At 66.3% G+C, this 50,744-nt stretch carries 41 protein-coding genes and 1 pseudogene (1 of these 42 running past the window's edge); 15 read left to right on the forward strand and 27 right to left on the reverse strand.

From position 1 onward, the window contains the following. Window positions 1-1,309, forward strand: the 3' portion of a protein-coding gene (locus VGK32_05590) for a winged helix-turn-helix domain-containing protein (protein HEY3381221.1). 1,073 nt of this gene lie to the left of the window's left edge; 1,309 of the gene's 2,382 nt are visible here — the last part of the coding sequence; its start codon lies off the left edge, out of view; it ends in the stop codon at window positions 1,307-1,309. A gap of 38 nt (window positions 1,310-1,347) precedes the next feature. Here VGK32_05590 and VGK32_05595 read toward each other — a convergent pair whose 3' ends face one another. Then, on the reverse strand, window positions 1,348-3,672 hold the full coding sequence (locus VGK32_05595; GenBank protein ID HEY3381222.1) for a PAS domain S-box protein: 2,325 nt from the start codon (window positions 3,670-3,672) through the stop codon (window positions 1,348-1,350). A 131-nt stretch (window positions 3,673-3,803) separates the two neighbouring features. Here VGK32_05595 and VGK32_05600 point away from each other — a divergent pair, with 131 nt between their 5' ends. The 3 genes from VGK32_05600 (at window position 3,804) to VGK32_05610 (ending at window position 8,382) form a co-directional block, all read left to right on the forward strand. Next, window positions 3,804-5,138 carry a DEAD/DEAH box helicase gene (locus VGK32_05600; GenBank protein HEY3381223.1) on the forward strand — a complete coding sequence of 445 codons (1,335 nt, stop codon included), beginning with the start codon at window positions 3,804-3,806 and terminating at the stop codon, window positions 5,136-5,138. Between the two features lie 7 nt (window positions 5,139-5,145). After that, window positions 5,146-5,811 carry a hypothetical protein gene (locus tag VGK32_05605; GenBank protein HEY3381224.1) on the forward strand — a complete coding sequence of 222 codons (666 nt, stop codon included), beginning with the start codon at window positions 5,146-5,148 and terminating at the stop codon, window positions 5,809-5,811. A gap of 141 nt (window positions 5,812-5,952) precedes the next feature. Next, a complete protein-coding gene (locus VGK32_05610; GenBank protein ID HEY3381225.1) occupies window positions 5,953-8,382 on the forward strand; it encodes an ABC transporter permease in 2,430 nt (809 codons plus the stop codon). Window positions 8,383-8,664: 282 nt separating this feature from the next. Here the strand turns inward: VGK32_05610 and VGK32_05615 are convergent, their stop codons facing one another. The 4 genes from VGK32_05615 to VGK32_05630 all read right to left on the reverse strand — a co-directional run bounded on the left by VGK32_05615 (window position 8,665) and on the right by VGK32_05630 (window position 12,409). Further along, complete coding sequence (locus tag VGK32_05615) at window positions 8,665-9,066, reverse strand: hypothetical protein (GenBank protein HEY3381226.1); 402 nt, start codon at window positions 9,064-9,066, stop codon at window positions 8,665-8,667. Continuing rightward, window positions 9,063-9,725, reverse strand: a complete 663-nt coding sequence (locus VGK32_05620; GenBank protein ID HEY3381227.1) for a nuclear transport factor 2 family protein — start codon at window positions 9,723-9,725, stop codon at window positions 9,063-9,065. Before VGK32_05620 ends, VGK32_05615 begins: the two co-directional genes overlap by 4 nt. Window positions 9,726-9,806: 81 nt before the next feature. Next, complete coding sequence (locus VGK32_05625) at window positions 9,807-11,177, reverse strand: APC family permease (protein ID HEY3381228.1); 1,371 nt, start codon at window positions 11,175-11,177, stop codon at window positions 9,807-9,809. A gap of 14 nt (window positions 11,178-11,191) precedes the next feature. After that, window positions 11,192-12,409: a C1 family peptidase gene (locus tag VGK32_05630; protein ID HEY3381229.1), complete on the reverse strand. Its 1,218-nt coding sequence runs from the start codon at window positions 12,407-12,409 to the stop codon at window positions 11,192-11,194. Window positions 12,410-12,521: 112 nt separating this feature from the next. On the opposite strand from VGK32_05630, the gene VGK32_05635 reads away from it, so the two are divergent. After that, complete coding sequence (locus tag VGK32_05635; GenBank protein HEY3381230.1) at window positions 12,522-13,139, forward strand: methyltransferase domain-containing protein; 618 nt, start codon at window positions 12,522-12,524, stop codon at window positions 13,137-13,139. Here VGK32_05635 and zwf read toward each other — a convergent pair. Together zwf and pgl are read right to left on the reverse strand one after the other, a co-directional pair. Continuing rightward, window positions 13,136-14,671 (reverse strand): glucose-6-phosphate dehydrogenase, encoded by a 1,536-nt coding sequence (gene zwf / locus VGK32_05640; protein HEY3381231.1) that lies wholly within the window; start codon window positions 14,669-14,671, stop codon window positions 13,136-13,138. The genes VGK32_05635 and zwf overlap by 4 nt on opposite strands. Continuing rightward, the gene (gene pgl, locus VGK32_05645; protein ID HEY3381232.1) at window positions 14,668-15,459 is read right to left on the reverse strand and encodes a 6-phosphogluconolactonase; all 792 of its coding nucleotides are present in this window, start codon (window positions 15,457-15,459) and stop codon (window positions 14,668-14,670) included. The genes zwf and pgl overlap by 4 nt, the downstream gene beginning before the upstream one ends. 112 nt (window positions 15,460-15,571) lie before the next feature. Here pgl and VGK32_05650 point away from each other — a divergent pair, with 112 nt between their 5' ends. After that, window positions 15,572-16,948 (forward strand): nucleotide sugar dehydrogenase, encoded by a 1,377-nt coding sequence (locus VGK32_05650; protein ID HEY3381233.1) that lies wholly within the window; start codon window positions 15,572-15,574, stop codon window positions 16,946-16,948. A 267-nt stretch (window positions 16,949-17,215) separates the two neighbouring features. Here the strand turns inward: VGK32_05650 and VGK32_05655 are convergent, their stop codons facing one another. The 3 genes from VGK32_05655 to VGK32_05665 form a co-directional block, all read right to left on the reverse strand. Next, window positions 17,216-20,116 (reverse strand): TonB-dependent receptor, encoded by a 2,901-nt coding sequence (locus VGK32_05655; GenBank protein ID HEY3381234.1) that lies wholly within the window; start codon window positions 20,114-20,116, stop codon window positions 17,216-17,218. A gap of 213 nt (window positions 20,117-20,329) precedes the next feature. Continuing rightward, on the reverse strand, window positions 20,330-21,763 hold the full coding sequence (locus tag VGK32_05660; protein HEY3381235.1) for an ankyrin repeat domain-containing protein: 1,434 nt from the start codon (window positions 21,761-21,763) through the stop codon (window positions 20,330-20,332). A gap of 159 nt (window positions 21,764-21,922) precedes the next feature. Continuing rightward, entirely contained in the window at window positions 21,923-22,417 is a 495-nt protein-coding gene (locus VGK32_05665; protein ID HEY3381236.1) for an isoprenylcysteine carboxylmethyltransferase family protein, read from the reverse strand. 228 nt (window positions 22,418-22,645) lie between these two features. Between VGK32_05665 and VGK32_05670 the strand changes: the two genes are divergently transcribed. The 3 genes from VGK32_05670 (at window position 22,646) to VGK32_05680 (ending at window position 28,180) form a co-directional block, all read left to right on the forward strand. Further along, window positions 22,646-23,710 (forward strand): M55 family metallopeptidase, encoded by a 1,065-nt coding sequence (locus VGK32_05670; GenBank protein ID HEY3381237.1) that lies wholly within the window; start codon window positions 22,646-22,648, stop codon window positions 23,708-23,710. A 63-nt stretch (window positions 23,711-23,773) separates the two neighbouring features. Beyond that, window positions 23,774-27,004, forward strand: a complete 3,231-nt coding sequence (locus tag VGK32_05675) for a hypothetical protein (GenBank protein HEY3381238.1) — start codon at window positions 23,774-23,776, stop codon at window positions 27,002-27,004. 126 nt (window positions 27,005-27,130) lie between these two features. After that, a complete protein-coding gene (locus VGK32_05680) occupies window positions 27,131-28,180 on the forward strand; it encodes an NAD(P)-dependent alcohol dehydrogenase (GenBank protein ID HEY3381239.1) in 1,050 nt (349 codons plus the stop codon). A gap of 35 nt (window positions 28,181-28,215) precedes the next feature. Here VGK32_05680 and VGK32_05685 read toward each other — a convergent pair whose 3' ends face one another. Continuing rightward, entirely contained in the window at window positions 28,216-28,434 is a 219-nt protein-coding gene (locus VGK32_05685; protein ID HEY3381240.1) for a hypothetical protein, read from the reverse strand. A gap of 75 nt (window positions 28,435-28,509) precedes the next feature. On the opposite strand from VGK32_05685, the pseudogene VGK32_05690 reads away from it, so the two are divergent. Beyond that, window positions 28,510-28,749: pseudogene (locus tag VGK32_05690) on the forward strand (DUF3443 family protein). Between the two features lie 99 nt (window positions 28,750-28,848). Here VGK32_05690 and VGK32_05695 read toward each other — a convergent pair. The 14 genes from VGK32_05695 to VGK32_05760 all read right to left on the reverse strand — a co-directional run bounded on the left by VGK32_05695 (window position 28,849) and on the right by VGK32_05760 (window position 43,133). Then, complete coding sequence (locus tag VGK32_05695; protein ID HEY3381241.1) at window positions 28,849-29,250, reverse strand: hypothetical protein; 402 nt, start codon at window positions 29,248-29,250, stop codon at window positions 28,849-28,851. A 188-nt stretch (window positions 29,251-29,438) separates the two neighbouring features. Beyond that, on the reverse strand, window positions 29,439-29,795 hold the full coding sequence (locus tag VGK32_05700) for a hypothetical protein (GenBank protein HEY3381242.1): 357 nt from the start codon (window positions 29,793-29,795) through the stop codon (window positions 29,439-29,441). Between the two features lie 7 nt (window positions 29,796-29,802). Then, a complete protein-coding gene (locus VGK32_05705) occupies window positions 29,803-30,804 on the reverse strand; it encodes an amidohydrolase family protein (GenBank protein HEY3381243.1) in 1,002 nt (333 codons plus the stop codon). 35 nt (window positions 30,805-30,839) lie between these two features. Next, on the reverse strand, window positions 30,840-32,195 hold the full coding sequence (locus VGK32_05710; GenBank protein HEY3381244.1) for an amino acid permease: 1,356 nt from the start codon (window positions 32,193-32,195) through the stop codon (window positions 30,840-30,842). Window positions 32,196-32,210: 15 nt separating this feature from the next. Next, on the reverse strand, window positions 32,211-33,590 hold the full coding sequence (locus VGK32_05715; protein HEY3381245.1) for an amino acid permease: 1,380 nt from the start codon (window positions 33,588-33,590) through the stop codon (window positions 32,211-32,213). A gap of 5 nt (window positions 33,591-33,595) precedes the next feature. Further along, window positions 33,596-35,392 (reverse strand): aldehyde ferredoxin oxidoreductase family protein, encoded by a 1,797-nt coding sequence (locus VGK32_05720; protein HEY3381246.1) that lies wholly within the window; start codon window positions 35,390-35,392, stop codon window positions 33,596-33,598. Next, window positions 35,385-35,903 (reverse strand): 4Fe-4S dicluster domain-containing protein, encoded by a 519-nt coding sequence (locus tag VGK32_05725; GenBank protein HEY3381247.1) that lies wholly within the window; start codon window positions 35,901-35,903, stop codon window positions 35,385-35,387. Before VGK32_05725 ends, VGK32_05720 begins: the two co-directional genes overlap by 8 nt. Then, entirely contained in the window at window positions 35,890-36,174 is a 285-nt protein-coding gene (locus VGK32_05730) for a TIGR04076 family protein (protein HEY3381248.1), read from the reverse strand. The genes VGK32_05725 and VGK32_05730 overlap by 14 nt, the downstream gene beginning before the upstream one ends. Window positions 36,175-36,324: 150 nt before the next feature. Beyond that, window positions 36,325-37,674 carry a hypothetical protein gene (locus VGK32_05735; protein HEY3381249.1) on the reverse strand — a complete coding sequence of 450 codons (1,350 nt, stop codon included), beginning with the start codon at window positions 37,672-37,674 and terminating at the stop codon, window positions 36,325-36,327. Between the two features lie 65 nt (window positions 37,675-37,739). Next, complete coding sequence (locus tag VGK32_05740; GenBank protein HEY3381250.1) at window positions 37,740-39,422, reverse strand: hypothetical protein; 1,683 nt, start codon at window positions 39,420-39,422, stop codon at window positions 37,740-37,742. 24 nt (window positions 39,423-39,446) lie between these two features. Then, window positions 39,447-40,010 (reverse strand): hypothetical protein, encoded by a 564-nt coding sequence (locus tag VGK32_05745; GenBank protein HEY3381251.1) that lies wholly within the window; start codon window positions 40,008-40,010, stop codon window positions 39,447-39,449. Between the two features lie 271 nt (window positions 40,011-40,281). Beyond that, on the reverse strand, window positions 40,282-41,763 hold the full coding sequence (locus tag VGK32_05750) for a hypothetical protein (GenBank protein ID HEY3381252.1): 1,482 nt from the start codon (window positions 41,761-41,763) through the stop codon (window positions 40,282-40,284). Window positions 41,764-41,776: 13 nt separating this feature from the next. After that, complete coding sequence (locus VGK32_05755; GenBank protein ID HEY3381253.1) at window positions 41,777-41,986, reverse strand: hypothetical protein; 210 nt, start codon at window positions 41,984-41,986, stop codon at window positions 41,777-41,779. Window positions 41,987-42,014: 28 nt separating this feature from the next. After that, complete coding sequence (locus VGK32_05760; GenBank protein ID HEY3381254.1) at window positions 42,015-43,133, reverse strand: polyprenyl synthetase family protein; 1,119 nt, start codon at window positions 43,131-43,133, stop codon at window positions 42,015-42,017. A 322-nt stretch (window positions 43,134-43,455) separates the two neighbouring features. Here VGK32_05760 and VGK32_05765 point away from each other — a divergent pair, with 322 nt between their 5' ends. The 5 genes from VGK32_05765 (at window position 43,456) to VGK32_05785 (ending at window position 48,073) form a co-directional block, all read left to right on the forward strand. Further along, window positions 43,456-43,863, forward strand: a complete 408-nt coding sequence (locus VGK32_05765) for a metalloregulator ArsR/SmtB family transcription factor (protein ID HEY3381255.1) — start codon at window positions 43,456-43,458, stop codon at window positions 43,861-43,863. Next, a complete protein-coding gene (locus tag VGK32_05770; protein ID HEY3381256.1) occupies window positions 43,864-44,271 on the forward strand; it encodes an arsenate reductase ArsC in 408 nt (135 codons plus the stop codon). Between the two features lie 23 nt (window positions 44,272-44,294). Next, a complete protein-coding gene (arsB, locus tag VGK32_05775; GenBank protein ID HEY3381257.1) occupies window positions 44,295-45,365 on the forward strand; it encodes an ACR3 family arsenite efflux transporter in 1,071 nt (356 codons plus the stop codon). A gap of 10 nt (window positions 45,366-45,375) precedes the next feature. Next, the gene (locus tag VGK32_05780; protein ID HEY3381258.1) at window positions 45,376-46,470 is read left to right on the forward strand and encodes a permease; all 1,095 of its coding nucleotides are present in this window, start codon (window positions 45,376-45,378) and stop codon (window positions 46,468-46,470) included. A 163-nt stretch (window positions 46,471-46,633) separates the two neighbouring features. Continuing rightward, entirely contained in the window at window positions 46,634-48,073 is a 1,440-nt protein-coding gene (locus VGK32_05785) for a S1 RNA-binding domain-containing protein (GenBank protein ID HEY3381259.1), read from the forward strand. A gap of 132 nt (window positions 48,074-48,205) precedes the next feature. Here the strand turns inward: VGK32_05785 and VGK32_05790 are convergent, their stop codons facing one another. Together VGK32_05790 and VGK32_05795 are read right to left on the reverse strand one after the other, a co-directional pair. After that, window positions 48,206-49,957 (reverse strand): hypothetical protein, encoded by a 1,752-nt coding sequence (locus tag VGK32_05790; protein HEY3381260.1) that lies wholly within the window; start codon window positions 49,955-49,957, stop codon window positions 48,206-48,208. A gap of 567 nt (window positions 49,958-50,524) precedes the next feature. After that, window positions 50,525-50,744: hypothetical protein (locus VGK32_05795; protein ID HEY3381261.1), on the reverse strand; the 220-nt coding region annotated here is incomplete at its 5' end.

The raw sequence follows: 50,744 nt of genomic DNA on the forward strand, positions 1-50,744 counted from the left end.
GGAGCGGGGACAAGTGGATCTGGCCCTCGGGTTCTACCGGGACGCCGTGTCGCTGGATCCGGATTTTGCGCTCGCCTACAGCCGCCTGGGAACCGTCACCAGCGCCGAAGCCGAAGGCTTCTCGGCATTCGAGAAGGCGTACGCGCTCCGGCAGCGCGTCACGGTGCCCGAGCGGCTGGAAATCGAGGCGTCGTATCACAAGTACGTGACAGGTGAGCGAGCGAAGGTGGTCGAGGCACTGGAGTTGCTCAGGCGCTCGTACCCGCGGCGCGCGATGGTTCGTCGCGGATTGGTCGATGAATACACGCAAAGCGGACGATACGACGCGGCGCTGGCCGAAGCCCTCCAGGCGCTGGGCGTCGAACCGAAGAGCACGATGAACCTGGTTGCCGTGGCCAGGGCACATCTCTACCTGAACCAACTCGTCGAAGCCAGACACGCCGCCGAGGCGGCGATCGCCAACGGCGGGGCCACGCCGAGAATCCATATCATCCTGTTCCAATGTGCGCTCGCGGCCAATGACGAGGCCTTGCTGGCACGGGAGCGCGGCTGGGCGGCCGGGCATCCCGAGGCGGCCGGTAGTTGGCTGGACGTCGAGGCCGAGGAGTCGGTGAATCGCGGCCGTCTCGGTGATGCCATCGACCAGTTGCAGCAAATCGAGCGGCTGGCCGACACGAGCGGTGCTCCAGAGGGCGCGGCGATGTACCGGCTCCGGATCGCCAGGTACGAAGCGTTGTGTGGACTCGGGGCACGGGCCATGCAACGCGTCGACGCCGAACTCGCACACAACATCGGCCCCGATCGGACGATCGACGCGGTCAAGGTGGCCATCTCCGCCGGGGCATTCGGTCGGGCCGAGAGCCTACTGGACCAGCTCGAGCGCAGGGGTCGGCCGGGCGCGTCGGAGCCCGGCGCGACGCTCGCGCGCGCGTACCGGGCAGCCATTGCCGCCAGCCGTGGCAGGGCGAAACAGGCGATCGAATTGCTCGCGCCGCTGCAACCCTTCGAACTGGGACTCGCCTACGGGTTCATTCCGCTCTTCGAGCGGGCGCACGCACACTACCTCGTCGGCGACTGGCCGAAGGCCCGCCTCGCGTACGAAACGATCCTCGCTCATTCCACCGTCGACTCCGGTCGCAAGCTGCTGCCCTTCGCTGAGCTCGGCCTGGCGCGCACGCTGGCCCGCGCGGGCGACGTGGCGGGCAGCCGCCGCACCTACGATCAGTTCTTCGAACGGTGGCGCCAGGCGGATCCCGATCTGCCTGTGCTGCTCGAAGCCCGTCGCGAGTACGCGGCGTTGCCGAAGTAGCGGGGCCGCAGGGCAAAGCGATCCCCCCGCGACTGTGCTCATGGTTCGGCGTTGCCGGGGAGGTCGCTGTCCAGCGCGTCGCGCACCTTGCGTGCCAGGTCGGCCTCGCTGAACGGTTTGCTGATGAACCTCATGCCGGGGTCGAGGACGCCGTGATGAACGATGGCGTTGTCCGTGTACCCCGACATGTAGAGGACCCGCATGGACGGCCGCACCTTCTGGAGGCGCTCGGCCAACTGGCGCCCGCTCATCTGCGGCATCACGACGTCGGTCACCAGCAGATCGATCTCGCCACGGTGCTGTTCGCACGTCAGCAGGGCCTCGCCGCCGTTGGCGGCCGTCAGCACCCGATACCCAGCCGCGAGCAGCATGCGCACCACCACGTTGCGGACCGCCTCACCGTCCTCGGCCACGAGGATGGTCTCCGTACCGACCGCGGGCCGCTCAGGAGCGCGGCTCGTCGCTGATGACCCGGCCTCCTCGACGAAGCGTGGCAGATACACCTTGACGGTCGTGCCATGGCCAGGCTCGCTGTAGATCCAGATGTTGCCGCCGCTCTGCTTGACGATGCCGTACACGGTCGACAGGCCCAGTCCCGTGCCCTTCCCCTTCGCCTTGGTCGTGAAGAACGGTTCGAACAACCGCTCCCGCGTGGCGGCGTCCATGCCGCACCCGGTGTCACTGATCGCCAGGAGGATGTAGGGTCCAGGCACGACCACCACGTGCTGCGCCACGTACTCCTCGTCGAGGTCGACATTGGCGGTGTCGATCGTCAGCCGGCCCCCGTTCGGCATCGCGTCGCGGGCATTGACGACCAGGTTCATGATGACCTGCTCGATCTGTCCCGGATCGGCCCTGACCGGCCCGAGGTTCGGCGCCAGCACCTGCTGGAGATCGATGTCCTCGCCAATCAGGCGGCGCAGCATCTTCTCGAGGTTGATCACGACATGGTTGAGATCGAGCACCTGGGGCTCGAGCACCTGCTTTCTGCTGAAGGCGAGAAGCTGTCTCGTGAGCACCGCTGCGCGCTCGCCGGCCTTCTGGACCTCCAGGAGATCCTCCCGGAGCGGATCGCCCTCACGCAGGGTCTCAATCGCGAACGCCGTGCAGCCCAGGATGACGGTGAGCAGATTGTTGAAGTCGTGCGCCACGCCGCCGGCGAGGCTGCCGATGGCTTCCATCTTCTGCGACGCCCGCAACTGCTCCTCGAGCCGCAGGTGCGCGGTCATATCCCGCTCGACGGCAACGAAGTTGATGATCCGGCCCGTGGGGTCACACACCGGCGAGATGGTCGCCTCCTCGGTATAGAGCGTGCCGTCCTTGCGCCTGTTGACGATGCGTCCCTTCCACGTGCGGCCACCGGAGATGGTGGCCCACAGCTCGCGGTACCAGGCGGCGTCGTGTTGACCGCTCTTGAGGATGCTCGGCGTGCGCCCGAGCGCCTCCTGCCGTGTGTAGCCGGTCACGGCCTCGAACGTCGGGTTGACATACCGGATGGTTCCATCGGGGTCGGTGATGAAGATGATCTCCCCGGACTGCTCGATCGCCGCCATCAGCCGCTCGCGCTCTGCCTCGGCCAGTTTGCGCTCGGTGATGACGTCGAACACTGCCACGAAGTGCTCTCTCTCCGGCGAGTACACGGACAGGTCGAGCCACATGTCCAGGGCGGCGAGATAGAACTCGAATCGCTCGGGCTGGCCGGTCGATGCCACCCTGGCGTACCGTTCGAACAGGGCGGGATCGGTTTCGCGGATGCCGGGAATGACATCGGAGACCCTCTTGCCGGCGACCCCTTTCAATCCAGTCAGGGTCTCGAACGCGTCGTTGACGGCGAGGTAGACGAAATCCTGCGGCCGGCCGTCCTCGAACAGCATCCGACAGTAGGCGAATCCCTCCACCATGTTCTCGAAGAGCGTCCGGTAGCGCATCTCGCTCGCCCGCAGAGCGTCCTCCGCCTGCTTGCGCGCGGTGATGTCGGTGTGCGTGCCGGTCATCCGCGTGGGACGACCCGTCGCGTCCCGCGCAGACACCTTGCCGCGGGTCAACACCCACAGGTACTCGCCGGATTTGGCCCTGAGCCGCTGCTCCACTTGAAAGAACGGCGCCTGTCCGGCCAAGTGCGCGTCCAGGGCGGCGTTGGTGGGAGGGAGATCGTCGGGGTGCACCATGGCGTTCCAGGCCGTCACGTCGGCTGAGAATTCCGCCGGCTCGTAGCCGAACATCCTGCAGCCGCGCGGACTCAGGACCACCGCGTTCGTCCCCATATCCACGTCCCAGATGCCATCGTTGGCGCCCTCCAGGGCGAATTTCAGCCGTTCTTCGCTCTCCCGCAGCGACGCGCCGCCCCGAGGCTGGGGTTTCATAGGTGGATGCTCCCTCCAGCGCCGATTCGTTCAGGATGGCCGGTGCCCGTGTGCGGCATCGGCACGGTGCTCAGAAAGCGAGATTCTACCCGATCCGACGCATGTCGGACCGAGAGCGAGTATCCTGTTGCATGCCGTTCTCGAAGCTTCCCCTCCATCCCGATCTCATGCGCGGCGTCAAGGAACTGGGCTTCCAGCGCCCGACGCCCATCCAGGAGCAGGCGATTCCTCCCGCCGCCGCCGGCAAGGACATCATGGCGTCTGCCATGACCGGCAGCGGCAAGACCGCGGCGTTTCTCCTTCCGATCCTCAATCGCTTGATGGCGAAGCCGCGCCGGCAGACCCGCGCGCTGGTCCTGACGCCGACCCGGGAACTTGCCGCACAAATCTACGCACACCTCGAGGAACTCGCCGTCCACACCCCGCTCACCGGCGCAGCCGTCTTCGGAGGGGTCGGCATGGGGCCTCAGGAGCACGCGTTCCGCATCGGCGTGGACGTGATGATCGCCACCCCGGGGCGACTGCTCGACCACCTCCGGCACCCGTACGCCCGGCTGGCGGCCCTCGAAGTGTTGGTCCTGGACGAGGCCGACCGCATGCTCGACATGGGGTTTCTGCCCGACATCCGCCGCATCCTGAAGCAGATTCCCTCGAAGCGCCAGACGCTCTTCTTCAGCGCCACGATGCCCCGCGACATCATCGTCCTCGCGCGGGAGATGCTGCGCGATCCGGTGACCATCAACCTCGAACGGAAGTCCGCGCCGCCAGTCGGGATCACGCAGGCGGTCTATCCTGTCGCCCGAGAATTGAAGTCGGCGCTCCTCGTCGAACTCCTGACCCGCGGCATCATTGCCGACGCCATCGTCTTCACGCGCACGAAACATCGGGCCAATCGGCTCGCGGATTTCATTGCGCGACACGGTATTTCCTCGGCCAAGATCCATGGCAACCGCAGCCAGAGCCAGCGCACGGCGGCGTTGGCCGGCTTCAAGGCCGGCGACCATCGGGTACTGGTGGCAACCGATATCGTGGCCAGGGGCATCGACATCGAGGAACTGGGACACGTCGTCAACTTCGACGTGCCCGCCGATCCCGACGCCTACATCCATCGCGTGGGGCGCACGGCCCGCGCCGAGGCCACCGGGGATGCCTTTACCCTGGTCTCGCCCGACGAGGAAGATGACCTGCGCGCCATCGAGCGTGTTCTCGGGAAGGCGCTGCCACGCATCACGCTCCCCGGCTTCGACTACGCACGGAAGACGACCGAACGCCTGGAGATTCCAGTACGTGAGCGGCTGGCCGCGGCCCGCGCGGCCCGAGGCCCCCGCCAGGGCGGGCGCAGACCCGCCACGCCGGGCGCGGGCCCGTCTCGATTCCAGACCATCATCGACAAGCACGCGCCGATCGGGTCGCGATCCCGCAGCGGCGCATCGAAACCGCCGGGACGAAGACGGCCCGGACGCTGACGACCGAATGAGTCAACCTGTCACCATGAGCGCAAACGCCGAGCGACATACCGCCCACACCGAAGTCATCGCGGACCCGACCCCTGTCGGCCTGATCTGCCTGGCCGTGGGGTGCGCGGCCCTCGTGCCGATCGCGTTCGGCGCGGGCCTCACGCCCGCCGGCCTCAGAACGGCCGCAGTCTTCTGCCTCCTGTTCGGAGCTGGCGGTCAGCTCATCGCCGGGCTGGGCAATCTGTTGAACAAGAACCTCTACGGCGGAACGCTGTTCACGTCGTTTGCGTTCAACTGGGTCATCAATTGGTGGGTACTGGATGGCCTCTCGCGCGGGCAGGTGGCGGATCCGACGATCGTCTGCGCGGTTGACGTCTGCTTTCTCATCGTTTTTCTCGTGTTCACGTACGGCTTCGGGTTCTTCTCGTCGCTGCTGATGGCCTTCCTCGTTGACATCGATCTGCTCTACATCGCGCGGATCGCGAGACACCTTGGTGGAGGAGACTGGCTCGGCGTCGTCGCGGGACTCTGCACCGTGGCCCTTGGCGGCATCTCCCTCTGGATTGCGTTCGCGTTGCTGATCAATCCGACAGCCGGGCGCATGGTGTTTGCCTTCCCCGGGCCGGCGTTCCACCCCAGGTCGATCCCGCGGACAGAGTCCGATTCTGACGCTGGCCACTGAATCGGCGGCCCTCGTTTCGCCCTGCGGTTCGCCTCGATCCTGCGAAAGGCGTTCAAGTCGGTCATCGACACCGTTTGGGCGGGTTCAATCCGGCGAACACCAGCCGCGCCGTGCTCGTCTATGGGCATGGAGGTGCCGGACGTGCGAACCAGCCTCGTCTCCGATCTCGTTGTGGCCTGCCGGTCGATGCGAACCACCCCCGCGGCCGTTACCGCCGCGGTGGTCGCGCTCGGTCTCGGCATCGGGCTGACATCGGTCACCTGGAGCATCGTCTACGCCATGACGATGCGGGGCCTGCCGTTTCCTGGTGCCGACCGCATCATGTCCGTGGATCGACGGATCCGTTCGGGCAGTTCCGACGACCTCGTCCCGACCATGCAGCACGACCTTGCCGACTGGCGGGAACGCCAGCGCTCGTTCGAGGGTCTCGGCGCCTTCCAGCTGGTCAGCGTGAATCTCAGCGGATCGGCGCGACAGCCGGAGCGAATCCCCGGGGCGCGCCTGACGGCCAACACGTTCAGCCTGCTGCGCGTCCAGCCTGCACGCGGGCGGGCCTTCGTGGACGCTGATGAGGCGCCGGGCGCGCCGGCCGTTGCGATCATCAGTTCCACGCTCTGGTCGAACCGCTTCGGGAGCGATCCCGCCGTCGTCGGACGCACGGTGCGCGTCGGCGGCGTGCCGACGACCATCGTCGGCGTGATGGACCCAGACTTCCGGTTCCCGCTGCACCAATCGATCTGGCTGCCGCTTCCACTCGACCCACTGCCGGCCAGGCGAGGCGAGGGGCCGTCAGTTGGAGTGTTCGGGCGATTGCGGACGGGTGTAGCGCTTGCGACGGCTCGGCGGGAGTTCTCCGCTCTGGCGGACGACCTGCGGAAGCGCTTCCCCGATACGAACCGCGACACAGGCGTCAGCGTCGGGCCATTCGTGCTCCGCTACGTCACGGGCGGCGACGACAGGGCCATCGCCGGTTCCTACACGATGTTGGCCGCGGTCTTCGGCGTCCTGCTGATCGCCTGCGCAAACGTGTCGAACTTCCTGCTCGCACGCGCGGTCGTCCGGCGCCGCGAGTTGGCCGTGCGCGCCGCGCTCGGCGCGCCTCGTCGCCGACTGATGTCCTTGGTCCTCGCCGAATCCACGGTCATTGCGGCACTCGGCGGCGTGCTGGGGACCGGCTGCGCGTGGGTCGGCCTCACGTGGTTCCGTGGTGCGGCGGCGGACACCAACCCGCCCTTCTGGCTGAAGTTCGAACTCGATCCCCCGATACTGATCTTCGTGATCGCGGCCTCCGTGTTGTCGGCCCTCGTGGCGGGCGTGGTCCCGGCCCTCCGGGCGTCGAGGCCGAACATGGCCTCCACCCTGAACGACGTTGGTCGCGGCGGATCGAGTCTTCGTCTGGGCCGCCTCAGCCGGGGGCTCGTCGCGGTCGAGTTGATCTTCGCATGGGCGCTCCTGCTGCCGGCCGGGACGATCACGCGCAGTATCATCAACCTCCAGACGACCGACTTCGGCTTTGCGGTCGATGACGTCATGACGGCGCGCATTACGCTGCCGACGGCCGACTATCCGAGCGCCGCGCGTCGCCTGGCCGTCTTCGAGGAGTTGTTGCGCCGCGTGCAGGCCAATCCGGCCATCCGCGCCGCTGCAGCCGGTACCGACATGGCCGGCGGCGGCGGGAGTCGCGAGGGCATCGAGGTGGAGGGACGGCCGGTGTCGGACGGCAAGGCAGGATCGCAGGCAGGCGTGGTGGCGATCAGTCCCGACTATTTCACCGCCTCCGGCGTGGCGCTCCTCGAGGGACGTGCCTTCACCACGGCCGATCGAGCCGGATCCGCGTCGGTCGCCATCGTGAACAGTCGCTTTGCCGATCGTTTCCTGGCTGGCGGGTCACCGGTCGGTCGCCGCGTCCGGGTTCGAGAGGGCAGCTCGCCGGGACCGTGGCTAACCGTGGTCGGTGTGGTTCCGGACCTGTTCTTCGGCGGACTCAGGCCCAACAGCCAGGCCGGCCTCTATGTTCCCCTCGCCCAGAGTGAAGTGGTGGGCGCTTCGCTGATCGTCCGCACCGCGGGTCCGCCGGCGCCGATTGTTCCATTTCTCAGGGCTCAGACGTCGGCCATCGATGCCGAGCTGCCGCTCGATGAGGTTCGTACCATGCGGCGCGTCCTGTACGAGGCCACGTTGTTCGTCAGCCTGTTCGGCACGCTGTTCATCGCGTTCGGACTGACGGCGCTGGTCCTGACTGCGGTGGGGGCCTTCGGCGTGGCCACCTTCTCGGCGCGCCAGCGGACGCATGAGATTGGCATTCGCGTGGCGCTTGGCGCGACGGGCTGCCAGGTCGTGCTGTTGATGATGAAGCAGAGCCTGTGGCTGCTCGGCGGCGGCGGCGCGATTGGCTTGGCGTTCGGCCTCGGACTCTCGCGCCTGGTTGCCGGCATCCTCTATCGTGTATCCCCGGCCGATCCGTTGACCCTGGAGATCGTGACGGTCGTCCTCGTGGCAACCACGGGACTTGCGCACTTCTGGCCGGCGTGGCAAGCGGCGCGCCTCGAGCCGGTGGATGCGCTGAGGTAAGATTCCCGTATCCTTGTCGGTCCCCGGGGCACGGCGGGCGCCCCGGGCGGTGCACGAGGGAGGGGCGACCATGCCTACCATCCGACGGCCTGACGAGAGCGGCGGGCACGATCTCTCGGATCGAGTTCGATACCACCTCCGGTACTCCCTCATCAAGAACGCAGGTCAGGCCAGCCGGCGCGACGTGTTCCGGGCCACTGCCCTGGCCTGTCGCGAGCTGCTGGTGGACCGAATTATCGAGACCGAGCAGCGCTACGAGCACCGTCAATCCACGCGCCTCTGCTATCTGTCGATGGAGTTCCTCACGGTCAAGCGTGACAACAAGGACCGCCTGGCGAACTCGATCCAGAGCACGGCGTGGAGGCTTGGGCGCCTGGCGGCAATCCGACCGACAATACTCGCCAGGACTTCTTGCGGATTTCGAAACGTCTGCAGGTCGGACGTGATCTCGAACAGGGTGTCGAGGCTCTCCCAACTGGCTCCCAGTTCCTTCAGCAGGTCCTGATCCTCGTACTCGCGCTCGACGTGGTCCAGCGCGACGTCGACGAGCCTGCGTACGACCGGGCCGAGCCCCGGCTGCCCGCCGCGTTCGCAAAGGAGCAGCGCACCCACCGGCTGCTGCCGGTGACGGACGGGCTTCGACTCGCAGAGGCCACCCGAGCAGACGCAGCCGGAGTGCGTCACGATCCACTCCGTGCGGCCGTCCACCGTGACCGCGAGAGCGAACCCTCCGTGCTCGGCGACCGGCGCGGTCCTGGCGAACGGTTCGTCCGCGTGGTGGTGGTGGTGAAATTACGGAGCGGCACGGCGTCCCCGTCGTCAGAACGAGTGGCCTCGGCGCGAACCTTGTCCGACGCGAACGAAAAGTGCATCTGGACGATGACCCACGCGCCGTTTCGCTTCTCGAGCACGCCGGTCCAGCGCGTGTCCTTCCAGCCCGTGGGCTTGGCGTCCCACTCGGCCAGATCGTCGAGGATTGCGGAAAACCACGCGACGTCCCCAGAGCGCGAAAACGTCGTCCGCAGGTCGCGCACGTCGAAGCTGGTGGCCTTGAATCTGGGATTCATCCAGAACTCGAAGTTCTTGACGAAGGCGTCCCAGCCGACCGTCGTCGACTTTGAGTCCGGGTTGAACATGAAGAGATCCGGGTCGTGCGCAATGATGCGCTCGAGCAGCGGCCGATCCTTCGTGAGTGCCCAGCCGATGGAATCGCGGATGGCCTGCTCCACGATGACGCGGTCCCTGGCCCTGCCCTCGCTGGTCGCGTCCACCTTGCGCTGTCCGAGCGCGGTGGATGCCACCAGCGCGACGATCACGCCAATCCACACAAGTCCTGTGCGCATGCCGCCTCCTTGTCTCGCTGGTACATTGGCCGCGGCGGCACCAGTTGGGCCCTACATCCGTCCTCCATGCGGATTCGAATGCTATTCGCGAGTATCTGGCGAGGGAGTTCCTGCGCGCGGGACCCGAAGCGTCCACAGCGTGAGCCCGAGACCCATCCAGAGGCCGAGCGCCACCCACTCAGAAGCGGTGAAGCTGCCGGGGACGAAGGGCAGCACTTTCATGGCGATGAGGACGAGCGAGACCAGGACGCCTGCCGCAGCCATTGTGCGGCCCTCTCGCTCGCGCCGTGCGAGACAGGCGGCACACGCCGACAGCCACCCGATACCGGCCGCCAGCGACCCGACCTCGGTGATCGGCACGAGCAGCGCATCACCCAGCAGCGAAGCCACCGCGGTGAGGGCGGCGAGCATCCAGATCGCCACGGCCGGCGTCCCGTGGGAGCCGTGGACGCGCCCCAGCCCGCGGTGCACCAGGCCCCGGCGTCCCATTGCGAACAGCAGCCGGGTGGCCGCCACGAAGTTCCCGTTGAAGACCTTGAGCAGCGAGAGGAACGCGCCCGCCAGGATCAGCCTGGCGATCTGGTGCGATCCGAAGGCGCGCTCGAACGCTGCCTCGGTGCCGACGTGGCCCGCGACGATCTCGCGCCAGGGGTAGACGTACGACACCACGGCCACGATCACCACGTAGAAGACGACCGCCGCCACAACCGCGGCATACATCGCCTTCGCGAAATCGCGTGGAGGGAATCCGACGCGCGCCTCCTCCGCTCCCTTGACGACGGACTCGAAGCCGGTCATGAAATACGGAACGATCTGCGCCGCGAGGATGACGGACAGGATACCGCCGGCGAGACCCGGCCGCGAGAACAACGGCTGGAGGTTGGAGACGTCACCCCGTGCGAACCCCAGGCTGACGAAGACCGCGAACGCCGCCAGCAGTCCGAACGTCGTGAGATTCTGGAACTGGCCGCTCGGCCGGATGCCGCGCACGTTGACCCAGGCCACCAGGCCCGTGAGCAGCAGGCCCGCAGCCACCCTCGGCGCGAAGATCGTCTTGCCGGCAATCGTGTAGAGCGGGAACGTGTTGACCGCCGGGACAATCCGCCCGAGGAGGTTGCCGATCGCGACGGCCTCCCACGGGCACACGATGGCGTAGGCCAGGACCATCGTCCAGCCGGCCGCGAAAGAGAGGACAGGGGGGAACACACCCTCGGTGTAGGCCACTTCGGCGCCCGCATCGGGAATGCGCCGCACGAGGACGCCGTAGGTCGCGGCGACTGGCAGGAGGAGCAGGCCGCCGGCCAGGAACCCGAGCATGGCGGCGCCCGGCCCGCCTCGGCCGAGCCAGTCGTCGATCAAGACGAGCCAGCCGACACCGACCATCGAGCCGAAGCCAAATGTGAAGTACTCGACGATCGTCAGCCGCCGAAGGAGCGTGGGTGCAGTCGGCATCGTGGCGCGGGCGACTATCGCTTCTCCAGCAGGCCCTTCACGGCATCCTTGTGCACGAGGTAGCCGAGAACCTTCAGCTTCACGTAGTCCTCATGGAAGAAGTAGTAGCCGGGATGGTCGTTGTTCCAGGCGCTGCTCCACGAGTCCTTCACCAAGTACCAATCCTTGCCGTTCTTCTGCATCCAGCCGACGACGTGAAGGCCGTGGTCGTCGGTGGTGGTACCGTTGGCGAAGCGGAAGTGGCGCGCATTCGCATCGATGTAGGCGGACGGGATGTCCCAGGTCGGGACGACGGCGAGGCCGGGTGCGCCGATCGAATAGCCCGGTTCGGAGAAGTCGGCCGCGATCGCGATCGAGTAGCCCTGGCGGATTGCCTGCTTGAGCCCGGTCATGAACGTGTCGAGCGGGACGTTCAGATACTCCTTGCCGTGCCACCAGTTGTCGGGCACCTCGTACTCCACCGACTGGAAGTACGGCTTGTCGGTCATCGACAGCAGTTCCACGTAGTCGTCCAGGTTGATCCGAACCACCTGCTGGAGGTACTGCTGGGGCGTCAGCGACCGGCCATCCACCTCAACCGTCGAGGGCGGTACGCCGAGGTGCGAGTCGAGGATGGCGCGCACGGTCGCGAGAACCGCTTCTTCGTTCCACGCACCGGCGGACTTTACACCATCGAGGTAGGCCCTGAGCTCGGCGTACACGGTGGACTCGTGGTCGTAGTTCTTCGCGTCGCCCTTGAGCCCCGTGTAGACGGCCGCAGGCACCGCACCGTGCTTCCGCCACGCGCGAAGCACGGCGGCCGCTTGGGAACCCTCGCCGAACACCGACTTGCCGCGGCTCTGCACGAACCCGCGCGCCTTCTCGACGTACTCCCAGTAGATCGAGTGGACCACGGAGAAGCGCATCTCCCGTTTCGTGAGGCGGTAGACCTCCGACTCGAAGAAGGACGTCATGGAGAAGCACCAGCACATCCCGGAGAGCCCCTGGCACACCGAGGGCTGGTGCCACACGCTCGCGAACTCCGACACCGCCTTCGGAGCGTTGACGGCCGAGAAGTCGATCCACATCTGGTTCTTCTCGGGCACGCCAGCCGGCTTGCGAACCTCGCTCTTGATGGCGTCGAGCTTCGCGTCCTTCTTCGGCGCGAAGACGGCCTTGTCGCGCTGCTCCTGCGCCGCAACGGCAACCGTGGCGGCGACGCCGATGACGACCAGCCATGCGTGGACTCTCACGGTGAACCTCCGGTTGAAAGGGGCGTGGAGATTCTACAGGCGAGCGGAACAGTTCGTCGAGTCGCGCGCGAACGCCGTCCGTTTGTCGTAGGATGGACGAACGGGAGGCATCATGGCTACCGACGCCGGAGCGATCCTGAAGAACCTGCTCGGCTTCTACGACTTCGACGGCAAGACGATTGTGGCCGCCGGGGCGGGGGGCGGACAGTTGGCCGGCTACGCGTCTCGTGCGCGCCGTGTCGTGGCGGTCGATCCGGATGCACTCGCCATCGAACGCCTGGCCGAAGCGGCCGAGCGCCTGGGCATCGCCGATCGATTCGAGTACGTCACCGGAACGTTCGAGGCGTGCGATGTACGCGGCGATGTCGTCCTGTTCGAATTCTGCCTGCACGAGATGGCCGATCCCGCCGTCTCGCTCGCGCACGCTCTCAGCCTTGCGCCCGACATCGTCGTCGTCGACCACCTGGCCGGATCGGCGTGGGCCTACTGCGGCGACGAGGATGAGAAGGCAGCGAGAAGCTGGCGGGCCGTCGAGGCAATCGGCATCGCCGATCGGGCGGTCTTCGAGGCCGAACAACATTTCCGAGATTTCGAGGAGTTGAACAACCGGCTGCTCGGCCAGGGCGCGGAAAGCCTGCGCCGCATTCAGCCGTTCCGCGGCGACACGGACATCGTGATCCCGATGGTCTACGCCATCGTCCGCGTTCGGGGGGAGGCCGACGGAGGCTAGACCTCGGGCCTTCTCGCCTGCCGTCCGTCCCTGGAGAGCAGGGCGTCGGCCTCGGGTGGTCCCCAGGTGAACGCGGGATACTGGTGGAGCAGCGCCGAAGGTGACGCCGCGACGACGTCCAGAATGGGGGCAACGACTCGCCAGCCGGCTTCCACCATGTCAGCCCGGTGGAACAGCGTCGCGTCGCCGTTCATGCAGTCGTAGAGCAGCGTCTCGTAGCCGGTGTCAGGCGCGCTGGCGAAGTAGTCCGCGTAGCTGAACGCCATGTTGACCTCGCCGAGGCGCATCTGCGGACCGGGCACCTTGGCCTGGAACGCGAGGGCGATCCCTTCGTCCGGCTGGATCCGGATGACCAGTTGATTGGGATCGAAGCACTCCACCGGAGTGTCGCGAAACAGCTGTAGCGGCGGCCGACGGAACTGCACCGCGATTTCGGAGACACGCGTCGGGAGCCGTTTCCCGGTGCGCAGGTAGAACGGCACGTCCGCCCATCGCCAGTTGTCGATGAGCAGCTTGAGCGCCACGTAGGTTTCTGTCGTCGAGCCGGGCGCGACGCTCCGTTCGCCCCGATACCCGGGAACGGACTTTCCGCCGGTCTCGCCAGCCACGTACTGGCCCCGCACGGCGGTCGTCATCACCTCGTCTGGCGAGGAGAGGTGGATGGCGTGCAGCACCTTGACGCGTTCGTCGCGCACGTCGTCCGCCATGAAGGAGACGGGGGGTTCCATCGCGGTCAGCGCCAGCAACTGGAACATGTGGTTCTGTACCATGTCCCGGAGCGCGCCCGCTCCGTCGTAGTATCCGCCGCGGTCCTCGACGCCGACGGTTTCGGCGACGGTGATCTGGACGTGGTCCACGTAGCGTCTGTTCCAGATCGGCTCGAAGATGCCGTTCGCGAACCGGAACGCCATCAGGTTCTGGACCGTTTCCTTTCCCAGGTAGTGGTCGATGCGGTAGATCTGGTGCTCGGCGAGGTCGGAGCGCAACTGCCGGTTGAGGTCAATCGCGGAGGCCAGGTCATAGCCGAACGGCTTCTCGATGATCACGCGGCGCCACCGGTCGGGCTCTTCGTTCAGCAGGCCGACGGCGCCGAGGCGCAAGACGATGTCGGCCATCGCGCTCGGCGGCGTGGCGAGATAGAACAGGTAGCCCGGTGGCGGCGCTCCCGGCCTGTCGAGCGACTCCAGCCTGTCCGACAGGGACTCGTAGCTCGCGAGATCGTCGAGGGCCTCGCAGGCGTAGAACAGCCGGGGCCCGAACCGTTCCCATCGGACGGGATCCGGCGGAGCCGTCCCGAAGTCGCGGAGATCCTGGAGCACCTTCTCCCTGTACGCTTCGTCTGTCATCGGCTTGCGACCGACCGCCAGGACGTTGAATCGGTCGGGCAACACCTGCCGGCCGGCCAGGTTGTCGAGCGCCGGCAGCAGCTTCCGTTTGGCGAGATCGCCGGTGGCACCGAAGATCACGATCGTGCACGGGTTCGTGACGGGTGGCGCCGGCTCACTGGAGGCTTTCCCGCAGTTGGCGTTCACAGGCTTTTCTCCCTGGTTGGTTCTGTTGCGATCTGCGCGGGCGAGCGCGTCAGCGCTGACGCCGCCGCGCGGTCGGCCAGCCAGCTGATCCGACCGGTCGACTCCCGCAGACCCTGAATCGGGAAGCGTTCCGGTTGATGCGGACCTTCGAGCACGTCACGCAGCGTGGCGGCCTTCTCCGAACCCGCGATCAGCACGAGGGTGGTCGCCGCGCCGGTCAGCACCGGCAGCGACAGCGTGATCCGATAAGCGGCGAGTGTGCCCACCCACGGCGCAATGACCAGCCGCGTCCGCTCCGCCAGGGCGGGCGAGCCCGGAAAGAGCGACGCCGTGTGTCCATCGGACCCCATGCCCAGGAGCATCAGATCGAACGACGGGCGCTCGCCCTCGCCGAGATCGAACACCTCGCGAAGCGTCCGCTCGTACGCCCACGCAGCGGAGTCCGCATCCGCGTACTCGGCGGCGATCCGATGGATCTGCGCCGCGGGTATCGGAACGTGGCAGAGCAACGCCTCGGAGACCATCCGATAGTTGCTGTCAGGATGCGTCGGTGGAACGTGGCGCTCGTCGCCCCAGCACACGTGGACGCCCTGCCAGGGAACGGCATCTCGAAGCGTGGCCTCCTCCGCGAGCAGCCGGTAGAGGCGCTTCGGGGTCGAGCCGCCCGACAGCGCGATGACGAAGCGGCCGCGGCGCTCAACCGCCTCCTTCGCAAGACGCACCACCGCATCGGCCGCGGTTCGGGCGACATCCTCAGGGTTGTCGACGACGGTCAGCCCAGGTCGCATGACACCCAGCATACGTCCGTTGGCGTCCTCACGGGTGCGTGAACAGACGTCCCACACACGGTCCTGCGGTATCATCTACGGTCCAGTCTGATCGGAGTGAGGGCGTGCAACCATGAACACTCGTGTGAACGTTCTCTGTATCGGCGCGGGCTACGTCGGGGGACCGACGATGGCGGTGATTGCCGACCGATGTCCGCACGCCACGGTCAATGTCGTTGACATCAACCAGGCCCGCATCGCAGCCTGGCAGAGCGACGATCTTCCCATCTTCGAACCCGGCCTTCTCGAGGTGGTGAAGCGGGCTCGCGGCCGGAACCTCCACTTCTCGACCGACATCGAGGCGGGCATCGCCGCTGCCGACATCATCTTCGTCTCCGTGAACACGCCGACAAAGACCTTCGGTGAGGGAGCGGGACGGGCCGCGGACCTGCAGTACTGGGAGAAGACGGCCCGGCAGATCCTCGCGTGCGCCACGGGCAACAAGATCGTCGTCGAGAAATCGACGCTGCCGGTGAGGACTGCCGAGGCGATGGATCGGATCCTCAACAGCAACACCCGCGGCCTGCGGTTCGAGGTCGTGTCGAACCCGGAGTTTCTCGCGGAGGGCACGGCCATCTCTGATCTCGAGAAGCCGGACCGGGTCCTCATCGGATCGCACGACACGCCAGACGGGATTCGCGCGAGGCTTGCGGTGGCCGAGCTGTACGCGACGTGGGTCCCGCGCGAACGGATCATCGAGTCGAGCCTCTGGAGCGCCGAGCTGACGAAACTGGTGGCCAACGCCTTTTTAGCTCAGAGGATTTCGTCGATCAATTCAATCTCTGCGCTCTGCGAGGTGACTGAGGCGGACGTGGACGAGGTGGCGTACGCGGTTGGCGCCGACTCGCGCATCGGGCCCCGCTTTCTCAGGGCGAGCGTGGGCTTCGGCGGGTCCTGCTTCAAGAAGGACATCCTCAACCTCGTGTACATCGCGCAGAGCCACGGGCTGGATGAGGTGGCTCGGTACTGGGAAGCCGTCGTGCAGATGAACGAGTGGCAGGAGGCCCGCTTCGTCCGCCGGATGCTCGTCAGCATGTTCAACACCGTGGCCGGCAAGCGGATCGCGCTCTTCGGCTTCGCGTTCAAGGCGGAGACCGGAGATACGCGCGAATCGCCCGCCCTGGCCGTCACGCGGCAACTCGCGGAGGAGCGCGCGTACCTGGTGATCACCGATCCCAAGGCGCTCGACAATGCACGCGTGGATACGGCGGGCCTGGCGTGTGCGATCGAGTTCGAGCCGGACCCCTACCTGGCGGCCCGCGGTGCGCACGCGATCGCGGTGCTGACCGAATGGACGCTGTACCGGACGCTCGACTGGGAGCGGCTGCTCGCGTCGATGGAGCGCCCGGCGTTCGTGTTCGACGGCCGCAACATCCTCGATCACCAGCGCCTGTTCGATCTCGGGTTCAATGTCTTCGCCATTGGCAAGCGCCCGCTTCGACACGTGTGAGCCGTGCGGGCCGACGCGGGGGTGGAGCCTGGCCGTCGATGGGCGCGCCCTGGCAGATGAGCGTCCGGATGTCGCGACAGACCGTCCGCACCGACACCAACACCGACACCAACCGCCGCGCCAACGAACGAGGGTCGGTGTTTCCCGGCGCCGCGACCGGTTCGACGGTTCGAGTGTGCAGCCGGTGGAGCGACCGTGGACGAGAAGTGCCTCTGAGGCGCGGAAGCGCCCCAGAGGCCCGCTGGCAGGTGGATCGACGAGCGAACGCTAGAACGTCATGCGGACGCCGACCCGCATGATGCGCGGCTGGAGGATCTCCATGACCGCGGTATACCCGGTCGCGCCGGTGGCTCCCCTGTCGTACTGGCGGCCGAGGGGCGTTGCCGAATTGAACAGGTTGAAGATGTCGAGGTCCGCGTTCATCGACACCGGCCCGAACCTGAACGTCTTGCCGATACGCACATCGAGCGTGGACATCGCCGGCAGCCGATCCTGCACGAAGTCCGACACCAGCAACACGCGCTTCCGGTCGGTGAACGCGTCGCCCGTGCTGATCTCCTGGTACCACGGCATCGGGTAGCCCTGTCGCACCAGGAAGCTCGCGCCGAGGTCGATGCCGTATGGCGCCTGGTAGGCACCGTTCGCGATGAACTGGTACTTCGGCTGGACCATGTAGATGCCGCTCTTGCCCGAACCGCCCGCGGCCGACACGACGGCGCCGCCGTCAATCAGCGGTCCGATGGTACCGGCCTGGGTCTGGTTCCAGCTTCCGGCGATGTGGGTGGGATCGATGATCGACTTCGACGGATCGGTGAAGTACTCGCGCCAGTCGTTGGTCGAGAAGCCGAAGCGAGCCATCCAGCGTTTGGACATTCGCTTGGTGGCGCTGACCTCGAAACCCATGTATCGCTGGTGGTATCCCTGGCGCGTCTGATACTCGGTGCCCCCGGCGGGATTCCGCTCGACGGCAGCGTCGGAGACGACGTAGTACGGCGCGCTGTACGAGCCACCGGTCGTCCCGTCGAACCCGGTCGGCAGCGTCCCGGTGAGCGTCCCGCCCAGCACGAAGTCCTTGCTCGTCGTCCCGATGAGTGGACGCCAGTTGAAGTCGTAGGAGTACCGATAGGTGAACGAGGCGCTGACGCCGAAGTTCGGCATCAGTTCGTGGTCCACGCCGACGATGAGCTCGTGGGTCTTCGGCGCGGAGTAGCTCCCGACCTGGTTGATCGCGGTCAGGGTCTTGGGATTCGCCGGATCGAACCCGCTGTAGCTGATGATGCGCGACCGGTCGAGCTCGCCCGGATCGGCCACGCGGTTGCCGTTTGTGTCCACGGCATTGAAGACAGCATACCGGTACTGCGCCAGCGACATGAACGTCGCCGCCGAGCTGCCGAGCTGTGACGTGAACATCGCGTACGTCCCGCGCAACTGGGTCTTTCGCGCCTCGTCCAGCGAGTACGTGACGCCGATGCGGGGCTGGATCGCGCTCTGCTTCAGCACGTCGTCCATGCCTGGCGCGACGATCTCCGGGAACAGGTTCTCGAACCCCGCGAGCGCCGGCTCGACCGACGGCAGGATCGATGCGGATTGCCGATCGTAGCGCACGCCGGCGTTGATGGTGGCCCGCTTCAGCGTAATCGTGTCGCCAACGTAGAAGTTCATGTACTTCGAGCTGCCGTCGGCAACGTAGTCGGCGGTGACCTGCGCGCGGATGTTCGGATAGGTCCGCCACCGGCTGATGATTCGGCTGCCCGGCCACTGCGACACCGAGTGCACCTCGGTCTTCCGCCAGGTGAATCCGAACTTCAGTTCGTGGTTCCCCTTGAAATAGTTGCCATCCACCACCACCGAGTCCTGCGGTCGCTTGGTGGAGTAGTAGTAGTACGACCCGTGCCACACCCGGGCATCGTCCCGGTACGCATTCGCGTTCAGTCCACCTTCAGGCGTGAAGGTGAAGGGGCTGTCGACGTATGCGAAGCGGCCAATCAGGAACAGGTTGCTGCCGACCACGTAGTTCAGTTCGCCCTTGTAGAACTTGCTGGGGCCGTCCTGGTCGAACGTCGTTTCCTGCGTCCGGGTCGTGCTGGCGTCACGGCCGAACTTCTGCTTGTTGGCCGAGTAGTAGGTGAACGAACCTCGGAGCGCCCTGGACATCTGCCCCTGGGTCTTCAGAGAGGTGTTCTTGAGCAGCGTCCGGTCGTGCACACCCGCCAGCTTGAGGACTCGGATGTCCTGCTTCCCGTAGGCCGCCCAGAACCACCAACGGTCCTTCAGGACGGGTCCACCGAGGTCGCCGCCCCAGTCCGTCAACTGCTCGGTCCGGTCGCCCTTGCCCGTCCTCCCGGCCAGGTACTGCAGGTCCGACGGAAGGTTCGTGCTCTGCATCCCCTCGTTCTCGAACAGGCCTCGCCCGCCTCCGTGGAAGGCGTTGGTGCCGGACTTCAGCATCATGTTCATCTGGATGCCGCCGGTCGCGCTCTTCGGATCGGAGCCGCCCGTCACGACGCTCATCTCCTGGAACATGTCGAAGTCATAGTAGAAGGGCGACGACAACGACGACATGTCCGTGATCGGCATGCCGTCCACGTTCCAGGTGGTGTCGTTGCTGCCGGAGCCCTTGCCCATGAAGCCGGCCTGCTGGCCCGACTCCGACCCGCCGACGTTGACGCGGTCCATCACGATGCCCGGCGCGGACTGCATGACCACCCAGGGATCGCGCGCGGTCGGCACCTTCTGGAGTTCATCGAGTGACACCGTGACAGCCGTCGTCTGCTTCTTGTTGTCGAGAACTGGCACCTCGCCGGTGACCGTCACGTTCTCGGTGGTTCCCGTCAACCCGAGCTTGATCGCCAGCGGGACGGAGACGCCAGCCGACACAGGGATGTTCCTGTTCTGCCAGTCCTTGAACCCGGCGAGTGTCGCCTTCATCCCGTAGGTGCCGACAGTCAAGTTGAGGAAGTGGGCCTCGCCACGAGCGTCGGTCGTAGCCGTCTGGTTGATGGGGCCTGTGAGTTCGACGAGGACTCCCGGCACGCGGCCACCGGTCGAATCCTCGATGGCCACGTCGATGCGACCGGTTGACGTCTGCGCCGACGCCCCCGCCGCGATGCCGACGATGGCGGCCATCGCGGTAGCGAGCGCCAGTGGGCGGACAAGAGAAAGAAACATACCTGATCCCTCCAGCAGAGCGTGTGAACCATCCGCGAACGCGCGGTGGAATCGTCCGATCGATCTTAGGAATCCAGCGGTGGAAGGTCTTTCCGGAAGCGATCGGTTTTCGCTCGATAGATCAGTGAGGCGACAGGGAGGATGGGAATTCAGGCGATCCATGATTCTGGATGGCGTCGATCTCCATCTATTCGGATCCGATCCAGCAGACGATCAGTGCAGAGACTCCAAGGCCGCCGCCGCCGCCACTTCGGGCCCGTGCCCCTGGACGACGGATACACCGGGGGGCAGCGCTCGCAGTAGATTCCGAACCAGCTCCGACGGCGCACGCGGAGAACCATCGCCACCTGGCGCCCAGACGTCTCCCACGAAGAGCACGCCCGACATCGCGAAGTAGACGAGCAGGTCCGAGCTGCTGTGGAGGCCAAAGCAGGGAAACAGCCAGATCTGCTCTCCGTCGAACGGCAGCAGGTAGCCCCACAGGCGGCCTTTCCCCCGCCGGGCATCTCCCGGGAATTCCCGGCGTTGGACGATGCCCGCCGACGCGAGATAGGGAAGGCGGGGCCCGCGAACGATGATGGTGTCGGCGGCCGCCAGGACGTTCGCCTCGGTGTGGCCGGGATGATCATGGGTATTGATCACGACGCGCGGCTGCCCATATCCGCGCTCCCGAAGCCACGCGGCGAGCGGATGAAGCGTGCGCAGCCACCCGGGGTCCACCAGCAGCGGGTCTCCTGCGCTGACGCAGACGCCGATGCTCGTACGGTTCGAGTACGGAAACACGACACGATGAACGAAGGGGGGAAAGGTGCTCACCGACGGCGGCTGCACCTCGGTCGTCGGCGCGCGACGCGCCGCAAGGCGTCGCGCCACGTCGGCGTGGCCATAGGCGACCGCAAGGTCCAGCGGTGAATCGCCGTTTGCGTCGAGCGCGTCGAGCCTCGCCCCCGCCTGGATGAGCTCTTCGGCGACGTCTGGGGCCCCGTATTGTGCGGCTTCGTGAAGGGCGTTTCTCGAGCGACGGTTCAGACGGTTCGGATTGGCTCCCGCCGCGAGCACAACCGCCGCAACCGATACCTCGCCGAGGCGCGCCGCATAGTGCAATGCCGTTCCGGCCGGACCGATGATCGCGTCGGGATCCGCTCCTTCGTCGAGCAGCCGGCGCGTGGTTTCCGGAAAACGACAGACCACGGCATCGAGCAGCGCGAGGCGCGCACCCTTCCGCCGAAGCAGGCGCACGACTTCCGTTCGACCGCGGAGCGCCGCGATTTGAAGCGGAGTCCGATGGCGACGATCGGTGGCGAGGAGGTTCGCGCCGTGGCGCAACATCGTCGCGACCACAGCAAGATCGCCATGGCGTGCGGCCAGGTGCAGGGGAGAGTCGCCCTCATCGTCCTGCACGTTCACGCCGGCGCCGCGCTGAAGCAGGAACTGCAGGAGTCGGCGGTTCCCGGTCGCGAGCGCGACATGAACCAGCGTCCGACCGAAGGGGTCTCGCAGGTTGAGGGAGTCGGGCCGGTCCTCGACCAGGCGCACGACCCGCTCGGCATCTCCTCGAAGTGCGGCGGCAAACACCTGCGGCACAGTCCGTTGGCGGTGAAACCACCCGGGTGCCGGGACAGCCTGTTCGTGCGCGCCATCAAGCATAAGATCCTCTCCTTGCGGATTAGACGAAACCCGGGCGAGGAAGACCTTACGTTCTGGTTCGATTTGCGCGATAAGTGCACCGGGTGTGGGCACTCGTGCGTCCGGAGGAAATTCGAAGGTTACGCGAAGAGCGGGCGCCCGCGTCGCGCCGAGGGGTCCTCAGTACAGCAAAGGAATGAGTCTCCGCACGCGCCTTTGATAGGTGCGGTAACCCGGGAACCTGTCTGCCAACCACCTCTCCTCACGGCGTGACTTCAGATCGAGGAACACGAAGAGCACGACCGCGTACCCCACCGTCAGCCAACTGCCAACATACAGCGCCCAGCCGAGGGCGAGGACCATCCCTCCGAAGTACATCGGATGGCGAACAAGCGCGTAGGGGCCGGTATCGATGAGCGTCGCACCGTCCTTCGGGTAGGGCAACGGCGTCAAGCCTGGGCCCAGCCTGATGATGCCCGCGATGAGGAACCCGGTCCCGGCAATCATCAGGACGAGACCCAGCGTGCCGCAGGCGCGCGGGAAGGGAAACATCGGCAGGGCTCGGTCGGCAAGCGTGCGGGGTCCGAAGAAGACCAGCGCGATCAGGGCGACCTGGACCACGACAAGCCATTCGCCGCGGGCTCCCTGCCACCAGCGTTCGTGATTGTCAGCCATCAGCGTGAGCCCTTCGCAATCTGGACACGGATCTTCTACACCTCGCCGTGTCGCTGGTCAACAGGCGGAGACAGATCGTCAGGATGATCCTGCGCGCGGGCGTCGCGCTGGCCGGCGCCGCACACGCACCGCCGACGCCGCATCGACCTGGCCCTGTCCTCGGTGTTCGCGGTATGCTTCGCGCGCCACGAGAACGCTCTGCCTTTTCGCGCCGATCGGAGGTTCGCCATGCGGGTTCGCCATCTCGTCACCGTCTTCCTCGCAGTCCTGGTCTGCACGGTCACGGCAGCCGGCCCCCGTCCGCTGAAGGTCCTTGTCCTGTGCGACATGGAAGGCGTGTCGGAAGCCACCAGCCTCGCGCACACCAACTACAACACGCCCGAGTATCAGGAGGCGCGAATCTCTCTCACAGCCGATGTCAACGCGGCGATTGCCGGCCTGAAGGCCGCCGGCGTCGGCGAGATCGTCGTCGTCGACGGCCATGGATCGGGCAACACCGTCGAGCCGGACGTGTTCGAGAACAAGCTGGTTGCGCCAGCCAGGATGATCTCGAGGAACGCACCGTTCGACATCTACATGGACAGCTACGATCACTCGGTCGACGCCGTCGTGGCGATCGCCATGCACGCCGGCGCCGGTAACCGGTCGGGCTTCCTGTCCCACACGTACAGCGGCGTGGCGGTGGACTATCGGGTGAACGGTGCGCCGTTCAACGAAACGATGATCCTTGCCATGGGTGCTGCGCGGCTGAAGATCCCGATCGTGGCCGTGAGCGGCGACGACCAACTCGAAAGGGAGCTGCGACGGAACCTGCCGTGGGTCCAGTACGCCATGGTCAAGCACGCCGTCGACCGCACCAGGGCCGAACCGCTGGCCCGCGATGAGATCGACCGGCGCATCACCGCCGCCGCCCGCGCTGGCATCGAGAAGCTCGATGCGGCGCGCCTCCCCGACGTGGGTGGGCCGTATCGATTCGCCTTGACCTTCCGAGACGAAGCCGAGACCACCAACGCCGCACTCTTCCCCGGCGCCGACACCGCGCTCAACGCACGAACCGTGCAGGTGCGTGCGAACGACTTCGAGGAAGGTTATCGCAAGAGCCTGCGCCTGCTCGGTCTCGCTGGTGCCGCGGCGCGCGAGACGGCGCTGCAGGCCGTGATGGCAACGGCACCGGATGCGGCCGCGTGGCGGGCTCGAATCGGTGAGTGGAACGGCGAACGCTTCCTGGATCGCGTCTCGCCGCCCGTCGCCTCCGCGCCGACCGGAAAGCCCCGCTATTGGGGCGCGCGGTAAGCGAGCGAGCCGGCGTGGTATGCTGCGAAACGCTCGCCATCCACCTGCATTCGGAGGTCTACCGTGCTGCTGCGTCGACCGTCACCCTGGGCGCTGCTCCTCGCCCTGTTCCCGTGTCTGGTACTCGCGCAGTCGTCCGGACGACACTCCGCGGCACCAGCGAAGGCCCCCGCCGCCGTCACGGCGCCGGTGGCCGCACTGACGTCACCGCCGTCCTTGTCCGATCGGTTCCCCGGCCTCGAGTTTCGGAGCATTGGTCCGTTCCGCGGCGGCCGGTCCGTGGCCGTGACGGGCGTTCGTGGCCAGCCCCTGGTCTACTACTTTGGAGCCACCGGAGGCGGTGTCTGGAAGACGACCGACGGTGGTGCTTCGTGGCAGAACGTGTCCGACAAGTTCTTCAAGACCAGTTCGATCGGCGCCGTGGCCGTGGCCGACTCCGACGCCAACGTCGTCTACGTCGGGACCGGAGAGACCGCGATTCGCGGCAGCACGAGCTCGCACGGCGACGGTGTCTACCGGTCCACGGATGGCGGCGCGACGTGGACGAACGTCGGTTTGTCCGACACGCGGCAGATTGCCCGCATCCGGATCGATCCCCGGAACCCTGACATCGCATTTGTCGCGTCCCAGGGCCATATCTGGGGCCCCAACGACGCGCGCGGCGTCTACCGCACGCTCGACGGCGGGAAGACCTGGAAGCACGTTCTCTACGTCGACGACAAGACCGGCGCGTCCGATCTGGCGATGGATCCGACGAACCCGCGCATCCTGTATGCCGCGTTCTGGCAGGTCTACCGCAAGGCGTGGACGCTGCAGAGCGGCGGGCCGGGAGGCGGGCTCTACAAGTCGATCGACGGGGGCGACACCTGGAAGAAGCTGGCCGACGGCCTCCCGGAAGGTATGGTCGGCAAGTGCACCGTCACGGTGTCTGCGGCCAGGCCGTCCAGGATCTGGGCAATGGTCGAGGCCGAGAAGGGTGGCTTGTACCGGAGCGACAACGGCGGCGAGAAGTGGTTGCTCGTCAACGCCTCCCACCGAGTACGCCAGCGGGCGTGGTACTACTCGGGCGTCTATGCCGATCCTCGCAACGACGAGATCGTCTACGCGCCCAACATCTCCTTCCTGAAGTCAATCGACGGTGGCAAGTCCTTCTCGAGCATCCGCGTCCGCCATGGCGACACGCACGATCTCTGGATCGATCCCGACAATCCCTCCCGGATGATCCTCGGCGACGATGGCGGTGCGGAAGTGACGTTCAACGGCGGGCAGAGCTGGTCATCGGAGGACAACCAGCCGACCGCGCAGATCTACCGCGTGACCACTGACACGAGATTCCCGTACTGGATCTACGGCTCGCAGCAGGACAACACCAGTATCGCGATTCCGAGCGGCGTGCGCGGCGCGGGCATCGTCCGGACCGACTGGTACGACGTGGCAGGCGGCGAATCGGGTTGGATCGCCCCCGACCCGCGCAATGCGGACATCGTCTTCGCGGGCGGGTACGGTGGATCGATCACACGCTACGACCGCCGCTCGGGAGAAGCGCGGGAAATCGTCGCGTGGCCGCAGGTCATCGACGGCCGCGCGGCGCGCGACCTGAAATACCGATTCCAGTGGACGGCGCCGATCCTCCTGTCCCCGCACGACCCGGACACGCTGTACCACGCAGCTCAGGTACTCCTGAAGACGCGAGATGGCGGACAGACGTGGCAGGAGATCAGTCCAGACCTCACCCGCAACGACCGTGCAAAGCAGGACTACAGCGGCGGCCCCATCTCACACGAGTTCACGGGGGTCGAAACCTACGACACCATCTTCTACGTGGTGGAGTCACCGCACGAAGCGGGCACCATCTGGGTGGGAACAGACGACGGGTTGGTGCAGATCACGCGCGACGGGGGGAAGACCTGGCAGAACGTGACGCCGCCGGGCATTCCCGAGTGGATCCGTATCAACGCGATCGAGGTGTCGCCACACCACAAGGCGACCGCCTACGTCGCCGCGATGATGAACCAGCACGACGACCTCCGCCCCTACATCTACAAGACCACCGACTACGGCAAGACCTGGACGAAGATCGTCACCGGCATTCCCGACACGACGTTCGCACGCGTCGTGCGCGAAGACACCGAACGGGCCGGGCTCCTCTACGCCGGGACCGAGACCGGCCTCTACATCTCGTTCGACGGCGGCGCCAATTGGCAGCCGTTCCAGCGCAACCTGCCTGTCGTGCCGATCACCGACATGACGGTCAAGCACGAGGACCTGGTCGTGGCCACGGAAGGCCGCTCGTTCTGGATCCTCGACGACGTGACGCCGCTCCGCCAGTGGAAGACCGAGATCGGGCAGTCGCCGGCATACCTGTTCGCACCTCGTCCCAGCCATCGTCTGCCTGGCGAGCCCTCGCCACGGCCCGACGTGGGCAAGAACCGGCCGAACGGCGTCATCGTGAACTTCTGGCTGAAGGAGAAACAGAAGAGCGATGTCCCGGTCACGCTCGAATTCCTGGAGGGATCGACCGTGCTTCGCACGGTCTCCAGCATCGCCAAGCCGGTGGACGATGAACTGGCGGAGAAGGGAGATGAGGACGAGGAGGGAGAGAAGCCGCTCGAACCGGTGGCCGGGGTGAATCGGTACGTCTGGAACCTGCGGCAGACCGTGCCGAACCTCCTCATGCCGCGATACACGTTTGGCGATTTCCCGCCGCAGGGCATCCGGGTGACGCCCGGCCGCTACAGCGTCCGGTTCAAGGCCGGCGCGCAGTCGTTCGACGCGCCGTTCGAGGTGCGTTCGAATCCGGCGGTCAACGTGCCGGTTTCGGATCTCGAGGCCCAGGCCGCCCTGCTGCGCGCCATTCGCGACGACCTCATGACCGTTCACGGCGCGGTCCGCCGGATCAAGGATGTCAGGCTGCAGGTGGCCGGGCTGTTGAGGCGCGCAGACGCGATCGGCAGGGGGCAAGGGCTCAAAGCCAGGGCTGAAGCGCTAAACGAGAAGCTGTCCGCCATCGCGGACGCGCTCTACAACCCGAACCTGAAGACCAGCCAGGACTCGCTGAACTACCTGCCGAAGCTCGATTTCCAGTTCGCCGGGCTCGCGGGCGTCGCGGACACAGCCGACGCCAAGCCGACAGCGGGCGAAATGGCTCGCTACACCGAGTTGAAGGGGCAACTCACCGAACTGCTCGGGCGGCTCCAGACGGTGCAGGACGCGGACTTGAAGGACTTCAACAAGGCGGTGGCGGATGCCGGCGTGCCGCCTGTCGTCCTGATGCCCTTCGACAAGAAGGACTGACGGCCCCTCGCAGACATCCTGCCGAAGTCGGATACGATTGTAGGTGTGGTCACCGACAGTTGAAGACGACGGGCCCGGCGGAGCTTTGCCGGCCAGCGGCATGAGCAACAACAAGGAGCAGTGACGATGAACAAGGTCATTGGATACGCGGCGCAGAGTGCCACGGCACCGCTCGAGTCGTATGGTTTCGAACGCCGCGAACCTGGAGCGGGAGATGTGCAGATTGCCATCCAGTTCTGCGGCGTCTGCCATTCGGATCTGCACACGGTCCGCAATGAATGGATGAACACGACATATCCGGTCGTCCCGGGTCACGAGATCGTGGGCCGCGTCAGTCGTGTCGGCGGCGGTGTGAAGAGATTCAAGGTCGGGGATCAGGTCGGGGTGGGCTGCATGGTGGACTCATGTCGAACCTGTCAGGACTGCCGGGAAGGACTCGAGCAGTACTGTCAGAACGGGCTCATTCTCACCTACAACAGCCCGGACAAGCACACGGGTGGCGTGACATACGGCGGCTACTCGAGCGACATCGTCGTGGACGAGCACTTCGTGTTGCGCGTGTCCGAGAGGCTGCCCCTCCCCAACGTGGCGCCACTGCTCTGCGCAGGAATCACCACCTACTCGCCGCTGCGCCACTGGAACGTGAACGCCGGGAAGAAGGTGGGCATTGTCGGCCTCGGCGGACTCGGTCACATGGGGCTGAAGTTCGCGCATGCGTTCGGCGCCCACGTCGTGCTGTTCACGACCTCTCCGAGCAAGACGGCGGATGCACTCCGGCTGGGTGCCGACCAGGTCGTGCTCTCGACGAACAGCGGTGACATGAAGCTCCACGCCGGCAGCTTCGACTTCATCCTGGACACCGTGGCAGCCCCGCACGATCTCGATGCCTTCACCGCGCTCCTCAAGCGCGATGCGACGTTGTGTCTGGTGGGCGCGCCTGCACAACCGCATCCATCGCCCGCGGTCTTCAACCTGATCTTCCGACGCCGGCAACTGGCCGGGTCGTTGATTGGCGGAATTCGCGAGACACAGGAGATGCTCGATTTCTGCGCCGAGCATGGCATCACGTCGGATGTGGAGGTGATTCCGATCCAGGCCATCAACGAGGCCTACGAGCGCATGCTGAAGAGCGATGTGAAATACCGCTTCGTGATCGACCTCTCGACGTTGCGCTAGCGCGAGAGTCCCTGGCCGGCGGTCCGCGAACCGGATTACCAACCGTTCCGGACCGCCCACCAGAGCACAACGCCGATGACGGCTCCTGTGGCAAGCAGCGAGACGAGATCGGTTGTGAAGTACGGATACACCATCAGCAGAAGCCCCGCGACCAGGTGCGGCCATCGTCTCTGCTTCCTGCCGTACACGAACAGTACGAATCCGACCCCACCCGGAATGAGCGATACGAACAGCCACGTCGGATCAAACGACATGTGTCACGACCGGAATTGGCGCCACTGATCTGACGAACCGGGCGGCAACGTCGCCTCTGTCAGCGCCAACGTTCCGACTCGGGATCGAACGGCTCGTCCTTCCTTGACGCTGCGAACACCGGAAGGCCGCTCTGCACGGACTTGTCGGATTTCTACTATGCCCCGTCCCAGCAAAACCCGTCGGCCTCGAACATCGGCGCGAATGGGGAGACGAACGCGGTGTCGTTTGCGGGGCTCGAAGCGGGCACGCTCCTTGCGACCCGGTTCACGGTCCTGAGCGGTCTGGCGGGGCCGAGCAGCGGGGTGTTCGACTGAGGTCTGCCGTCCTTCGGCGGTCGCAACACCTTGCGGCCATCGGGTCCGAGAGCACTCCTGCCGGCTCGGGCACGCACTGGGCATACTGGCCGCCCCGCCTTATTTCCAGCCGGTCGATCTGCGCGTGAAGCGCGCGGGCAAGGCCGGCTTCGCCTCCGGCGCAGGCTCCGGCTCACCTGACGCGGCGGCGATCTCCTGCTCGAGGTCGTCGGCGTTCGGCAAGCCGGCGAGCTGGTCCACGAACATCAACGAATGTTGCGAAGGGATCTCGAATTTCTTCCCGCACGCCTTGCAGGTGACATCGTCGTCGAGCCGAAGCAGGTAGTCGCGCATCTTCGCGAACTTGGCCCGATCGGCCTCGTCAGCCCCCGGCGGCAGGTTCGCTTTCCTGGATCGCCGAACCCACCGAATGCTGTACTCGGCGGGCCGCCGGCACTTCGGGCACTGATACCGGGCTTGTCGAGTCTCCGGCTTCTCTGAGAAGAAGGCGCGTTCGTCCATGGCCATACGCCTATGTTAGCAACGAACGGCCTCGAACGCGGCGACGAACGTCACGATGGCGGCAAGGACGGCGGCATCGACGGCGAGCTCGTTTCGTTCGTCCTGGCGCCTACCGGCGTCGTGGCCGGATGTCCGGCCCAAAAAGAGGGGGTCGTGCTCGATGGCCCGGCGGCGGGCTCACCAGCGCGTCAGCCCTTGACCCCAAACCCTTTCTTCAACAACAACTCGCGAAGCCGATCGCGAAGATCGCCTTGGAGTTCAATCGCGTTGTCTCTGACCGTGCCTCCCGCTCCGCAAGCCCGCTTCAGTTCCTGGCACAGGTCCTTGAGGAAGGCGGCGTTAGCCGGCAGGTCGTACACGACGCTGACGGTCTTTCCACCGCGCCCCGCCTTCTCGACGCGCAGCTTCGCGACGACGCGGACCGGCACCGGTTCGTGTGGGTGGCGTGCGCCGCACCGGCAGTCGCGAGGCGGGAGGCCGCAGCCTGGACACACTCTGCCCGTATCGGTGGAGTAGACGAGCCGGCTGTTGTTGCGTGCGGCCATGGCGCGATCATGCGCGAAGTGCCGCGCCCGCCTCGCCGAGAAGCCGCGCCGCGTTGCCGCCGAGGATGCCGGCCTTTGCCGATTCGTCGATCTCCAGCGCGCGAAGGCTCGAGAGCATCTTGGGGATGCTGCCGATCTGGTGCGGATAGTCGCTGCCGGCCATCACGTGATCGGCCCCGGCAAAGGCGATGGCCAGCTTCAGCGCATTCGCGTCGAAGTTGACCGTGTCGTAGTAGAAGCGCCTCAGGTGTTCGCCCGGCGGGCGCGTGATGTGCTCGCGGCACTCCTTGAACGCGAAGAACCCGCGGTCGAGCCGCTCGGCCAGATACGGGATCGCCCCTCCGAGGTGTCCGAGCACCCATCTGATGCGGGGGAATCGCTCGGTGACGCCCGCGAACACGAGGTGCGCGGCCGCGAGCGTCGTGTCCATCAGGAAGCCGACGAGCGGCATCAGCCAGTACTCCGTCATGGCCTCCACGCTCACCGGGTGGTTCGGGTGAATGTAGAGGACGGCACCCAGTTCGTTGGCCTTCTCATAGACCGGCCAGAACCGGCGGTCGGCGAGCGCGACGCCGTTGATGTTGCTGAAAACCATCGCCCCCGGCAGCCGCAGCGTCGTCATGGCTCGATCCAATTCGCGGGCCGCTGCTGCGGGATCGTTGAGCGGCAGCGTGGCCAGCGCCGCAAAACGGTGGCCGCGCGTCGCGACGACCTCCGCGAACTCGTCGTTGACGAGACGCGCGAGATCGGCCGCGCGCTGCGGCGTCTCCACGTGCGTGCCGGGCGTGGTCAGCGTCAACACCTGCCGATCGACGCCCAGGTCGGCCAGCACCCGTTCCCTGAAGTCGATGTCGCGGTGCCCTGGCACGACGATGTTGTAGTCGCCGGGGTAGTACAAGAGCGGATTGCCGTCAGCATCGACACCGACCGTCACGTTGGTGCCCGTCGTCCGGAGCGCATCCAGGTACGCGGGCGGATAGTAGTGGTTGTGAAAATCGACAATCGGCATGCGAGCGTCTCCGTGTTCCCTTCTGCGTGTTGTGGTCATGCGTCCCGGCGCCTGCGGGCGGCGTCTTCGCTTGGAGCCTGGCGCCGCCTGCCAAGATAGTACGCCGGAAGCCCGGCGCCGACCAGGAGGAGGCCGATCAGGGCCTCTGGTGGATCCGAGACGAGCTGGCTGACGGCGATCGCGATGGCCACGACGGCAAACAGCGCGGGCACCGCCGGGTATCCCGGCATGCGGTACGCCGGCGCGTACCCCGGCCGGCGCCGCGCGGCCGCCAGCCCGACGGCCAGCGCCGCGAAGAAGATCCACTCGGTGTAGACCACGCGTGTGAACAGGACGCGATACGTGCCGGTGGCCACGAGCACCGACGACCAGGCGGCCTGGATCGCAATGGCCCGGTACGGGGTCTGGAATCGAGGGTGGACGGCACCGAGCCACCCGAACCAGCGATGGTCCCCGGCCATCGAGAAGTACACCCGCGGGCCCAGCAAGACGATGCCGCTGAGGGCGCCGAAGGTCGAGAAGACGACGAGCGCCGCGATGATGGCGCCGCCGCCGGACCCGAGCACGGCGTCAGCCGCGTCGGCGGCAACGCGCGACGACGCGATCACCGTGTCGAGCGGCAGCACATAGAAGTACACGACGTTCAGCATCACGTAACAGGCCGTGACGATCGCCGTGCCTGCCATCAGGGCCCTCGGGATGGTGCGGCGCGCCTGGACCGTCTCGCCGGCAGCATAGGTCACCATGTGCCAGCCACCGAACGCGAAGAGCCCCGCCGCGACCGCCGCGGGAAACCGGCTCAGCAGGGCTGCCTCCGTGCGATCTCCGACGAAGTGGGGCAGGTGCCAGCCCGCCACGAACCCGGTCACGATCAACACCGCAACCGCGAGCAGCTTGCCGATCGTGAACGTCGCCTGCACGCGGCTCCCGAACCGCACGCCGAGGTAGTTGACGGCCGACAGGAGGAGGATGACGGCGATCGCCATCCCGCGCTGCCCGGTGGCGGAGAGCGGTACCAGGTAGGCGGTATACCGGGCGCAGATGACCGCGATCGCGGCGATGATGCCGGAGTGCATGCTCCAGAACATCGCCCAGGCCCACAGGAAGCCGGCCGCGGGCGACACGGTCTCGCTGAGATACACGTAGACCCCGCCGGTCCGGGGATAGGCCGACGCCAGCTCGGCGCAGATGAGCGAGCCGACCACGGTCAGGAGACCTGCGACGGTCCACGCCAGCAGGAGACCCGGGATCGATGGCAGCGCGCTACTCATCTCCGACGGCTGGACGAAGATGGACGCTCCGATGATCGTACCCACGACCATCGCGGTCGTGTGGGAGAGCCGGAGGGTCTGTCGGAGGTCAGGGCCGCCGGACGTGTGCGGCGTCGGCATGGAGGCGGAATCGTATCACGAGAGGCGGGCGGCTCGCGCACGCGACGCCAGATAGCCGAGCGAGATGATGCCGAGCCACACCCCGCCGGCCGCCCACGCGACGCCGAGGCCGACGAAGAAGCAATCCACCAGCACCAGCACGAGCGCGACGATCCCGAGGATCGGCAGCCATGGGTAGAAGGGCACGCGGACCCTGCCGGGCGGCAGCCCCAGCCTCGCTCTCGTCCGCCTGAAGGCCAGCAGCGTCACGAGCACCACGATCCACACGAGGATGCCGCCGAAGATCGCGATGCCGAACAGCCACTGGTAGGCCGAACTGGCGTACTCGACCGACAGCACGGCGGCGAGCGCCAGGCCGATCGTCGACGTCAGGATCGCGTTTCGCGGCGAGCCCTGCGGGGACAAGCGGCCGAACGCCGCCGGCGCGAAGCCGCTCCTGGCGAGCGAGAACAGCATCCGACCCGTGAGGTACAGGTTCGTGTTCATCGACGACAGGGCCGCCGTCAGGACGACGAAGTTCATCAGGCCTGCGGCGAAGGGCACGCCGAGAGTTCGGAAGACCGTGACGAACGGACTCTCCGCCAGGCCGGCCCGCTGCCACGGCACGATTGCCACGACCAGGGCGATCGCCACGATGTAGAACAGACCCAGGCGGAAGACCATGCTCCGCAGGGCGCGCGGCACTTCCCGCTCGGGCTCCAGCGCTTCGCCGGCCGTCACGGCGATGATCTCGATGCCGTAGAACGAGAAGACGACAACGAGCATCGCCTTCATGACGCCCGTCAGCCCGTGCGGCAGGAACCCGCCGGTTGCCGGGTTCAACAGGTTCCCGAGGCCGACGGGCGCAACCACCCCGAACCCGGTGAAGACGTACCCGACGCCCAGCACGACGAAGATCAGGATGGCCGACACCTTGATCATCGCGAACCAGTACTCGAACTCGCCGAAGAGGCGGACGGCCGTGAGATTGACGAGGATGAGCGCGGCCGAGTAGAGGGTCACCCAGACCCACAGCGACACGCCCGGGAACCAGAACTGGGTGTAGATGCCAGCGGCTGTCACCTCACCGCCCACGGCCACGACCTGGGCAAACCAGTACGTGTAGCGGACGACGAACCCGGCCCAGCGATTGAGGTAGATCTCGGCGTAGACGCCGAATGAACCGGCCGTGGGATGGACGACCGCCATCTCGGCCAGCGCGTACATCATGATCAGGCAGAGGCCGACACCCAGGACATACGACACGATCACGCCCGGGCCGGCCTGTCCGACGGCCATGCCGCTGCCGAGAAACAGCCCGGTACCGATCGCGCCGCCCATCGCAATCATCGTCATGTGGCGACGAGTGAGCTGCCGGTGGAGGCCGCGCTCGCGATCGACCAACTGATCGCCCAATGACGTCATTGTTCGTGGAGCCGGTAGTACTCGTGGAGCATTCTGGGGAGATCGACGACCGAGCCGCGCGTCGGCCCTTCAGCCAGCGGTTCGTGGAGGAACCGGTCGGGGAGCGTGTCTTGCGCCTTCGTCACGCCGAAACGTCGGTTCAGACCCAGGTCACGTTGCACCGCGTCGCCGAAGTGCGCCTCCAGCCGTTCGGGCGTGTATTTCACGCCCGTGGCCGCGCCGAGCAGCCCCGCAGCGCTGTCGAGGTTGATCACGTCCATGCAGAGGCCGACGTTCTTGCACATGGTGAGCGAGTCGGTGAGCAGGGCGATCTTCTCCGAGTAGGTGACGAGCGCGGCCTTGCCCTCCTCGGCCAGGCGGTCGGCCGCCTTCTCGGTGCCGAACCGCTGCCGCGCCACCTCCCAGCGCTCGGTCAGCTCGAAATACGGCTCGGCTCGCAGGTGGTCGGCGCCGCGTGACGCCACCGCATACGTCAGGCCGTAGGCCTTGATGCCGCGTGGATCGCCGCAGATGATGTCGAGACCCTTGACCTGCATCACCAGTCTCTGCGCCGCCTCCGAGAAGCGCCGGGAGAACCGCGTCGCGCCCTCGGCCAGCGCGTCGCCAATCCCGCGCCTGTGGGCGATGAGTTCGACCAGCCGCCGCACCGTGTCGCAGTCGCCCCACGCGACCCGCATGCCGTCCACGTCCTCGGGTGTCACCAGGCCCTTGTCCTGGCACTCCATGAGCCAGCCGACGATCTCGCAGACGGCCAGCGAGTCCATCCCGTACTGGTTCAGCGTGCGGTTCATCTCGAGCGCGAACGGCAGGCTGCGGCTGCCGATGCGCGACGTGAAGCCGCACAGCGTCTCGAACTCCGGCCCTTCGGCTTCAACCCCCTCGCAGACGTAGTAGCGCGAGCAGTGGACGTGGCAGTTGTAGCAGCTCTTGTTCTTGACCTTGTAGGTGGATGCCAGCGTCTCGCCCGACACCTCGTCCACATACGAGCACAGGCCCTCCTGGAAGTGCCGCGTGGGCAGAATGCCGATGCGGTTGAGGTCCTGCATCAGCATCGTCGTGCCGAGGCGGCGGCGCTTGTCGTACTCGGGATGATCGAGGATGGCGCGGTGGACCTTGCGCACCTCGTCGAAGAACCGCAGCGGATCGTGGAGGCGTACCGCGCGCCTGCCGCGCACGGCGATCGCCTTGAGGTTCTTCGATCCCATGACCGCACCCATCCCGGCACGGCCGTTCACGCGGTGGCCACTCGACACGAGCGCGGCAAAGCGCACGCGGTTCTCGCCGGCAACGCCGATCGCCGCGACCTGGATGTCCCAGTCGCCGTGGTCCTGGCGGATGGCGGCGGTCGTCTCGACCACGTCGCGGCCGGCGAGGTCTGGGCACGGGACGAACCTCACGCCCTCTTCCGAGACGAGCAGGTACGTGAGGCTGTCGGCGCAGCCGGTGATGACGATCTGGTCGAACCCCGTCAACTTCATCTCGGGGCCGAAATGGCCGCCCGCGGCGGAGTCTCCGAGAATCCCGGTCAGGGGGGAGCGGGCCGTGACCGTGTAGTAGGCAGAGGCGGGCAGCAGTGTGCCGGTGAGGGGGCCGATGCCGAAGATGAGGACGTTGCCCGGACCCATCGGATCGCTCGCGGGGTCGAGATCCTCGGCGAGCCGCTTGGTGTTGGCGGCGCGCCCTCCGACCACGTCCTTGATCCAGCGCGGATCGAGCGGTTCGACCTCGAACCGGCGCGACGTCAGGTCCACGCGGAGGATCCGGCCGCCGTAGCCGCAGGTACGGTCAGCCACGCGCCACCCCCCATGTTGCGCGGGCCGACAGGCCGATCGATCGCACGAACAACGCCCGCTTGTGGCTCGGCCCGAGCCGCTCGCTGCCCGCCTTGAACGGGGCGAGCGACAAGACGCCGCCCGCGCACGGCGCGAATTCGATCGCGCCCTGCGTGCACGCCTCCACGCATCGCGGCTGGCCTCCGCACAGGTCGCAGACGTACGCGATGCCGTCCACCGGCTCGATGGCGCCGATTGGGCACGAGCGGGCGCAGGCGCCGCACTCCGAGCAGAGGGTGGGCGAGACGACGACCTGGCCGAGCGGACCCAGCGTGAGGGCGTCCGCAGGGCACGCCAGGCAATAGCGCTCCGCGCACTGCTGGCAGACGACAGGCGCGTCCACGCCGATCTCGTAGAGATTGACAACGCGGATGCGGGCCAGGTGCCGGCCCCCGCTGCCGGTATGATGAAACGCGCAGGCAGCCTCGCAACAGCGGCAGCCCGTGCACTTGCCCACGTCAATCCGGATCATCGACCAGCCTCTCCACGCGGAACAGGACCTGGCCCTTCGGATCGGGGCAGGTGAAGTGGCGCACGGAGTGGACCCAATGGCTGGACGGCAGATGTTCCTGCACGCCAAGGACGGGGAACACCGGCATCATGCTCTGAAGCGCCCACATGCAGACGAACTTCCCGTCAGGGACCGACAGCTTCGACCCGTCGAGGTAGAACGAATCCCCAATCATCATCGGCAGGTTGCAGCAGCCGCCGACACGTTCGACCGACACCTTGATCCTGGCCATTCCGGCTCCTTCTGCCCGGTGCGAAGCCGGTATCATACTGCATCCGAGTACATCGCAGCCGGCATCGCCGCCGAAGGGACATGTACAGCGCCCAGGACCTGGTCGCCATGATGGCCGCTGGGTGGCCACGGGCCAGCGGCGGTCGGTTCGCTACCGGATCCGGTAGATCTGCAGCTTGAAGGTCGCGCGACAGGAGTAACCCTCCAGGCGCAGTTCCACACGGTGCATGTCCTTCAGGTACGCGTGCAGCTGGCCCGGTCCCGAGACCTCGAGATCGCGGCCGCCGGCCGGACTGCCACACGTGCCGCCGGCCTCGCAGCAGACGGGCTTTGCGTCGATCAGGAGACGGAACTTGCCAGGGGCGCTCACCACGAACCGCCAGATGCCCTCGCGGAAGTACCCGTCACCGCGCCACTCCACCGCCCGTTCCACCCGATCCAGGTCCGCCCCATCCGGCGTACTGATGGTGGGCTGGTTCAGGCACGGCCCCGCGTGACCGCAGTCCACGGTCTCCAGGCTGGTGCAGATCCAGATGGGCCGCGCCGAGCTGCCGAGGCCAGCCACCAGCTCCACCTCGTGCACGTCACGGCCCTGGAGACCGAGCTTCACCTGCAGGCCGTCCCGCAGCGCCGTCTTCAGAAGCGCCAGCAGCGGCGAATCCGCATGCACGAGGACCGTCAGCTTCTGCGGGGTGAAGGTCCCGTTGTCGGACACATCGCCTTCCGGCGTCTGGCCGGGCGCGGTCGTGCACACCACCTCCACGTGCGAGGCGGCGAGAGCGTCCGCAGCCGTGTAGCTCTCATACCGCTGGCCGAGTCTCTCGATGAACGCGTACCTGTAGTCGAGATCGGCGGCTGGAAGCACGACGAAGCGGCACGTCTGGATGTAGCCCGCCGCGGTGGTCTCGCCTTTGCCGTCCGTTGCGGCATCGAGCTTCACCCCTTTGTCGGCGCCGGGCGTGTGCTCTGGCGCCACCATCAACTGCAGGGGACGGCGCGTCCTGTGGGCCCGCTGGATCATCTCGAGCTCTGCTTGTCCGGTCCCGGGATCGGGACGCTGCAGGTCGAGCAGGAGACCTTCCACGATGCCGTCGTCGCGGAGCAACGAGATGGCAGCAAGGTCCGGGGCGTCCCGGTACGGTGAGCTGCCAGATTCCGGACCGCGCTCGGTGATCGACACGCCGATCACGACGCCCTCCACGAGCCGCGACCCGCGCCGGCCGTCGATCGACTGCCGCGGCACGATGGTCACGTCCTGGATGAGGTTGCCCTGGCTCGCGTCGGACGTGAAGTTCAGTTCCACGGGCTCCACACGGGCCAGCGCGTCGCGCAGCAGGCTGAGTTGCCCCAGCCTCTTGTGTGCCTGGGTCAGATCGCCGTCGAGGTTGGGAATGAAGAAGGTTGTGATCGCGTTGCCGGCGTGCACCGCCTTGACGACGGTTTCCACCCAGCCATCGTCCCGCACCAGCGTGGATTGAACGAAGCCTCGATAAGTCGCCATATCACTCCTTCCGCGCTGTCCGGGGGGCGCCCCCGCGCGCGTCGCCGCCGGCCTGGCGGGGTCGGCTAGCGTCCACCGGCCGGCTCGTTGTCCCAGTAGGTCGAATGTTGAATGTCGCTCGCCTGGAGCGTGTGCGTGGTGATCACAGCGAGGTCACCCTTGATCACGATGCCCGCCCGGAAGATGTCGGTGGCGTTCACCGTGATGGTGATGCGTCCGACACCGGTGAAATTACTGGGCAGGCCGGTGATGGGCGGATAGTCGTCCGCCTCGATCAGAGCGGCGATCTGACCCGGGTCCACGCTGGCGCACTTCGGATCGTCGGCCGTGAATCCACCGGCGTGCGCGTGGAACTTGATGCCACCGTCCGGCTGCATTTCCGGCGTCAGGGTCAACGGCCCGGAGAAATTGATGTGCGCATCGGGCCAACACTGGATGTGCACCGTGGCCTGGCCGGCGATCCAGACATGGCCGACCGCCTGGCCGTGCTCGCCGGGGTCCGACAGATCTGCCGTGAGGTCGTGCACTTCCACGTCGTGGCCCTGGATGTTCCGTGTGCGCCCGTTCTCCGCGGCGATCACGGGCTGGATCGTCGCATTCACCTTGTCCCGGTTCACGCTCACGGCGAACCCCGAGGTCCCGGTGAACACGTCGGGGGTATCGCATGCGCCACCGACCGGCTCGATCTGGAGGGCCAGCACCTGCTGGCTCACGGTGGTGGGAACGAATGTCGTCAGGTCCATGGCGGCCCCGCTCGCCGGGGGATCGGGCTTGAAGATCGGCACGATCAGGTGCGAGGCGTAGTCGACGAGCTCGGCGGCGATGAGATCGCGGACCTGCTGGCGCGACGGGACGTCCTCGTGGAAATCGCCGAGCCCGCTGACGGCCGTCGCAATCTGGGCGCGGACGGTGGAGTCTCCGCCGACGGTATAGAGGTTGGGGCTCGCATAGTCGATCGCCACGTTGGCGGCCGTCACCGTCGAGAGCGAGACGGTGACGCGGTCGTCGGTCGGGTTCACTGGAAGGGTGACCGCCACGGTGACATGGACGGTCATGTCCGTGTCGATCCGGGTGGCGTTGTTGATGTTCTTTGCTTTCAGGTGACCGGGCAGATTGATCTTGACGTGACCCTGGTCGGGCACGTCCACGGTGATCGCTCCGCGAAAGCCCGGACTCCCCGGCGCGTCGTCGTAGATGTCCACCGTCACCTGCCACACATCGTCGGGGGCGGACAGCCCGGTGGCGACGCCCGACTTCACCTGATGCTGGAAGCTCGGATTCGCCTGATACAACGCATGTACTCGCGGCTCGACCAGTGCCGGCGTCAGGACGATCGCTCCACCATCGAGGGTGAGATTGAGACTTCCCGTGGTGACCGCGGGAAATGTCATGTTCAGGACGGGCGGCACGGCCGCGCTCTTCACCATGACGCCCGGGAAAGCGAATGCAGCCTGGTAGACGATGGAGTCGAGGATGGGAATCTCGGTGATCTGCGCCTGGACGCTCATCCGGAGGTGCAGGACGAACGCGAGATCGGCCGCCAGCAGATCCATGGTCGGCGGGTGAGTATCGAGATCGCTGAGGTGCGCGTCCACGGTCGCGTGATAGGTACCGACCGCGACGTTCTCCCGGTGGAACGAGGTCTGAATCCCGGCCGCATCTGCTTCCTTGAGAATGCCGTCGATCATCCCGTTCAAGGTGTTCGTCGGCAGTTCGATGATGTATCGGAAACAAGACGTCAGCGACACAGGCCGTCCTCCATGTTCTCCCGATCACACCTTGAAGGTGATCGAGTCCAGCCAGCACTGTTTCCGGTCGCCGCGTTTGTAAGCCTCGTAGGTCGATCGCGGGTGGAAAGTGAGTCCCCCTTTTCGCACGGCGTCGTACTCCAGCAGTCGAACCACCAGCGGATGCTGCGGTCCATACGCGCGCAGCCGGCCGGGCTCGAGTCTCGCCGGGTGGGCGGCCTCCTGCCCGAGTGGAGGCAGCTTGAGATGCGTGAACAGCAGCTCGGCTCGATGCTCGGGCGACACCGGGATTTCCGGCCTTCCGGTGATTCGCTCCAACTCCGCTTTCAGCTCCGTCTCGAGTTCCGCCGTGCGCCGCTCCCTGGCGGGCGGATTGTGAAACGTGTTGTAGACGTGGTCGCGCATCTCCTGGTTGAACCGCACACCGAGGTCCTCCAGGACGTAGATCGGGTTCACCAGCAGGAGCCTGGCAATGTCGGGATTGGCGTTCAGGCGGCGGCAGATTTCCCTCATGTTCTTCGCCAGGTCTCGACGCGACTCGACATTCAACTCGGGCGTATGCTCTGGCATGTTCTCTGGCGGTCCCATTGCTCCCTCCCGCGGCCAGCAGGCCCCCCGGGATGTCCGACCAGGCCTGCCGGCAGCCGATGACCAAGCGGTGACAACGGCAACCAATGCGTCACACGGCCGATCGATCAGCGGGATCGATCGGCGGCACCTGCGGCGGCGCCTGGCGACACGACGTGAAAGGTCGAGGTCCCACGAGGCCGGCGACCGGAGACGGCGGAACGTCCGGGGAAGGATGGCCGCGCCTGTCGCGCGGACCGTCAATTGCGAGCGAAGGAGCGACGCCGGGCTGCTAGTCGCAGGACTCGTCGGATGTCCTGATGGTGCGGACCTTGGCGAGGGTCTTCTTGATTTCAGCGAACAGGGTGTCGTCGTTCAGCAGAGCCAGCAGTTCGCGCGGGTTCTTGCCCTTGGCGTGCTTCACGCCGAGCTCGAGCAGGTGGTTGCTGGCCTCCTTCTCCTCCGCGCTCATGTACTTCTGCGCGCGGTGGAGCGCCGCCCGGGCGTCGCGGATGTGCTGCTCGGTGATCCGGCTCTCCGAGCGTTCCGCTTCCATGAAGGTCCTGCGCGCCTCATCGACGTACTTGTCGTACATCTTGCGGGCGTGGTCGCGATCGTCCTGGGAGATCTCGGTGCGGTGGAACCGATCGAGCAGCCGCGCCTCGTTGAGGAAGAACACGTCCACCGCCCAGCGTCCGATCCTGGTCTGACGAAGGTACTTGTCCCGAACCTGGTTCGCCATGCAGGCGTCATGCTTCAGATCCACGCCCAGCAGCGAGCTTGCCGCCGAGGTCGAGCCGCAGCCGCAGTGGTCGTCGCTGCCACCCTTGCCACCCTCGCAGATGACCGAGCCCGAATCACCCCCATCGGACATCCAGGCCGTGGCAACCTGGTGGTCGAGCGTCGCGCTGCCGAAATCGTAGGTAATCGTGGCGCTGACGTCGATCTCGGTGATCGTGGACGTGGTGTACTCGGTGGTCCGGCCGACCTTCTCCACGTTCATGCCGATCGCGGGCGCCACATCCGACCCCGGCCCGGCCGGGAACTGGATGTTGAGCTGGGACAGCACGTTCGACATCTGGTTCATGAGGGTGCGGTTGCACGATCCGGCGAAGAGTAGGCCCACCGCCGGGTGCGTGGGACTGGGCACGGGCATCAGGTTGTTCTTCATCTGATCGACCACCATGCCGGCCGCGTCCCCCGCCACCTGAGCGATCGCGCAATCCACCGTGCTGCCGGTCGTGTTGATCGTCACGAAACGCTTGAGCGTGGCGATCCGGTCCGCCGGGTCCGCGCCCCCGTCGAACGGCCCCGGCTGCACGATCGCGTCGCCAATGGCGGCGGCGTTCTGGTTCGCGAGGACGTGGTTGTTGCTCAGGATGCAGAGCGACCTGTCGGTGTTGTCGTTCACGAGGCAGCCCAACGTCCCCGCCGTGATGGCCGTGTGCCCGATGCTGATGCCCGAGGGCGCGGGCCGGTCCCGGCCGAGGAACGACAGCGGATAGAACGGTCCGGTCTCGACCACGTCGACCTCGACGCAGTCGCCGCCCAGGTACAAACGCCGCGGCAGCAACCGGCTGTGTGGAAGGAACTGGGCCGGCACCTTCTTGACCACGTAGATCACCAGCGCCGGATGCTCGGTGACTTCGCCGTGAGCGATCCGCCGCCCGAACGCGGCGCCGACGACATTCGCGTCCTTCCGCAGGGACTCCCAGTGGTTGCGCTTGAGGGCCGAGACCAGGTATCTCGACTTGAGAAATCGATCGTCTGGCATCACAACCTCCCTTCTAGTGCTGGAGCTTGAACTCGCCCGTCACCACGAATCTCAGACGCACGCCCTCCAGAGCCGCCGGTTCGGCCGGCACGTCGCTCTTCTCCTTCACGTAGACCACAATCGCGTATCCACGGCCTCCGGGTTCGTCGCTGCCGACGCCGGTCCCCACCGCTCGATACGTGCGCACCACCTGATCGCGGTGCTCTGCCAGCAAGCGCTTCACGCTCTCCACATCCGTCGGATCGGCCACCTCAGTTCGACTCCTTCTCCGGCGGAATCCCGCCGGTGTCGCCCGGATTCGCGGCGCGCGCGAGTGTCGACTCCAACCCACCCCAGGGGCAGCGGACGATGTAGTCCAGCAGATCCGCGAGCCCCACGCGATAGATGCTCGACGGCATGCGATCCAGGCAGCGTCGTGCGTTCGCTGCATACACGTCCATCGTGGATCTGGACGCCTCCACCACCGTCGGCCGCGCCAGGATCTTCTGCATCCGCGCCCGTTCGCGCCGGTTCAGCGTCTCCGCGCGCGCCAGCTTGCCGAGCAGCGGGTCCTCCGGATGCAACTCCCACGCGTGAACCATCGGCAGCGTCACCGTCCCCTCGGCCACGTTGTTCTGCAACGTCTTGGATGCCTTGAGCGGGTCGCCCAGAATGTCCATCAGATCGTCCACCATCTGGAAGGCCAGCCCCATGTTCATGCCGAACTCCCGGTAGATCTGGCGGAGTTCCTTGCCGGCACCCGCCATGGCTGCGCCCGCCTCCGCGCAGCCGGCGAAAAAGGCGGCTGTCTTCTTCCCAATGATGCCGATGTAATTGTCCATGGACATCCGGGATGCCCCGTCGCGCCGGTTCAAGTACCTGTCGAGCTGGTCGGCCTCCCCGTGCGCAATCGCCAGCCCGGTGTTGGCCAACTCCTGCGCCAGGACGATGTCGTCCCGGGATATCGCCGCGTCCAGAACCAGCTTGAGACCCCGAAACACCATGTAGTCGCCGATCAGCAGGGCCAGCCCTTCCCCGTGCAGCACCTGCATGCTGGGCTTACCCCGCCGCACGGTGCTCCGGTCCACGATATCGTCGTGGACCAGCGAGGCCTCGTGGAGCAGCTCAATCGCCGCAGCCAGGCGCGACTCCCGGCCATCGAACACGGGTCGCGTCGTCCGCAGCACTTGAACCGAGAGGTTGGAAAGGAGAAATGTAATGGGTCGGAGGCGTTTGCCCGTCGGCCAGGGATGATCGGCCAGGAATCGGACCGACCTGATCTCGATCAGGTGGATTTCCAGATCCCGGAGAAGGTCCGCCACCAGGGTGACACACAGACGCGACCGAAACTCCGAACCGAACCCAGGCGTATCGGCATCCGCTCGAGCCATATGTCGTACCAGGCCCTCAACGGCCTCTGCGACTCCGACGTCCCAAGACGAGGATCACAGCCCAAAGGGGACCGCGTTCTCGGAGCGATCCCCTGCCGCAACAATGCCGAATCGATTTGAGGCTCACCGCATTCTACGCCCCCCCAGGATGCACAGACGAAAGATGTCAAGCCCGACAATGAGTCTGCGTGCAAATCCTCCGTCCATCTCGGCTCGGCCGCATGGATCGGCACTCCCCCGGACCGGCAGGAATGGTTGACCCGCCGAGGTCGTCAGCCGTATAGTCTATCCGCATATCCGGATATATGGTCATATCGCTGCGATGACTTCACCACCCCAGCTCTTTCGCGCCCTGGCCGACCGCACCCGCCTGCGGATCGTGAACCTGCTCGCCCGCGGATCGCTCTGCGTCTGCGACATCCAGCGCATCCTCGAACAACCGCAGTCGAGCGTGTCACGCCACCTGGCGCTGTTGAAGGCGGCAGGCCTGATCCGCGACCGCCGCGACGGCATGCGGATCTTCTACGGCTTGACCGGCTGGGATTCACGCCTGGCGCGTGCGGTGTTGACCGCCCTGCGGGCCCACCTTGCGGCAGAAGCCGACTACGGCGCCGACATCGAGGAACTGATGCGGCTCCGCGAGAGGGGCGCCTGCCACGAGGAACCGAAACACCCTGGCACCCCGCGGCGACGTGCTCGACGTGCCATCGAGAGCCACCCGGAGGTATGAATGGCCGGGCAGTTGGTGCTCTTCGCTTGCGTGCACAATGCCGGACGATCGCAGATGGCGGCCGCGCTCTTCAACGCCCTGGTCGATCCCGCGAGGGCGCGAGCGCTCTCCGCCGGAACCAAGCCGGGCCCGGTGGTCCATCCCGAAGTGGCCATGGTGATGCGCGAGATCGGCATCGACCTGTCGTCGGCCACGCCGCGTCAACTGACCGACGACCTGGCTGGGCGCGCCACCCTGTTGATCACGATGGGTTGCGGCGAACAGTGCCCGTACGTGCCCGGCGTGGAGCGCAGCGACTGGGCGCTGGCCGACCCGAAGGGCCGACCGGTCGAGGAAGTCCGGGCTATTCGCGATGACATTCGCTCACGTGTCGCGGCACTGATCGAGGCGCGGGGATGGCAGGCGTGACGCATAGCACGGAGGATTGAACGATGTCCGAACACGTGACCTCTCGCCTGTCGTTCCTCGATCGGTACCTCACACTCTGGATCTTCCTCGCCATGCTTGGAGGTGTGGGCGCCGGCTATCTCCTGCCGGACGTCGTCCGGCTGATCACCGCGTTCCAGGTCGGGACGATGTCCATCCCCATCGCCGTCGGCCTCATCGTCATGATGTATCCGCCCCTGGCCAAGGTTCGCTACGAGGAACTCGGTGAGGTCTTCAGGAACACGAAGGTTCTCGTGCTCTCGCTCGTTCAGAACTGGATCGTCGGCCCGGTGCTGATGTTCGTCCTTGCCATCGTCTTTCTTCGCGACTACCCGGAATACATGGTCGGCCTGATCATGATCGGCCTCGCGCGCTGCATCGCGATGGTCATCGTCTGGAACGAGTTGGCAAAGGGCGACACGGAATACGCGGCTGGCCTCGTCGCGTTCAACTCGGTGTTCCAGGTGCTGTTCTACTCCGTCTATGCCTGGGTGTTCATCACCGTCCTTCCCGGGTGGTTCGGCCTGAAGGGTGTTGCGGTCAACATCTCGATCGGTGAGATCGCGAAGAGCGTCTTCATCTATCTCGGCATCCCGTTCCTGGCCGGCATCCTCACGCGCTTCTTCCTGGTTCGGGCACGAGGACGGCAGTGGTACGAGACCCGGTTCGTCCCGAAGATCAGCCCGCTCACGCTCATCGCCCTGCTGTTCACGATCGTGGTCATGTTCTCGCTCAAGGGCGAGTACATCGTTCAGCTCCCCATGGATGTCGTCCGGATCGCCATCCCGTTGCTGATCTACTTCGTGGTGATGTTCCTCATGTCGTTCTACATGGGCTACAGGCTCGGCGCCGACTATTCGAAGACGGCCACGCTCTCGTTCACCGCGGCGAGCAACAACTTCGAGTTGGCGATTGCGGTGGCCGTCGCGGTCTTTGGCATCCACTCCGGGGCGGCGTTCGCGGCGGTCATCGGCCCGCTGGTCGAGGTTCCGGCGCTCATCGCCCTGGTCAACGTGTCGCTGGCGTTCCAGAAACGGTATTTCAGGAGTGAGGCACCGGCCGCATCGCGCGCGTGAAGGCGTCGTCATGTCCGATCACCACAACGAGAGCCGCTCATCGATCGCGCCGACATCGTCTGCCGACCCGGGTTCTGCCGAATCACACCGGTTGCCGCGATATCTGGCCGCCTGTGCGGTTGCCGTGCTCGTGTGGGTCGCCGTCTACGCGAACCTGCAGCCGTTCGCCGCGTGGCTGACGTATCGGGTCATCGGTCTCGAACGCGGGTCCCACCTCGCCTCGGCGGTGGAGTTCTTCGTCTTCGAATCGCCGAAGGTGCTGATGCTCCTCGTGGTCGTCGTCTTTGGAGTCGGCATCGTCCGCTCGTTCTTCACGCCCGAGCGGACGCGCGGCATCCTGGCTGGCAGGCGCGAGTCGGCCGGCAACGTCCTCGCGGCATTGCTCGGGATCGTCACGCCCTTCTGCTCGTGCTCGGCGGTGCCGCTGTTCATCGGATTCGTCACCGCCGGCGTCCCTCTCGGCGTGACGTTCTCGTTTCTCATCTCTGCGCCGATGGTGAACGAGGTGGCGGTGGTGCTGCTCTTCGGCCTCTTCGGCTGGAAGGTGGCCGGACTCTACACGGCCACCGGCGTGCTGATCGCCATCATCTCGGGGTGGACGATCGGCCGGCTTCGCCTCGAACGTCATGTCGAAGCGTGGGTCTTCAAGACGCCCGCGGGCGGCGCTGGACTGGCCGAGCAGCGCCTGGAGTGGGCCGATCGAATCGAGGCGGGCTGGCAGGCGATGAGAGAAATCGTCGGCCAGGTGTGGCCCTACGTGCTGCTCGGGATCGCCGTCGGCGCCGGCATCCACGGCTACGTGCCGGAGAACTTCATGGCCTCCATCATGGGCAGGAGCGCCTGGTGGAGCGTCCCGGTGGCGGTGATCATCGGCATTCCAATGTACTCGAACGCCGCGGGCATCATCCCCGTCGTGCAGGCACTGCTCGGCAAGGGCGCGGCCCTCGGCACGGTGCTCGCCTTCATGATGGCCGTCATCGGCCTGTCGCTGCCGGAGACGATCATCCTTCGCCGCGTGCTGAAGCCGACGCTCATCGCGGTGTTCGTCGGCGTCGTCGGAACCGGCATTCTCCTCGTCGGGTATCTGTTCAATATCGTCTTCTGAGGCAGTCAGCGATGAAGATCGCGGTGCACGGTCCGGGCTGCGGTCGCTGTCGACTTCGTCATCGAGCGTCGGACCCAGGACCCCGTCGGGGATCGTTTCGTCGAACGCCGTATAATCAAGTTGTCCTTGTCCCTCTCGTCGGATCGTCAAGAAGGAGCGTTGCGTGACCGAGCCCGAGGAAGATTTTGCTGCCATGTTCGAGGCTTCGCAGAAGGCGAGGCGCTTCGAACGAGGAGAGACGATTGACGGCACGATTGTGGCGATCGGCCCGGACGTGGCATTCGTCAACGTCGGCGGCAAGGGCGAAGCCGTCATCGAGCTCGACGAACTGAAGAACGACGACGGCCTCGTCGAGGTCACCGTCGGCGAGCGCATCCAGGCGATGGTGGTGTCGACCGAGGGTGGGCTGACCCTCTCGCGGAAGCTCGCGCGCGGCGCTGCGAGCGCCCGACAGATCGAGGACGCCTTCCGCGCCGGTCTCCCGGTCGAGGGTAGGGTCGAACGGCCGGTGAAGGGCGGATACGAGGTGAGCATCGCCCGCCAGCGCGCCTTCTGCCCGGCGTCCCAGATCGACATCGCGCGGAACACGAACCCGGCGGACCACGAAGGGCACGTCTACACCTTCCGCATCATCGAGTACAAGGAGGGAGGCAAGAACCTCATCGTGTCCCGGCGTGCGCTGCTCGAGGAAGCACAGCAGGCACAGGCTGCCGAACTCCGCCAGTCGATCGTGGTCGGCGCGGTGGTCACCGGCCGCGTGGTCTCGGTTCGCGACTTCGGCGCCTTCGTCGACCTGGGAGCCGGGGTTCAGGGGCTGCTCCACGTCTCCGAGATGGCCTGGTCGCGCGTGTCGGACGCGTCCCAGGTCGTCACGCCAGGCCAGGAGATCACCGTCAAGGTGCTGCGCGTGGAGGCGGACACGAAGAGGATCGCCCTCGGGCTGAGGCAGCTCACCGGCGACCCGTGGTCGACGGTCCACACCACGTACGCAGTGGGACAGGTGCACACGGGGCGTATCACGCGCCTCGCGGAGTTCGGCGCGTTCGTCGAGCTGGAGCCTGGAGTCGAGGGGCTGGCGCACGCCTCCACGTTCGCCCCGACGGGCCGGACGGGCGGCTGGTCCCGCACGGTTGCCGTCGGCATGGAGGGCGCGTTCGAGATTCTCACCATCGATCTGGAGAAGAAGCGGATTGGCGTGGCGCTCGTGCCGGAGGGCTCGGCGAAGGCCGGCGGGAGCGCGGCCGTGCAATCGAAGATCGAGGCGGGCGCGCGTCTCACCGGCACGGTCGAGCGCCACGAGAAGTTCGGCGTGTTCGTGTTCCTCGGGTCGGGGCGCACCGGCCTCATTCCGATGAGCGAGACGGGCCTCGAGAAGGAGGCCGACGTGGCGAGGGCGTTTCCCGTGGGCGCCGATGTCGATGTCGTCGTCCTGGAAGTCGACGCCTCGGGCCGTCGCATCCGTCTCAGCCGCAAGGCTGTCCTGAACGCCCAAGAGACCGAGGAACTGCGCGACTACACGTCACGCACGGATGCGGAGTCGTCGAAGGGGTTCGGGTCGCTCGCCGACAAGCTCCGCGGAGCGCTGCAGCCGCGGAACAAGTAACCATCCCCGTCAGAAACCTGCCGTGCCGTCAGGACGCGTTGCGGGCCTCCTTCCTCGATCTCGTTCGGGGGAGGACCCTGCGCGTGTCGCTGGTGGCCGGCTCGGCTCGATGCCGCGACAGGTCCCCGGTCTTCAGTAGAAGAAGGCGACCGTGATCAGGAGGAGCGCCCCGAGCAGGAAGGGCCAGTAGAGCAGTTTTGCGACCAGGTTGTCTCGGTAATGGATGATCCGAATCTCGTTGCCCATCGCGAACAGGACGGAGTTCACGGAGACCCAGAGGATGTTCAGGTAGGTCAGGAAGCAGAAGTACTCGAGGTAGAAGACCTCCTCCGCGCCGAGCCGGCGGCGGATGTCGATGTGGCTGAAGGCAATGACGAAGATCATCGCCGCACAGATGTTGAGGATGCGCCCCGACCCCGCCTGCATGAAGCCCACGAGACGCTCGTCCCTGCTGGCGATCATGATGAGCGTGAAGAGGAGGACCGAGATGATGATGAGGGGCGTCAGGTTCGAGATGAACGCGTCGAGGAACACCCGCTTCGCCGAGATGTTGAAGTAGAGCGCCGGGAAATCGGCCTTGGACAGGCCTCTCTCGAAGCCGAAATTCGTGCCGGTCTCCCGCCGTCGGAGCTCGAAGAAGGACTGATCGACCTTCCAGCCGGTCAGCGACAGGTCCCGGTCGAGGCCCGGCAGCGAGGCGGGGTTGGTGAGCCGGTAGCCCGCGAGATCGGGGATGAGGACCACGTTGTGATTGAGGTCCTTGTGCGCGAGTCGCAGGCCGAGGAGGCTCTGTTCGAGCGGATAGCGAGAGTGATCGAGCCGGACGTGCAAGGTGGCGGAGAACTGCCAGCGAACCACCTCGAACCCGTTGTCGATCGCCCGGTAGTTCTCGGCGATCTCGACTGTCGAGGCGCCGCCGACCACGAATCCGCGCGTGAGGTGATCCTGGGCCCCCGGGGTGTACTTGTTCCAGACGTAGCCCGTCAGGGTCAGATCGCTGGGGCCGGAGAAGAAGGCCGATTCGATGAAGACGCCGGTAGGCACGAACTGTGGCGGTTCCGTGTGGTTCCGGTCGCAGAGCTGCCGGTATTCGTCCATCACGTGGCGGAGCGTGCCGACATCACTGACCTTGACGCCGATTGCCCGCCGGTGCCCGTCGTTGGCCAGCGAGAACCACCAGATCGTCCCCATGGCGACAGCGAACACCAGGGCCCACGTGAGTGAAACGGCCCAGAGGGTGGTGGCCCGGCCCGTGTCGGCCCGGAACACCAGCGCCGAGAACAGGCACAGGAAGAGGACGAGCGCCAGGACGGCGTGGACGAGTTGTCGCCGGAGGAGTCGAGCGTCGAGCGGCAGGTCGTCTTTGATGAACGTGTTCTGGAGCGACCAGCCGGTTGACGGCACCGGCGTGTAGACCAGCCACGCCGCCATGCCGGTTGTCGTGCTCGAGTGCTCGATCACCCCGCTCTCTCTGGAGCGGACCTTGTCCACCAGCAGCCGCCGGGTCTGGTCCCCACTTGCCTTGGCCACGTCGAGAAGGGTCTTTCGCTCGATCACGTAGCTCGAGACCGGATGGTGGAGGTAGACGCCTTTCGACGAGACCAGCGCGCCGAACCCCGAGGGGCCCAGGTCGGCGGCTTCGATGAGGCGCCGGATGCCGTCGAGGGCGATATCGAGGGTGACGACTCCCAGGGGGCTCCCCTTGTCCGGGCCGTAGAAGGGTGCGGAATAGGTGACCAGCAGCCTCTCCGCGATCTCGTCCCAATACGGTTCGGTCCACATCGCTCCGCGCGCCATCGGCGGCCCGTACCATTCGCAGTCGGGCTTCGTGTAGTCCACGACCCGGTCGAGTTCGTAGAACTGCAGGCCACCGGCCTTCCTCACGAAGTAGGCTGAATACAGTCGCCGGTCCGGCGTCTCCGAACGGCAGGAACTCGACCGGGACGAGCAGGTCGTCGTAGCCGCGTTTCAGTTTCGCCGAGTCCGTGACCGAGAGGGAGAGCAGCGTGCGTCCGTGGAAACTGCCTGAGAAGGCGAGGTGCGCGCGCCCGTCGAGATCCGTCAATTGGTCACCGCTGCCCGAATGGAACACCACCGGATGGGGCGAGTCCGGGGGCAGCAGCGGCGTCACGGCGAGCGTGCTCGCGCCGAACCAGGTGGCCGGGCTCCTCAGACCTCCGGAGCCTCTTCGTCGGGCACCAGCATCATGACGATGTCGCCGGCGCGTGGCCCTGCGATCCGAACCCGGTGGCCCCGATCCGCTTCCCGCTGAGGACGTTTCGGTTGGCGTCCGTATCGCAGAACACTCGCAGTGCTTTTCGCACTCCTTCCTTCTGCGGGTCTCGCGCCCGAGCCTCAGTTCAGCATCGTCTCGGTCGTCCCCGCCCCCGGGGGGACGACAGGGTGGACGTTCTCTTCCTGGCGGACTATTCGTGGCCTTCTCACATCGTCCTAGCGACGCTTCAATGCCTTCCAGTTGAGGACGGTTCCTCCCAGGTAGGCGATGCCGGCCGAGAGAAAGACCAGATGAGACGCCACGCCCGCCAACAAGACTGGTCCTTCCCGGAACCCCAGGGCGACCATGAAGGTGAGGATGATGAACAACCCGCGCAAGAGGAACAGGCTCCCGATCCCAACCAAGGCGGTCCGCAGGAGCGGCAGGCGCCGGATC

The organism is Vicinamibacterales bacterium (assembly GCA_036504215.1).
Lineage (GTDB): Bacteria > Acidobacteriota > Vicinamibacteria > Vicinamibacterales > Fen-181 > FEN-299.

Bases quoted from the DNA above. Each gene is read 5' to 3' on its own strand.
- VGK32_05665 (HEY3381236.1), bottom strand. From the start codon at position 22,417: ATGGCTGACAATCACGAACGCTGGTGGCAGGGAGCCCGCGGCGAATGG.
- VGK32_05600 (HEY3381223.1), top strand. From the start codon at position 3,804: ATGCCGTTCTCGAAGCTTCCCCTCCATCCCGATCTCATGCGCGGCGTC.
- VGK32_05705 (HEY3381243.1), bottom strand. From the start codon at position 30,804: ATGCCGATTGTCGATTTTCACAACCACTACTATCCGCCCGCGTACCTG.
- VGK32_05745 (HEY3381251.1), bottom strand. From the start codon at position 40,010: ATGGGACCGCCAGAGAACATGCCAGAGCATACGCCCGAGTTGAATGTC.
- VGK32_05620 (HEY3381227.1), bottom strand. From the start codon at position 9,725: ATGCGCACAGGACTTGTGTGGATTGGCGTGATCGTCGCGCTGGTGGCA.
- pgl (HEY3381232.1), bottom strand. From the start codon at position 15,459: ATGCGACCTGGGCTGACCGTCGTCGACAACCCTGAGGATGTCGCCCGA.
- VGK32_05635 (HEY3381230.1), top strand. From the start codon at position 12,522: ATGGCTACCGACGCCGGAGCGATCCTGAAGAACCTGCTCGGCTTCTAC.
- VGK32_05765 (HEY3381255.1), top strand. From the start codon at position 43,456: ATGACTTCACCACCCCAGCTCTTTCGCGCCCTGGCCGACCGCACCCGC.
- VGK32_05650 (HEY3381233.1), top strand. From the start codon at position 15,572: ATGAACACTCGTGTGAACGTTCTCTGTATCGGCGCGGGCTACGTCGGG.
- arsB (HEY3381257.1), top strand. From the start codon at position 44,295: ATGTCCGAACACGTGACCTCTCGCCTGTCGTTCCTCGATCGGTACCTC.
- VGK32_05605 (HEY3381224.1), top strand. From the start codon at position 5,146: ATGAGTCAACCTGTCACCATGAGCGCAAACGCCGAGCGACATACCGCC.
- VGK32_05595 (HEY3381222.1), bottom strand. From the start codon at position 3,672: ATGAAACCCCAGCCTCGGGGCGGCGCGTCGCTGCGGGAGAGCGAAGAA.
- VGK32_05625 (HEY3381228.1), bottom strand. From the start codon at position 11,177: ATGCCGACTGCACCCACGCTCCTTCGGCGGCTGACGATCGTCGAGTAC.
- VGK32_05660 (HEY3381235.1), bottom strand. From the start codon at position 21,763: ATGCTTGATGGCGCGCACGAACAGGCTGTCCCGGCACCCGGGTGGTTT.
- VGK32_05735 (HEY3381249.1), bottom strand. From the start codon at position 37,674: ATGGCGACTTATCGAGGCTTCGTTCAATCCACGCTGGTGCGGGACGAT.
- VGK32_05760 (HEY3381254.1), bottom strand. From the start codon at position 43,133: ATGGCTCGAGCGGATGCCGATACGCCTGGGTTCGGTTCGGAGTTTCGG.
- VGK32_05770 (HEY3381256.1), top strand. From the start codon at position 43,864: ATGGCCGGGCAGTTGGTGCTCTTCGCTTGCGTGCACAATGCCGGACGA.
- VGK32_05700 (HEY3381242.1), bottom strand. From the start codon at position 29,795: ATGGCCGCACGCAACAACAGCCGGCTCGTCTACTCCACCGATACGGGC.
- VGK32_05680 (HEY3381239.1), top strand. From the start codon at position 27,131: ATGAACAAGGTCATTGGATACGCGGCGCAGAGTGCCACGGCACCGCTC.
- VGK32_05695 (HEY3381241.1), bottom strand. From the start codon at position 29,250: ATGGACGAACGCGCCTTCTTCTCAGAGAAGCCGGAGACTCGACAAGCC.
- VGK32_05730 (HEY3381248.1), bottom strand. From the start codon at position 36,174: ATGGCCAGGATCAAGGTGTCGGTCGAACGTGTCGGCGGCTGCTGCAAC.
- VGK32_05670 (HEY3381237.1), top strand. From the start codon at position 22,646: ATGCGGGTTCGCCATCTCGTCACCGTCTTCCTCGCAGTCCTGGTCTGC.
- VGK32_05750 (HEY3381252.1), bottom strand. From the start codon at position 41,763: ATGCCAGACGATCGATTTCTCAAGTCGAGATACCTGGTCTCGGCCCTC.
- VGK32_05655 (HEY3381234.1), bottom strand. From the start codon at position 20,116: ATGTTTCTTTCTCTTGTCCGCCCACTGGCGCTCGCTACCGCGATGGCC.
- VGK32_05710 (HEY3381244.1), bottom strand. From the start codon at position 32,195: ATGCCGACGCCGCACACGTCCGGCGGCCCTGACCTCCGACAGACCCTC.
- VGK32_05780 (HEY3381258.1), top strand. From the start codon at position 45,376: ATGTCCGATCACCACAACGAGAGCCGCTCATCGATCGCGCCGACATCG.
- VGK32_05685 (HEY3381240.1), bottom strand. From the start codon at position 28,434: ATGTCGTTTGATCCGACGTGGCTGTTCGTATCGCTCATTCCGGGTGGG.
- VGK32_05725 (HEY3381247.1), bottom strand. From the start codon at position 35,903: ATGATCCGGATTGACGTGGGCAAGTGCACGGGCTGCCGCTGTTGCGAG.